Here is a 54,789-nt window from a genome sequence, read left to right as displayed (position 1 = left end):
AAATGGAAGACTTCAAGAATAAGGTCGCCATCGTCACCGGAGGCAATTCCGGCATCGGCAGGTCTGCGGCACACATCTTCGCACGCCGCGGCGCTCGCGTCGCCATCGTTGCCCGGCGAAAGCCGGAGGTGGACGTCGTGGTGGAGGAAATCAAGGCGTTCGGTGGCGACGCGTTCGGGATTTCCGCCGACATCGCCAACCCGGAGCAGATCACCTCGATGGTCGAGCAAGCCGTCGAGAGGTACGGTCGTCTCGACATCGCCTTCAACAACGCGGGCGTGATCGGCAAGTGGGCGGCGATCGACGATTTGTCCACCGACGACTTTGACCAGGCGATCGGCATCAATCTCCGCGGCACCTGGCATTGCATCCGTGCCGAGATTGCGCAGATGAAACGCCAGGGTGGAGGCGGTGCGATCGTCAATACCTCCTCGTGGCTTGCACAAGGAGCCCTTAAGGGGTCGGCGCTCTACTCCATGACCAAGGCCGGCCTCGATGTTCTCGTCAAGTCACTGACATTCGAACTGTCGGAACACGGGATTCGCATCAACAACGTCGCCCCCGGCGTCATCGATACTCCGATGACATCGTCGAGTACCGATCCCGATACGCTCGACGCCCTGATCGCTCAGACGCCGATGAAACGGCTCGGAACCTCGGACGAGGTCGCCGAAGCCGCCGTCTGGCTGTCCTCGCCGGCATCAGGGTTCGTCACGGGGCAGAGCCTCCTCGTGGATGGTGGATACACTATTCCCGGCAACCGGATGTAAGCGTCGACGTCGCTTCGGGAGGTATTTATGTCACGAGCACCTGGAACACGGATCTCCAACCCCGGAGATGACGTGAGTGCCTCCCGAGCAAGGCTGAGGCAGGTTGCGCAAAGGCTGCTATCTGATCGCGACAAAGTCGACGGGGTGGTGTCCGGATTGTCGCTGACGAAGCTGCCTCGTAGCGACATGGCGAACGTGCCGATCCGGGCTTCGTCCATCACGGTCATCATTCAAGGCAGCCGGCGCCTGACGCTTGGTACGCAATCGTTCCTACTCGAGGAGTTCGGTTTCCTTATCAATGCCCTGCCGCTTCCGATCGTGGAGGACACGGGGCGCGCGGACGGCGACGCCCCCTATATGGCCATCGAGCTTGCGTTCGACCTCGCACTTGCCGAGCGCGTTCGCAGCGGCATGCCTGGCAGGATCGCCGGCCTCGTTTCGTCGTCTGTCGCCATGACTGGAACGCCCTCGTGGATGTGCGACTGCTTTCGCAGGATGCTCGAGATTTCCGTTGCGGATAATCCGGATGGGCGGCTCGTCGATCTGTTGCAGCAGGAGTTCATGCTACGGCTACTTGCTCACCCATCTGGACGCGCACTGCACCAATTGACGCTTCCCGGCAGCCATCTGGCTCGCGTCTACCGCGCGGTTCGCTACATCATCGATCGCTTCCGAGAGCCACTGGTTGTCGCCGATCTCGCGACGTTCTGTAATTGGTCGCCATCGTCCCTGCATCACCAGTTCCGGCGCCTGACGACGATGACGCCGCTTCAATACCAGCAGTTTCTGCGGCTCAGCCAGGCGAGACACCTCCTGCTTACAACGCAAATGCAGGCTGGGGAGGTTGCTTCCCATGTCGGCTATTCCAGCGCCAACCAGTTCAACCGTGAATACAGGCGGCTTTTCGGGGCGCCGCCGATCATAAGCGTCAGCGTGCTCTGACGCTAAACATCCCGCCGAAATCGACCCAATCAAGGAGTTAGTCAAATGTCCAGAAGACTCGATGGAAAAGTTGCGATCGTCACTGGTGCAGCCCGTGGCATCGGCGAAGGAATAGCGGACCTCTTCGCCTCCGAGGGCGCGAAGGTGGTGATTACGGATATTCTCGAGGCGCAAGGGGAAGAGGTCGCGAGCCGTCTTCAGGCACGCGGCGACCGAGCTATCTTCCAGAAGCTCGACGTCTCGGACGAGCGGAGCTGGCAGGCGGTCGTGGGTGCGACAGTGTCGAATTTCGGCAAGCTGACCACGATCGTCAACAATGCCGCGCGGTTCAGTGCCACTGGACTGACAGACACGACGGTGGACGACTGGAACAAGGTGATCGCGGTCAATCTTACCGGGACCTATCTTGGCATGAAGACCGCGATGCCGGAGCTTCTGAGATCGGGCAACGGCTCTGTCGTGAACATCTGCTCGCTATACGGACTGATCGCAACGACCGGCTACACAGCCTATCACGCTTCGAAAGGTGGCGTGCGGATGCTCAGCAAGGCGGCGGCGCTCGAGTATGCGAAGAAGGGTGTCCGGATCAATTCGGTCTATCCCGGTGATACGGAAACCCCGGCCATGGACAACCTGACAGAAGAAGAGAACGCAAAGGTGCTTTCCCTGGTGCCAATGGGCGTCGCCGGCAAGCCTCTCGATATGGCCTACGGCGCTCTCTATCTCGCGTCGGACGAAGCAAGTTACGTCACCGGCGCCGAGCTCGTCATCGACGGAGGATGGAGCCTTCCGTGAACCCCTGACGCCAATGTCCTCAACGACGGGAAGCGCGACTTCTCGCTCCGCCGCCGGATGTCTTTATGAGAGGAAATGAGATGAACGACCTGACAAGCAAGTCCGCACTGATTACCGGAGCTTCCAGCGGCATTGGCGCAGCCACCGCGCGCATGCTGGCGAAGGCAGGCCTACGAGTTGCCATTGCCGCACGCCGCACCGAGCGGCTGGAGGCGCTGAAGCGGGAAATCCTCGACGACGGCGGTAATGCATTTGTCGTTCAAATGGATGTAAGCAGATTGTCGTCAGTCGAGAAGGGAGTCGACGAGGTCATGCGGGCCTTCGGTTCGATTGACATCCTGTTCAACAATGCTGGCGTCATGCCTATTTCGGACATTGATCAGTTGAGGATTACGGAGTGGAACGCCATGGTCGACATAAATCTGAAGGGAGTGTTGAACACGACGGCGGCAGTCCTTCCGATCATGATCCGGCAGCATTCAGGACACGTCCTCAACACATCTTCCATCGCGGGACGGAAAGTATTCGGGCCCGGCTACACCGTTTACTCCGCAACCAAATTCGCGGTCACCGCCTTCAGCGAAGGTCTCCGGATGGAAGTCGGAAAGAAGCACAATATTCGGGTTACGTGCATTCAGCCTGGTGCGGTCGCTACGGAACTGTCGGAGCAAACTAAAGATCCGGAAAAACGAAAAGAGCTTGACGACTATCAGTCTGTGGTCCGCTTTCTCGATCCAGACGATATCGCCAGTGCGATCCTGTACGCCATCCAAGCTCCACAGCACGTCAACGTGGCGGAGATGTTCTTACTTCCAATAGATCAGGCATGACACGTATGGCGCATGTCCGGCGATAATGGAGCAGTCAAACTATCCTGTATTCACAAAAGAATTAAAATCGCAGTCCGCTCTCATGGCGATGAGCGTCCGCAGATGATGACGTAAGTAGTCCGGACATGTGTGTCGCTCTAAAAGAAATGGCGCACCCGGCAGGATTCGAACCTGCGACCTTTGGAATCGGAATCCAACACTCTATCCAGCTGAGCTACGGGTGCATGCCTGAGGCGGGTTTGAATCGCCTGTCCGATGCGTGGTTCTTAGCCTAGCTTCTCGCCTGCATCAATCTCCAAAATTGAAAAGTGCGCCGTTCTTGCGAACGGCGCACGCATTCTTGTCACACCTGCATGGCGCCAGGGCCGGGGATGGCCTTGGGGGGCACCTTGCCGAGGATGATCATGCCGAGCACCTCGTCCTTGGTCACGTCCTCGGTGCGGGCGTGGCCCACCACCTGGCCGTTCTTCATCACCGAGACGCGGTCGGCGAGGTCGAAGACGTCGTGGATGTCGTGGCTGATCAGGAAGATGCCGATACCTTCCTTCTTCAACTGCTTGATCAGCTCGCCGACCTGCGCCGTCTCCTGCGGCCCAAGCGCTGCCGTCGGCTCGTCCATGATCAGGATGCGGGCGTTGAAGAGGATGGCGCGGGCGATCGCCACCGATTGCCGCTGGCCGCCCGAGAGCGCCTTCACCGGCTCCTTGAAGCGGCGGAAGTTGGGGTTGAGGCGGCCCATCACCTCGCGTGCAGAGGCCTCCATGGCGACGTCGTCGAGCGTGCCCCACTTGGTGCGGATCTCGCGGCCGAGATAGAGGTTGGCGGCGGCATCGACGTTATCGGCGACAGCGAGCGTCTGGTAGATCGTCTCGATGCCGTATTTCTTGGCGTCCCGCGGGTTCCTGATGTCGGCCGGTTCGCCGTCGATCAGGATTTCGCCGCTGTCGCGCTTGTAGGCGCCGGAGAGGATCTTGATCAGCGTCGACTTGCCGGCGCCGTTGTGGCCGAGCAGGGCCACGACTTCGCCGGGGTAGAGGTCGACGGAGGCATTGTCCACGGCGTGGATGCCGCCGAAGGAGATCGAGATGTTCTTCAGTTCGACGAGAGGAGTGTTCGGGGAAGTGCGTTGATCAGTCATATCCAGGCTCCTCTTACTTCGACCGCGAGCGATAGACGGTGTCGAGCCAGACGGCCACGACCAGAACCGCGCCCACGACGACATTCTGTATGGGGGTATCGACGTTCGCGAGACCCATGCCCGACTGCAGCGACTGCATGACGAGCGCGCCGAGCATGGCGCCGGCAATCGTGCCTGTGCCGCCGGCAAGCGATGTGCCGCCGATGACGGCCGCCGCGATGGTGTAGAGCTCGTAGGTCGTGCCTTGCGAGTTGGCGGCGGCGTTGAGGCGGGCGGTGGAGATCGCCGCGGCAACGGCGGCCAGGAAGCCCATGAGCGCGAAGATGCGGACGGTGACCCAGCGGGTCTTGATGCCGGCGAGCTCGGCGGCTTCAGGGTTGCCGCCGATCGCGAAGACGTAGCGTCCGAAGCGCAGGCGGGTGGCGATGAAGGTCATGACAATGCCGACCAGAATGGCGATCAGCACAGGCACGGCGATGCCGTAGGAGATGAAGAGCCCCGTTTCCGGCCAGGCGATGGCGTTGGCTTCGGCGTATTTCTTGGCGATCGCCACCGGCCAGTAATAGATCGTCGAGACCCAGATGGCGCCGAGCACCAGCGCGCAACCGAGGACAACAAGGAAATACTCGGCCCAGAGCGGCCGGCGCGGGAAGTTGAAGCGCTTGCGCTGGTGGCGCGAGCTGATGATGCCGACGATGATCAGGACGCAGGCGACCAGGCCGATGATCCAGCTCCATGTGGCGCCGACGGAGCCTTCGGCACCGCCGCCCATGATGCGGAAGGTGGTGTCGAGAGGAGCGACCGTCTGGCCCGATGTCACGTACCAGGCAAGGCCGCGCCAGGCGAGGAAACCGCCGAGCGTGACGATGAAGGAGGGGACACCGAGAAAGGCGATGATGACGCCCTGGAAGAGGCCGATCAGCGTTCCGGCGATCAGGCCCGCGATCAACGTGATCAGCCAGGTCCAGGAATTGTCGAAGCCGAGATATTGCGGTAGGAACTTCGCCTGGACAACGCCCATGATCATGGCCACGAGGCCGAGCATCGAGCCGATCGACAGGTCGATGTTGCGGGTGACGATGACGAGCACCATGCCGGTCGCGAGAACCGCGATCTCGGTGGTCTGGACCGAGAGGTTCCAGAGGTTGCGCGGCGTGAGAAACAGGCCGCCGGTGTAGAGATGAAAGCCGATCCAGATGACCAGCAGCGCCGCGACCATGCCGAGCAGGCGGGTGTCGATCTCGGTGGCGCGCAGGAAGCGCGTGAAAGCGTTACCCTCGGCCAAGCGCGGTTGGCTCGATGAGGATTGCGTGATGTTTGCCATGGGTTTGCCGTTTCCCCCATTGTTTGGGCCGTTTGGCGCGGGCGCCCGAAAGCCCTTGCCGAGGTGCCCTGTTCTTCAAATCGACCACCGAGACACTTCCGGAACGGCTGCGCGGGGTGCGGCACGTTGCGGCAGGGAATCAAAGCGTTCGCGGTGCGTTGCGAGGCGGGGAGCGCAACAGACGGGCTCCAGCCGCATCCGGCGCCGCGGCGAGATCGCCACGGCGCCGGTGTGTTGGTTCAGCTGGCGAGGATTAGTCGCAAGCCTTGACGCTGCCGGCCTTCACGCCCTGGCAAGCTTCAGCCTTCGTGATCCAGCCTGCGTCAATGACGACGTTCAGGTTGTCCTTGGTGATGGCCTGCGGCTTCAGGAAGATCGACTGCATCTTCACCTTCTTCGGACCGCCTTCGAAGGACGTTACGCCTTCGATCTTGTCCATGGTGGTGCCGCCGGCGAGGTCGAGTGCGATTTCAGCAGCGCGCTTGCCGAGTTCGCGCGAATCCTTCCAGACGGAAACCGTCTGCGTGCCGAGCGCGATGCGGTTCAGAGCTGCCTTGTCGGCATCCTGGCCGGACACCGGAACGGTGCCTGCCATGCCCTGTGCGTCGAGCGCAGCAACGGCGCCGCCGGCAGTGCCGTCGTTGGACGCAACAACGGCATCGACCTTGTTGTTGTTGGCGGTCAGGAATTGTTCCATGTTGCGCTGGGCGTTCTGCGGCAGCCAGCCGTCGGTGTAGGCTTCGCCGACGTTCTTGATCTTGCCCGCGTCAACGGCGGCCTTCAGGACTTCCATCTGGCCGGCGAACAGGAAGTCCGCGTTCGGGTCGGAAGAGGAGCCCTTGATGAAGACGTAGTTGCCCTCAGGCTTGACCTTGAAGACGCCTTCAGCCTGCAGGCGGCCGACTTCCTTGTTATCGAAGGTGATGTAGAAGGCAGCCGGGTTTTCGATCAGGCGGTCGTAGCCGACGACAGGAATGCCTTCGGCAGCAGCCTTTTCGATGGCAGGGCCGATCGCATCGGAATCCTGAGCGAGAACGATGAGGGCGTTGGCACCCTGCGAGATCAGCGATTCAACGTCGGTGAGCTGCTTTGCGGCAGAAGACTGCGCATCAGCGGAGATGTACTTGGCCCCCTTGGCTTCTAGCGCCTTCTTGATGGCGGCTTCGTCGGTCTTCCAACGCTCTTCCTGGAAGTTCGACCAGGAAACGCCGACGACGAGGTCGGCAGCCATTGCGGCGGTATGCACCGACACGAGGATGGCAGCGCCTGCCATCAGCTTCAAAACATACTTCATTATATCCTCCCGATAGAGTGCGGCCAGCCCCAGCCAGTGGTTCCTCCGGCCGCCGCGATTTGCTGTCGAGAAAAGCGTTTCATTATTTTCTCGACAGTCGAGAAATTTAGTGTCAGAGATTTTTTCAACTGTCAACACTGCACTATCGGCTTAATTTTCTGCGTGGGAAAGTTGCCGGAGATGGGGTGTGAACGAGGGGTGGAATGCACGCGGTAACAGGGCGGCCTTCATGCTGACCAAGTCGAGCACGGAACTGGTGCGGCAGCGCAACAGCGTGCTGGCGCTTGCGGCGCTGAGGCGTCACGGCGCGCTCTCGCATACCGAGATTTCCGATTTCACCGGGCTTTCATCCGCCACGATTTCCGCCATCACCGCCGATCTCGAAAAGGCCGGGGTGATCGAGAAATCCGAGCAGCAAGCGGCGAGCGGGCGCGGTCGGCCGCGCGTGCAGTTCCGCCAGCGGCGCGACTGCGGCTACCTGATCGTGGTGATCATCTCCTCGGATGGCGTGCAGTATTCGCTAGTGGATTACGCCGGCACGCTGATCGATCGCTTCAGCGAGGAGCGCTCGCACGATCCTCACGGCGCCGCGCGCTTCACCGAGGCGGTTCGCGACGGCCTGGAGCGGCTCCTCAGCCGTTCGCGCATCGTCCGCGACAAGGTGCTTTTGATCTCGATCAGCAGCAAGGGGCTGGTGCGCTCCGACGAGGCGGTGCTGGTGTGGTCGCCGATCTTCGGAAACGACCAGATCGATTTCGAGGCGGCACTTCGTCCGGACTGGCAGGCGCGGATCGTGCTCGACAACGAGACGCTGCTGGTGGCGGCGGCACTCGATGCGCGGGAGGAAGGCGGGAGCGGCGAGGGGCCTCGATCGCTCGCGGCGCTGTCGCTCGGCCACAGCATCGGTCTCGGGGTCGTCCGGCGCAGCGGAGCGGGCGAGCGGGAGATCGCGGCGCCGAATTTCGGGCACATGCTGCACATGCCGAACGGCGGGCTCTGTCGCTGCGGCAGCCGCGGCTGCATCGAGGCCTATGCCGGCTTCTATGCGATCCTGCGCATGGCCTTCGAAGTGCCCGACGATACGATCCCCGCGAAGTTCGTGCCGGTCAGCGAACTGGACAAGATCGCGCAACGGGCGCGGCAGGGGCATCGGATGTCAGCCTTCGCCTTTCGGCACGCCGGCATCGTGCTCGGGAACGGGCTTTCGCGGCTGCTCAGCCTCACCGCGCGCATGCCGGTGACGATAACGGGGCCGGGCACACGCTATTTCGATCTGCTGCGGCCGGGTATCGAGGAGGGGCTCGCGCAATCGCATCTGGTACGGATGGAAGGCATGCCGGAACTGCGCGTTGTCCTCGACGAGCCCATGCTGGTTTTCGAGGGACACTTGAACCGGGCGCTCTCCGTCATCGACGGCGATATTGTCGCGGCGGGGCTGGGCTGAGCGGTGCCGGCACTACGGCAGCGCCGGCGCCCTGCGTCGGGTGAGCGTCCTGCCTATCTTCTGGCCCTGCATCTCGATGAATCTGTGGCCGATCGCCGACAGCGCGTAGGTGATCGGGATGGTGATCGCCACGGACAGCAGAAACCGCCTAAAATCGCTGATATCGTGGCCATAGGCGTGGATCAGGTAGGCGATGGCGGGCTGCATGATCAGCAGGTGGATCAGATAGACGCCGAAGGAGAGTTCGCCGAGCTCATGGCAGAAGCGGTTGCCCATAACATCCGACAGTCGGTTCATGAGGCCGGCGAAAGGGCGCGGCAGGTGGGCGTGGAAGATCAGGGCGAAGAAGGCGATGACGAGCAGCAGTCGGACGATCTCGCGCATCAGCGTCATGCCGCCGCCGATCGGGATGACGACGAAGGCGAGCGCGAGGGCGAAATGGGCAAGCGCACGGCCACGGCTGGCATTGAGCGCGCCGGCAAGCAGCATGCCGGCCGCGAAGACGTGCAGCTTCAGGGGCAGGAAGGCGGGCATCGGGAAGTTGATGCCGGCGGCGCGGATCGCCGATGCGAAGGCGACGCCCGCAAGTACGAAGCCGATCGTGCCCTTCAGCCATCCGAGCCGGCGAGAGATCAACATCAGGAAGGGAAACGCGGCGTAGAACTGCATTTCCAGGCTGATGCTCCAGTCCGGCAGCGGCGTGCGGAAGGCATGCGCCGGCGACAGGCCGAAGAGGAAGCTCAGATGAAGCATGATGTTCTTCAGGCTGGCGTCGAGATAGCGTTCCGGCAGCTGCGGCGTAACGCCAAGGAAATGGTCGATCGTCATGCGGCTCTGGAAGACGATCGGGCCGAGCGCGACGGCGACCGCCAGCATCACATAGTAAAGCGGCGCGATGCGGAAGAACCGCCGCGTCCAGAAGCTCGACCAGGTCGTGACATCGGTCCAAGGTTTCTTGTTCTCGCGCAGCTGATAGTGAAACACCATCAGGAAGCCGGAGAGCATGATGAAGAGATCGACGCCGAGATCGGGATCCCCGATCAGCGGCAGGTGCCATCCTGTGAGCAGCATGGCGTGACCGATCAACACCCATAATGCGGCGATGCCGCGCAACCCGTCGAGACTGCCGATACGGCCAGAAGAGCTCGATACATCCGCCATGGTGTGGTTCCCATATCGTCGAGGTGGCCATTGATGGCCGATCCGATCGGGAAATCCAACCCTCATTTCCGCATGGCTGACCGGCGCAGGATCGATCCCGGTGCCAAGATTGCTAATATATGAGGCGTCGCAGGGTTTCTCGCGGCCCCGTGCCGGCCGTTCACTTTTTGCGAATGCGCAAACGAGAGATGGCCGGGCAGGGGCCCGGCCATCTCGCAGTTGGCTTTCGGTCGGGAGAGGGCCGTCAGCCGATCTTGATCAGTTTGCCTTCCTTCACCGACTGCACGGCGGCGTCGGCCAGAACCAGCGCGGCAAGGCCATCGGCGCCCGATGGTGTGATTGTCGCGCCCTTTTCGATGGCGGCGATGAAGCTTGCGATTTCGTTGGCGTAGGCTTCGGTGTAGCGAGTCATGAAGAAGTCGTGCAGCGCCGGGCGGGTGTAGCCTTCGCCATTGGCGACCTCGATCGAGACAGCGCGCTGGTTTTCGGCGGACACCATGCCGCTCGAGCCATGCACTTCGATGCGCTGGTCGTAGCCGTAGGTGGCACGGCGGGAATTGGAGATGATCGCCTGCTTGCCGGACTTGGTCTGCAGGATGACGGAGACGCTGTCGTAATCGCCGGCTTCCCCGATCGCCTTGTCGACGAGAACGGCGGCTGTTGCCGTGACCGCGACCGGCTCCTCGCCGAGCAGGAAGCGGGCCATGTCGAAATCGTGGATCGTCATGTCGCGGAAGATGCCGCCGGAGCGCCTGATGTAATCGACCGGCGGGGCACCCGGGTCGCGCGAGGTGATCGTCACCATCTCGACGTCGCCGATGCGGCCGTCGTCGATCGCCTTGCGCACGGCCATGAAATGGGGGTCGAAGCGGCGGTTGAAGCCGACCATCAATTTGCCCTTGGTCTCCTCCACGACCTTGATGCAGGCCTTGACGCGCTCAACGGAGAGATCGACGGGCTTTTCGCAGAAGATCGCCTTGCCGGCGCGGGCGAAGCGCTCGATCAGGTCCGCATGAGTGTCCGTCGGCGTGCAGATCACGACGGCGTCGATGTCCTTGGCCGCCTCGATCGCTTCGATGGTGCGGACTTCGCAGCCATAGGCGGATGCGATCGCGTCGGCTGCCTGCGGGAATGCGTCGGCGACCGCGACGAGCTTGGCGTTGGCGTCGGCGCTGACCGCCTTCGCGTGAACCTTGCCGATGCGCCCCGCGCCGAGAAGACCAAATCTGACTGTCATGCGTACCTCCCTAGGATTCGGAACAAATAAACCGAATTCATAACATTGTGGAATTTTCATTCCATCTTATCCTGATGACGTCAAGCCCGTCGCCCTTTCACATTTTCACATTTCATCCTAAAGACACCGAACAAAATTACGCGTGGGAGTGACATGCAACTGATCGATCCGAACCATCCGGCCTACCGCCCGCTCTGGGTCCGCATTCTGATTGTCGGCGTCTGCCTCGGCTGGTCCGTGCTCGAATTCACGAAAGGCGATCCCTTCTGGGGCGTGCTCTCCTGCGGCGCCGGCGTCTATGCCGCCTACATGCTGTTCTGGAACTACAAGCCGCTCGACCCTTCAGCCTTGCCGGAAACGGCAGTAGAGGATGACGCGAACGATGCGGCGGACGAGGCCGGCAAGCCCAAGCCGAAAGATTGATCAGCGGTTGACGCGACGGATCGCGGCGTCGATCAGCAGGTTCGCCGTCATCATTCGTTGCGTGGCATTGTCGCGGAAGGGCACGGCGACGCTGTCGGGGTGGTTGGACTTCGCGAAGAGGCGTCGCTTTTCGCCGAGGCTCTGGATCGTATCGCTCGGCGAGATGGCGAGTTCGGCGGCGATTTCCTGCGGCGAGAGGCGCAGCAGGTGTTCCGGCATGATCGGTTCGGGTTCCGGCTCGGGCGGCGCCCCCGGTTTGGTATCATCCTCAGGCAAATCCGGCTCGAGATTGTCGACATAGGCCCGGTCCGGACGCGCCGCCGCGACCGATACCCCTTCCATCACATCGAAAGCCAGGCCGGTGTTGAAGCCGTGCACGCGGGGTGCCGCCGGTTGGTCTTCGTCCGCCAGTTCGTCCTCGTCCGCCTTCAGGCGGTCGAGCACGGACTGGAATAGTGATTGACCGAACAGCATCTGGCCTCCTCTTTCGGTGGCGTATTACGTCAGGCCAAGATGGTGCGGGGCTTGTCAGCCGAGCTTGCGGCTTTCGGCCAGCACCATGTCATAGAGCAGCCGCGCACTTGGGGGCATCTCGCGTTCCCTCGCGGTGATGAGACTATAGGGCCGCACATTGATGTCGAAATCGATCGGCAGGATCCGGACATCGGCCGCTTTCGACTGCTGAGTCGCCAGGAACTGCGCGACGTCGATGGCGATCGGGGCGATGGCGTCGGTCTGGCAGATGATGGCGCAGGTCAACAGCAGGGAGGATGTGTTGACGATGTTTTCAGGCAGCCGCACGCCTTCGGTGAGGAAGAGATCCTCGATCGTGCGCCTGAGAAGCGTGCCGGGCGGCTGGAACACCCAGTCGTAGCCGGGAAGGTCAACCATGCTGGCAACGCCCTTCTCAAGAAGTGGATGGCCGCTGCGTACGATCAGGCAGGCGCGCTCGACGCCGATTTCCTGCACTTCGAAAAGCCGCGGGTTGAGGTCGTCGGGTATGCGGCTGATGATGAAGTCGTGGCGGGCGGCGAGAAGCTCGCGGGCGAGCACGTTGCTGGTCTCCACCTGGATGTTCACCTCGATACCGGGATAGGTGCCGCGCACTTCCTTGATGGCCGGAACGACCAGGCTCATGGCCGGCGCGGTGACGGCGCCGACGAACACCGAGCCGCCCTTTCCGGTCTTCAGTTCGCCGATTTCCCGGTTCGCCTCCCGGAGTTCCAGGAGGATCTTGCGCGCACGTCTTGCGAGTGCCGTGCCGAAGGTCGTGAGCGCCACACCACGGGCGATGCGCTCATAGAGCGGAGTCTTCATGATCGACTCCATTTCCGACAGCATTCTCGATGCTGCGGGCTGTGAAATGTTCAAAGCCTCGGCAGCCGCGGAAATCTGTCCGCTATCTTCGATTGCGACGATCATGCGCAGGTGATTCAGCTTGAGTCCCGCCCGCAGAAGGCCGTCATCACCAAAAATGTCAGTATGTATATCCACGTTCGCTAATGCCACATGCCCTGAATTGAACTCCATGGTTGCAGCCTCCTCACTGCGCTCCATCAAAAGTAATACTTTTTAACGATATACCAAATTTGTTATGCCCTTTGCCAGTTATTCTATTTGACAGATATAGGAATCCATACCAGTTTGCCGCCGTGTGCTGGTTGGCACTCAACACGTGTGAGAGCGTGGAGGAGACCTACTTCGTTTCTCGCTAGCTGAAGTATTATCCAATACGAAACCTGCCACAGTTTCGGGGCGGGCGACTTGTCGTCCGTCGTTCTATTAACAAGGGAGAGAGAAATGAAATCCATTATCTCATTGATGGCTGCGGCCGCTTTTGGTGTCGCTTCGTTTGTCATGCCTGCCATGGCGCAGGACAAGGGCCTCGTAGGTATCGCGATGCCGACCAAGTCTTCGGCTCGCTGGATCGACGACGGCAACAACATCGTCAAGCAGCTCGAAGCCGCCGGTTACCAGACCGATCTGCAGTATGCCGACGACGATATTCCGAACCAGCTGTCGCAGATCGAGAACATGGTCACCAAGGGTGCGAAGGTTCTCGTCATCGCTTCGATCGACGGCACCACGCTGTCCGACGTGTTGCAGAAGGCTGCCGACGCAGGCATCAAGGTCATCGCCTATGACCGCCTGATCCGTGATTCCGGCAACGTCAGCTACTACGCCACCTTCGACAACTTCCAGGTCGGCGTTCTTCAGGCCGGCACCATTGTCGACAAGCTCGGCCTCAAGGACGGCAAGGGCCCGTTCAACATCGAGCTCTTCGGCGGTTCGCCTGACGACAACAACGCCTTCTTCTTCTACGATGGCGCGATGTCCGTCCTGCAGCCCTACATCGACAGCGGCAAGCTCGTCGTGAAGTCCGGCCAGACCGGCATGGACAAGGTCGGCACGCTGCGTTGGGACCCGGCAACGGCCCAGGCTCGCATGGACAACCTGCTGTCGGCTAACTACACCGACGCCAAGGTCGATGCCGTTCTGTCGCCTTACGACGGTCTGTCCATCGGCATCATTTCCTCGCTCAAGGGCGTAGGCTATGGTTCCGGCGATCAGCCGCTCCCGGTCGTATCCGGCCAGGACTCGGAAGTTCCTTCCGTCAAGTCGATCATCGCAGGCGAGCAGTATTCCACGATCTTCAAGGATACCCGCGAACTGGCGAAGGTTACCGTTGCCATGGTTGATGCCGTCATGTCCGGCAAGGAGCCTGAAGTCAACGACACCAAGACCTACGACAACGGCGTGAAGGTCGTTCCGTCCTACCTGCTGAAGCCGGTTGCCGTCACCAAGGACAACTACAAGACCGTCCTTATCGACAGCGGCTACTACACCGAAGACCAGCTGAAGTAATCAGACGACCGCCGGAACCCGTGCATTTGCGCGGGTTCCGGTTTCCGATTCTTAGAACGCCTGGCCGATTTTCCGGCCGTGGCGCTGGATTATGATCATGGAAAATACACTCCTCGAAATGCGGAACATCACCAAGACGTTCCCGGGCGTAAAGGCGCTCGAGAATGTGAACCTCAAGGTTCGTCAGGGTGAAATCCACGCAGTTGTGGGGGAAAACGGGGCCGGCAAGTCGACCCTGATGAAGGTTCTTTCCGGTGTCTACCCCGCGGGCACCTATGAAGGGGAGATCTTCTACGACGGCAACGTTCGCAACTTCAAAGTCCTGAAGGACTCCGAAGAGATCGGCATCGTCATCATTCACCAGGAACTGGCGCTCGTACCGCTGCTCTCGATCGGGGAAAACATCTTCCTCGGCAACGAGAATGCGAAGAGCGGCGTCATCAGCTGGGAAACCACCTTCAACCGTACGAAGCAGCTGCTTGCCAAGGTAGGCCTGCGCGAATCTCCCAACACCCTCGTGACCGATATCGGCGTCGGCAAGCAGCAGCTCGTGGAAATCGCCAAGGCGCTGTCCAAGAGCGTCAAGCTGCTCATTCTCGACGAGCCGACGGCTTCGCTCAACGAAAGCGATTCCGATGCACTGCTCAACCTCCTCATCGAGTTCCGCAAGCAGGGCATCACGTCGATCATCATCTCCCACAAGCTAAACGAAATCCGCAAGGTCGCCGACCAGATCACGGTCCTGCGCGACGGGATGACGGTCAAGACGATGGACTGTCACAAGGAAGAGATCAGCGAGGACACCATCATTCGCAACATGGTGGGCCGCGATCTCGAGGACCGCTATCCGCCGCGCTCGGTGCCGATCGGCGAGACTATCTTCGAAGTGAAGAACTGGAACGCGTTCCATCAGCAGCATCGGGATCGCCAGGTCCTGCACGACATCAACATCAACGTCCGCAAGGGCGAGGTCGTCGGCATCGCCGGCCTGATGGGGGCAGGGCGCACGGAATTCGCGATGAGCGTGTTCGGCAAGGCCTATGGCCACAAGATATCGGGCGAGGTCTATGTGGACGGCAAGCAGGCCGACACCAGCACCGTCCGCAAGGCGATCGATGCCGGTCTTGCCTATGTTACCGAAGACCGCAAGCATCTCGGTCTCGTGCTGGCCGACAACATCATGCACAACACCTCGCTTGCCAACCTGGCCGGCATTTCGAATGGCACCGTCATCGACGGGATCAAGGAAAGCAAGGTCGCTACCGACTACCGGTCGAAGCTGCGTATCCGCTCTTCCGGCATCTACCAGGAGACCGTGAACCTGTCGGGCGGAAACCAGCAGAAGGTGGTTCTGTCCAAGTGGCTCTTCTCGGATCCCGACGTGCTGATCCTCGACGAGCCGACCCGCGGGATCGACGTGGGTGCAAAATATGAAATCTATACTATCATCAACCAGCTTGCTGCCGATGGAAAAGGCGTTCTGATGATCTCGTCGGAAATGCCGGAACTGCTTGGCAACTGCGACCGCATCTATGTGATGAACGAAGGTCGCATCGTCGCTGAACTGCCGAAGGGCGAAGCGAGCCAAGAAACCATCATGCGCGCCATCATGCGCTCTGGGGAGAAGAAACAATGACTCCTGTCAACCCGACCAGTCACGAGGAAAGCAACGTCGTTTCCGTCGTCGATTACATCCGCGGCAACATCCGGGAATACGGCATGCTGATCGCGCTCGTCGCGATCATGGTATTCTTCCAGTTCTACACTGGCGGTATCCTGTTCAAGCCGGTCAACCTGACGAACCTCGTCCTGCAGAACTCGTTCATCGTCATCATGGCGCTCGGCATGCTGCTCGTCATCGTGGCAGGACATATCGATCTATCGGTCGGTTCCATCGTCGCCTTCGTCGGCGCGCTGGCGGCTATCTTTACCGTATCCTGGGGCATGAACTTCTGGCTCGCGGCGCTGCTCTGCCTCGTCGTCGGCGGCCTTATCGGTGCGGCGCAAGGTTATTTCATCGCCTATCACCGCATCCCGTCCTTCATCGTGACGCTGGCCGGCATGCTGGTGTTCCGCGGCCTGACGCTCACCGTTCTCGGCGGCAAGAACATCGGTCCGTTCCCGAAGGAATTCCAGGTCATCTCCACGGGCTTCCTGCCTGGCGATATGGTCGATATCTTCGGCGTGCCGACGCAGCTTACCTCGCTGGTGCTTGCCGTCATCCTGCCGGTTATCCTGTTCTACCTCGCCTGGCGCCGCCGCAAGGTGAACGAGAGCCACGGCATCGATGTCGAGCCGATGGGCTTCTTCATCGCGCAGAACGTCATCGTTTCGCTGGCGATCGTCGCCCTCGGCTACCTGCTGTCGACCTATCGCGGCCTGCCGAACGTACTCGTCGTCATGCTGGTGCTGATCGCGGCCTATGCCTTCGTCACGCGCCGCACGACGATCGGCCGCCGCATCTACGCCATGGGCGGTAACGAGAAGGCAACGAAGCTTTCCGGCATCAACACCGAACGCCTCAGCTTCTTCACCTTCGTCAACATGGGCGTTCTGGCTGGTCTCGCCGGCATGATCGTGGCGCTGCGCCTGAACTCGGCAACGCCGAAGGCCGGCGTCGGCTTCGAGCTCGACGTCATCGCGGCCTGCTTCATCGGCGGTGCCTCGGCATCCGGCGGCGTTGGCAAGATCACCGGTGCCGTCATCGGCGCGTTCATCATGGGCGTCATGAACAACGGCATGTCGATCGTCGGCCTTGGCATCGACTTCCAGCAGATGGTCAAGGGTCTCGTGCTGCTCGCAGCCGTGTTCTTCGACGTCTACAACAAGAACAAGGGCTAAGCGCTTCGGCGCTGCCCACCTATTCGTAGTGACATGAATTCGCGGTGAAATGAACTTGCACATCCGGCTCCCGCGGGAGCCGGAATGGCGAAGCACATTCCGCGCAATCGAAAGAAGGATGAAGGCCGTGCTTATTTCGCAGATCAAGGGTTCGAACGGAGAGATCGTCGTCGCCGTACGCGAGCCGGGCGGTGCCGCGAAAGCCGTCAACGACGCAGGCAGCGTCTATGCGCTCGCCATGGAAGCAGCGAACGCCGGCAAGTCGCTGGTATCGGTCATCGAAGCGCATGGGCTCGGCGATGCTGTCGATCTCGAAAAAGCTTATGCCGAAGGCCGCTTCCTGGCACCGATGACGCATCCTGATGCCGCTCACCTGCACCTGACTGGCACGGGCCTGACGCATCTCGGCTCCGCCGCGACGCGTGACAGCATGCACAAGAAGACCTCCGAGGCCGCCGAAGAAACGCTGACGGACTCGATGAAGATGTTCAAGATGGGTCTTGAGAACGGCAAGCCGAAATCAGGCGAAAAGGGTGTTCAGCCCGAGTGGTTCTACAAAGGCAACGGCTACGGCGCGGTTGCTCCGGGTGCAGCACTCGTCTCCCCGTCGTTTGCGCTCGACGGTGGCGAAGAGCCCGAGATGGCCGGCATCTACGTGATCGCAAAGGACGGCACGCCGTTCCGCATCGGTTTCGCGCTGTCGAACGAGTTCTCCGACCACGTCACGGAGCGCCAGAACTATCTCTACCTCGCGCATTCCAAGCTGCGTCCGGCAAGCTTCGGCCCGGAGATCCGCATCGGTGCGGCGCCTGAGGATATCCGCGGTACCTCGCGCATCAAGCGCGGCGATCAGGTGATCTTCGAGAAGCCCTTCCTCTCGGGCGAGGCGAACATGTCGCACACCTTCGCGAATCTCGAATACCACCACTTCAAGTATGGCCTGTTTCGTGTGCCCGGCGACGTTCACGTGCATATGTTCGGTACCGCGACGCTGTCGTTCGCCGAAGGCATCAAGACGGAAGAAGGCGACGTCTTCGAAATCGAGGTTGCTGACTTCGGCCTGCCGCTGCGCAACCCGCTGAAGATCGACGCCGAAGAAGAGATCGTCGTCAAGCAGCTCTGAAATTCCGGTGGCCCGGCGGCATCAACGACCGGGCCATTTTCACAAGCGTTAGAGGAGGCAACCCATGACCATTTATCAGAACCTGATCGGCGGCGAATGGGTCGGCGCCAACGCGACGAAGAATATCAATCCGTCAGATACGAACGAAGTCGTCGGCCTTTATGCCGATGGTTCCGCCGAGGACACCAGGAACGCCATCGCGGCCGCCAAGGCCGCCTTTCCGGCCTGGTCGCGCTCCGGCATCTGGGAGCGCCACGTCATCCTGAAGAAGGCCGGCGACGAGATCATGGCGCGCAAGGACGAGCTCGGTGCTCTGCTTGCCCGCGAGGAGGGCAAGACGCTGCCCGAAGCGATCGGCGAGACCATCCGCGCCAGCCAGATCTTCGAATTCTTCGCAGGCGAAGCGCTGCGCCTTGCCGGCGAAACCATTCCTTCCGTTCGCCCCAATATCGGCGTCGAGATCACCCGAGACCCGCTCGGCGTCATCGGCATCATCACGCCGTGGAATTTCCCGATCGCCATTCCGGCCTGGAAGATCGCGCCGGCGCTCTGTTACGGCAACACCATCGTCTTCAAGCCGGCGGAACTGGTTCCGGCCTGCTCCTGGGCGATCGTCGATATCCTGAACCGCGCCGGCTTGCCGAAGGGTGTGTTGAACCTCGTCATGGGCAAGGGCTCGGTCGTCGGCCAGGCCATGCTCGACAGCCCCGATGTCGCGGGCATCACTTTTACCGGTTCGACCGGCACCGGCAAGCGCGTTGCCGCTGCCTCGATCGAGCATAACCGCAAGTTCCAGCTGGAAATGGGTGGTAAGAACCCGATGGTGGTTCTCGACGATGCCGACCTCAACGTCGCCGTCGAGGCCGCCGCCAATTCCGGCTTCTTCTCGACCGGCCAGCGCTGCACGGCCTCGTCGCGCCTGATCGTGACCGAAGGCATTCACGACAAGTTCGTGGCGGCGCTGACGGCCAAGCTCGAGACGCTTGTCGTCGACAACGCCCTGAAATCAGGGACGCATATCGGCCCTGTCGTCGACGAGCGGCAGCTGAAGACCGACACCGATTATATCGAGATCGGCAAAAAGGAAGGCGCGAAGCTCGCCTTCGGCGGTGAGCTGATCACGCGCGACACGCCCGGCTTCTATCTGCAGCCGACGCTGTTTACCGAAGCGACCAACCAGATGCGTATTTCCCGCGAAGAGATCTTCGGTCCCGTCGTCTCGGTCATCCGCGTCAAGGATTACGAAGAGGCGCTGGCGACGGCCAACGACACGCCGTTCGGCCTGTCTTCCGGCATCGCGACGACAAGCCTCAAGCATGCGACGCATTTCAAGCGCAACGCCGAAGCCGGCATGGTGATGGTCAATCTGCCGACGGCAGGGGTTGATTTCCACGTTCCGTTCGGCGGCCGCAAGGGCTCCTCCTATGGCCCGCGCGAGCAGGGCAAGTACGCCGCGGAATTCTACACAACGGTCAAGACCAGCTACACGCTGGCCTGACGGACAACTGGTGATCCGGGTCGTCGCGAGGACGTCCGACATCCCCCAAAAAGGCAAAGAGAAAATGTTCAAGAAAGCGGAATGGCCGCGTAAGCTTCGATCGCAGGAATGGTACGGCGGCACCAGCCGCGACGTCATCTATCACCGCGGCTGGATGAAGAACCAGGGTTACCCGCACGACCTGTTCGACGGACGCCCGGTCATCGGCATCCTCAACACCTGGTCGGACATGACGCCGTGCAACGGCCATCTGCGCGAACTGGCGGAGAAGGTGAAGGCCGGCATCTGGGAGGCCGGCGGCTTCCCCATGGAGGTTCCGGTATTCTCGGCATCCGAAAACACCTTCCGCCCGACGGCAATGATGTACCGCAACCTTGCGGCGCTTTCGATCGAGGAAACCATCCGCGGCCAGCCGATGGACGGCTGTGTGCTGATGGTCGGCTGCGACAAGACCACGCCGTCGCTTCTGATGGCCGCCGCCTCCGTTGACCTTCCGTCGATCGTCGTCACTGGCGGCCCGATGCTGAACGGCTACTTCCGTGGCGAGCGCGTCGGCTCCGGCACGCACCTGTGGAAGTTCTCTGAAATGGTCAAGGCCGGCGAGATGACGCAGGAGGAGTTCCTCGAAGCCGAGGCATCGATGAGCCGTTCGTCGGGCACCTGCAACACCATGGGCACCGCGTCCACCATGGCGTCGATGGCCGAAGCGCTCGGTATGGCTCTCTCGGGCAATGCCGCGATCCCTGGTGTCGATAGCCGCCGCAAGGTCATGGCTCAGCTCACCGGCCGCCGCATCGTGCAGATGGTCAAGGACGACCTGAAGCCATCCGACATCATGACCAAGCAGGCCTTCGAGAACGCCATCCGCACCAACGCGGCGATCGGCGGTTCGACCAATGCCGTCATCCATCTGCTCGCCATGGCGGGCCGCGTCGGCATCGACCTGACGCTCGACGACTGGGACCGTTGCGGCCGCGATGTGCCGACCATCGTCAACCTGATGCCATCGGGCAAATACCTCATGGAAGAGTTCTTCTATGCCGGCGGCCTGCCTGTCGTCATCAAGCGCCTCGGCGAGGCCGGCCTGCTGCACAAGGATGCGCTGACTGTTTCGGGCGAAACCATGTGGGACGAGGTCAAGGACGTCGTCAACTGGAACGAGGACGTCATCCTGCCGGCCGAAAAGGCGCTGACGCAGTCGGGCGGCATCGTCGTCGTGCGCGGCAACCTGGCGCCGAAGGGCGCGGTCCTGAAGCCGTCGGCCGCTTCGCCGCATCTGCTCACGCATCGCGGCCGCGCCGTGGTGTTCGAGGACATCGACGACTACAAGGCGAAGATCAACGACGACAATCTCGACATCGACGAGACCTGCGTCATGGTCATGAAGAACTGTGGTCCGAAGGGTTATCCTGGCATGGCCGAAGTCGGCAACATGGGTCTTCCGCCCAAGGTGCTGAAGAAGGGTATCACCGACATGGTGCGCATCTCCGATGCCCGCATGTCCGGCACCGCCTATGGGACCGTCGTGCTGCACACCTCGCCGGAAGCCGCCGTCGGCGGTCCGCTCGCCGTCATCAAGAACGGCGACATGATCGAGCTCGACGTCCCGAACCGCCGCCTGCATGTCGATATTTCGGACGAAGAGATGGCGCGCCGTCTGGCCGAGTGGAAGCCGCAGCACGAGCTGCCGACCTCGGGCTATGCGTTCCTGCACCAGCAGCACGTCGAAGGTGCCGACACCGGCGCCGACCTCGACTTCCTCAAGGGCTGCCGCGGCAGCGCTGTCGGCAAGGACAGCCACTAAGCGATCGCTTTCGATCGCGTGAATTGCCGGGGAGGCGGGGCGAAAGCTCCGCCTTTTCGATTTTGATGAGCAGTCGAGGCGATGACCGCCAATGACTATTGGGAACTGCCCCAAAGCAGGCCGGTGGCCCATTCGATGCGCACCGTTTCAGCGACGTTATCCCACGACGGCATTAGATGCGCCTTGCTTCTATTTTCGCGAAGAAGCAGTTCATGCAGAGTTGGCCTCTCGCTCGCAGGCAATCTCACCTGGATCAAAGCTGCCGAAAGCAATTCCTCGCTCTCGAAGCTCGGCCACTGGCCGTCGAACAAGGTGTCCAGATGCGGACCCTGGTCGAAAGCCAGGAACAAGCCGCTTTGCGCTCTGATGTTGGCATTCCCGATATTGGGCGCCATCTTCAGCCGATAATTGGTGGTCTTCCCGCTCGGCACCTTCTCGATCTCAAGGGCCCATACGCAGAGATCGGTGGGAAGCTCGGGATCATCGACGGCGAAGAACGCGGATGTCAGCGGATCGTCGGACCAGTCCAGGAGCTGTGTCGGCACGCCATGATGTTGAGCGAGCGCGAGGAGCGAAAGATCGATGAAGGGAACATCCTGCCTCGGCGATGCGATGAGGCTGTTTTCCACCTGCCACGGGATCTCCAAGCCGACGCTCCGGCCAAGCGACGCAAACTGGATCGCTGCCTCGGCAAGCGTGAAGCGCCAAAGCCTCGCCATATCGGAATGGGTGACCTCTCCGGCGGTCTTGCTTCCGGTCAGGGACCATCGTACCGCCCGGTAGAGCGCCTCGACCTCCGGGTTGGCGCCGAATGGCCTCCAACCCTTCGGCTGCAGCTTCCAGGAAGCGTCCGCGTGCCCGCGAAAGACGTGAGACTGCCGTCCGGTGACGGGGTTCCACCATCGCTCTGACGATGGCCGGAGGAAATCGAGAAACGCCTGAGCGGAATTGTGCTCCACAAGCTGCATGAAGTCGGCCCCCTCGATCAGCTGGCAGTGAACGCAATGCATATTAGATTGCGCTTGGTGATCAGGCAATGCCACGGCGAGCCGCCGAGGATTGTCGGATTCCGGCATTTGCATTCGTCTTAAAAGGCGAGGGCGAACAGCATCCCCCCGCGAACCCGAAAGGACAGGCCATGACCCAGTACCTCGTTGCGATCCATCATCCTGATGACTATGACCCCGCCGTCTCGGAGGACGCGGCGATGGGGCAGGATATCGACGCGTTGAACGACGAGATGAAGGCCGCTGGCATCAGGGTCTTCGTCGGCGGGCTTCAGCCGCCGCAGCGCGCGGTGGCGCTTGTCGTGCAGGCCGATGGCGACGTTCGGGCGAGCGATGGGCCTTATCTGAAGACCCCGGAGCATGTCGGCGGGTTCTGGGTGCTCGATGTCGCCGATCGAGAGGCGGCGCTCGCCTGGGGACGCAAGGCGGCCGTGGCCTGCCGGGCACCGGTGGAGGTGCGGCCGTTTCATTGAAGCGGGCGGGCGTTCCGTCAGTTCGCCTTTTGTGATGCCGGCTTGGGCCTGATGCGTCCTTTGGCTTGGTCGAGTTCGAACGCGTTGGTGTTGCGAACGAGATCGCTCAACGTCTTGGAGCCGTAGGCTTTGTAATCGAAATTCGGCGACAGACTGACAATCTGGCTGCCGACGCCGCAGAGAGCCACCCAGCCATCATCGCTCTTCATTTCGGTAATAGCCTTCAGGATGATTGGCGTCGCCGTCTTCGGCGATTGTGGCACCGGCTTCGACTGCGTAGTATCGGCCAGGTTCGAAGGGGAGGGCTGATGCAGGTTTTCGGCGTGGGTGAACCGCCGGCAGGCCTTCTGAAAACTCTCGGCCGCCTTCTTGTTGCCGAAGCCGAAGACATCAAGCCCCTGTTCGCGGATGCGCAACGCAAGCCGGGTGAAGTCGCTGTCCGAAGACACCAAGCAGAAGCCGTCGAAGCGGCCGCTATGCAGCAGGTCCATCGCGTCGATGACGAGCGTTATGTCCGTGGCGTTCTTGCCGGTGGTATAGGCGAATTGCTGCTGCGGGATGATGGCGTGGCGCGTGAGCACGTCGGTCCAACCCTTCAAGCGCTCGTCGGCGAAATTGCCATAGATGCGGCGCACGCTCGCTTCGCCGATTTTGGCGATTTCCTCGAACAGCCTATCGGCGATCTTCGCTGGCGTGTTGTCGGCATCGATCAGTACGGCAAGGCGTGGCGGGCGAATGTCCGGCATGCATTATACCCCTCATTTGCGAAAGACCCTGACAAGCATGAGTGAGACACGGCAAAGCTGCAATCACCGCGATGATTTTATGGTTTAGAAATCACGTATAAACGGTACCCTGACGGCGCTGCCGATCACCGCAGTTTTCTTGTCTCGTCTCATTTCCGTGGTGGAACGAAAGCGGCCTCCGCGCCGTTATGGCGGACAGGAGGGCGACATGCCGGGAGTGCGAAAGCTGATCGTGTTGAGCGCGTTCAATCTGGACGGCGACGGCGTCTTGATGCCGGCATTCGAACCGCGCATCATGAAGCGCGAGGAAACCGCCGTCTACGTCGCCGAAACGATGGTCAACGACTACGCCGGTGTCATCGTCTGGAGCAAGGAGTCCAACGTCGCGATTGGCGAAAACGGGCCTTCGATCATCCTGTTTCAATCGGGGCGGGTTCCGGAGTTTGACTGACGCTACGATCTCAAACGATTGATAGTGTTCAGAATTACACAGTTGCGAAAAATCCCGAGAAATCGGTATTTTGTGCTGCATTGCAATATCCATCCGCTCCTGCGTCCTCTATCTCTTGAGGTCGTCCTGCGTCGCCGCGTCTCCCAGCGGTGGCCGGGCGTATTCAGAGACAGAGGACGATTTTCGAAATGACCAATACTCTCATCGAGACCATCAAGAAGCGCCGCAGCCAGTATGCGCTCGGCAAGACCCTGCCGATTTCCCAGGACGAGACCACCAAGCTCATTCAGGATGCGGTCAAGCACACGCCGTCCTCCTTCAACTCGCAGAGCTCGCGCGTGCTCGTTCTCTACGGCGCGGAAAGCGAAAAGCTGTGGGGCTTCGTCATGGACGCGCTGCGCAAGATCGTGCCGGCGGATTCGTTCGAATCCACCGAAAAGCGGATCAACAGCTTCGCCGCCGGCGCCGGCACGGTTCTCTTCTTCGAGGATCAGGACGTGGTGAAGGGCCTGCAGGAAAAATTCGCGCTCTACGCCGACAACTTCCCGATCTGGTCGGAACAGTCCAGCGGAATGGCGCAGTTCGCCGTCTGGTCGGCGCTCGCCGCCTCCGATATCGGCGCCAGCCTGCAGCACTACAACCCGCTGGCCGATGCCGAAATCGCGACCGCCTGGGATATCCCGGCATCGTGGAAGCTGCGCGCACAGATGCCGTTCGGAGCGAACTCCGGTTCCTTCAGCGAGAAAAGCTTCATGGACGATAGCGCCCGCTTCAAGGTCTACGCCTAGTCAAGACAAAGCCGGCGGGGCTTCAATGCCGCCGGCTTTTCTATCACCTGATTTGGTATCTCAGCTCTGGCTCTGGCTTTGCCCCTGGTCGGCGACCTTGACGATCACCTCCAGCTTTTCGCCCGGCGTGCCAATGCGCATGCCCGAAACCGGTGCGGCATCCTTGTAAGAGAGGCCGGAGGCGAGGCGCACGTAGCGCTCGTCGGGGCAGATCTTGTTGGCGGGATCGAAACCGACCCAGCCGAGACCGGGGATATGAGCTTCGGCCCAGGCATGCGTTGCCGCCTGCTCGACCTTTTCCTCCATCATCAGATATCCCGAGATATAGCGGGCCGGAATACCAAGCGCGCGGGCGGCAGCCACGAAGATGTGGGCGTGATCCTGGCAGACGCCGCTCTTCCTCTCCAGCGCCTGTTCCGCCGTGGTTTCGACATCGCTGGTGCCGGGCAGGTAGGTCACGGTCTCGTGAATCGCGGCCATCAGGTCGTGCATGCGCGCCAGTTCGCTGTCACCGCTGATGCCCTTGATCAGCTCCTTCACCAGCTTGCCGGGCTTGGTCTTCGGCGTGTCGCGCAGGAAAAGCCAAAGCGGGCAGAAACCCGTGTGCGGACCGATGACGCCGTTGAGATCGGCGGTTTCCACCTCGCCCTCGGCGACGATGCGCGTCACCTGCTGCTCGCCCTCCAGCGACACGAGGTTGACGTGATTGCCGAACTGGTCGTCATACTCGACCTCCGGCTTGGCGCCCTCAACATGCAGCGACCAGTTGCCGACGGTCTGGCCGGGAAAGGTCGGCGGCGTCAGCCGCAGGCGTTGCAGCGAAAAGGCGGAGGGCTCGTCGTAGCGGTACTCGGTGATGTGGCTAATCTTGAGTTTCATGTCCGGATCCGCCTATGCATAGAACCTGTAACCGTCGGATATTTCCTGCCCGAGCTGGTTGTTGCGGGTGACGAAGTCCTCCAGGAACTCATGCAGGCCCTGGTCCATGATGTCCTTGATGACGCGCGTCTTCAGCGACTTGCGGATCGCGTCGGCGGTGTCGTGCGCCTGCAGCCGTTCGCCGTAATCGGTGGCGAGGTGGCCGAGTTCGCTGGTGATCTTCTCGTAGCAATAGGCGAGCGAACGCGGCATCTGGCCGTTGAGGATCAGGAAGTCGGCGATGTTCATCGCCCGGTATTCGCCATCATAGGCCCAGCTGTAGGAGCGGTGGGCGGATACCGAGCGCAGGATCGATTCCCATTGGACGTTGTCGATCGAGGTGCCGACGGCCGACACCGCCGGCAGCAGCACGTAATATTTCACATCGAGGATGCGACTGGTGTTGTCGGCGCGTTCGATGAAGGTGCCGATGCGGGCGAAGTTGTAGAGCTCGTTGCGCAACATGGAGCCGTGCAGCGCGCCGCGGATCAGCCCGGCGCGATGCTTGATCACGTCGATCGCCTGCGGCAGATCGGCCGGCTTCAGTCGCTTTGACAGCAGATCCTTGAGCTCGATCCAGAACTCGTTGGTCGCTTCCCAGGTCTCGCGGGTCAGCGCCGTGCGCACCATGCGGGCGTTGTTGCGGCCGAAATCGACGCAGGACATGACGCTCGACAGGTTGGTGCGGTCGCGCAGCAGGTAGTCGATGGCGTCGGGGCCGGTGAGCTTTGAATGGCCGTCGTCATAGGCTTCGCGGACGCCTGCGCTCTGCAGCACGCCGTCCCAGTTGTCGTCGCTGCCACTGCTTCTGGTCAGCGACATGCGGATGCCGGCGTCGATCAGGCGTGCGATGTTTTCGGCGCGCTCGATGTAACGGAACATCCAGTAGAGGCCGTTTGCGGTTCTTCCGAGCATCAGATCAATCCTCCAATACCCAGGTGTCCTTGGTGCCGCCGCCCTGGCTTGAATTGACCACGAGCGAGCCCTGCTTGAGGGCGACGCGGGTCAGCCCGCCGGGGATGATCTGCACCTTGTCGGAGACCAGCACATAGGGACGAAGATCGACGTGACGGGGCGCGATGCCCTTGTTGACGAGGATCGGCACGGTGGAGAGCGACAGCGTCGGCTGGGCGATATAGTTGCTCGGCCGCGCCTTGAGCTTGTCCGCGAACTCGGCGCGTTCCTTCTTCGACGCCGTGGGGCCGACCAGCATGCCGTAGCCACCGGAACCGTGCACTTCCTTGACGACGAGCTCTTCGAGATGTTCCAGCACGTATTTGAGGCTGGAGTCTTCCGAACAGCGCCAGGTCGGCACGTTCTCGAGGATGGCCTTGCGGCCGGTGTAGAACTCGACGATCTCGGGCATGTAGGAATAGATCGCCTTGTCGTCGCAGATGCCGGTGCCCGGCGCGTTGGCAATCGTGATGTTGCCGGAGCGGTAGACGTCCATGATGCCGGGAATGCCCAGCGCCGAATCCGGGCGGAAGGTGAGGGGGTCGAGGAAGTCGTCGTCGACGCGGCGGTAGAGCACGTCGATCGCCTCATAGCCGCGCGTCGTGCGCATCTTCACCTTGCCGTCGATGACGCGCAAGTCCGAGCCTTCGACCAGCTCGACGCCCATGGTGTCGGCGAGGAAGGAATGCTCGTAATAGGCGGAATTGTAGATGCCCGGCGTCAGGATTGCGACGCGCGGCTTGCCCTTGCAGCCGGGAGGGGCGAGCGAGGCGAGCGACTGGCGCAGGAGATAGGGGTAGTCCTCGACCGGGCGCACCTTGTTCTCGTGGAACAGCTCCGGGAACATGTGCATCATCGTCTCTCGGTTTTCCAGCATGTAGCTGACACCTGATGGCGTGCGGGCATTGTCTTCCAGGACGTAGAATTGGTCCTCGCCGGTGCGCACGATGTCGGTGCCGACGATGTGGGTGTAGACGCCGCCCGGCGGGCGGAAGCCGATCATCTCGGGCAGGAAGGTGTCGTTGCGCTCGATGAGCTCGCGCGGGATGCGGCCGGCGCGGATGATTTCCTGCTTGTGGTAGATATCGTCCAGAAAGGCGTTGAGGGCGATGACGCGCTGTTCGATGCCCTGGGCGAGCTTGCGCCACTCCCGGCCGGAGATGACGCGGGGGATGATGTCGAAGGGGATGAGCTTTTCGGAACTGTCGGCGTGGCCATAAACGGCGAAGGTGATGCCGGTCTTGCGGAAGATGTTTTCCGCATCGCGGGACTTGGCGATCAGATGCGCGCGATCCTGATTATTGTACCACTCAAAGTATTTTTCATATGGCTGTCGCGGACTTTCGTCCCCGGTGATCATTTCATCAAATGCCAAAGGTGTGGCTCCCCTTTTTTCTTCATTTGAGTACAACGCAGGAAGCAATGCAAGAACCATGCTCAGTTCGAATGGCAGATTTATAAAATCCTAGCTATCGCGAAAAACAGCCGAAAAACTAAGCATTTAAGGGAAGGTGGCGCGGCGTTGTCGCGTGGCAATGGTTGCCTCAGCTTAAAACATAAGCAGATGATGATTTTCCACGCGCGGTGCGGGAATGATTTCGGGCGTCGAGGGACTGCGCGCGGAGTCGGCTCACGCGTCCGCCCTTGCCGGTCGACCGTCTTTGGAACATGTGTCCGCCCCCCGCGCCGGCTTCCGGCGGCGCAGGCGGCGGGGTGGCCAGATTACGTCAGAGCTTTGGCGTGGCGCCGAGATCGGCGACTTTGGTGGGGACGGCCTCGCTCGGCTTGTCGCGCTCGATATATTGCTTCACCAGCGCGTCGCCGACACCGGGATCGGCAAAGTTCCAGATGCCGTTGCGCACGCCTTCGATGATCGCGGCATAGACCGCGAGGTCGATCGCCTGACGAACGGCGAACTGGGTCGGCTCGTTGCGGGTGACGCCGGCCTCGATCTGCAGCAGCTTGTCGACGGAGACGAACTTGTAGGCATTGGCGTTAATGCCGGCCGAATAGATGGTCTTCGTCGTGGTGACGCTGGACAGGACCTCGCCGCTCTGCACCGAGACGATGCGGACGCCGACCGTGACGACATCGCGGCGATACTGAACGTCGCCGCCGATGCCGAGGAAATTGGCGCCGGCGCCACCGGTGATGGTGTTGGCGTCATAGGTGAGGATGCCGCCCTGCACCAGAAGCCCGGCGAAGAGGATCGGGGGCAGGGGCTTGGCGATATCGGCGCTGTATTCCTGGCGGGTCGCCCGGATCAGCTGGCGTTCCTGCAAGAGATCGTTGAGGCCGGTGCGCTCGACCACCGTGAACCAGTTGCCGTTGCCGGCCCGCTTCAAGGCATCGATGATCAGGCCCGAGCCGCCCTGGGTGACGGCGCGCGAGAAGACGGCGACGTTCTCGTTCGGCTCGTTCTTGCCGGTGAGATCGGGGAACTGGTAGACCGCGATGCTGACCTTGCGCTGCGGCGGCGGAAGGTTTTCGAGGTTGATCGCCGTCGGCGACGGGCGCGCCACGATCGGGCGCTCCTCGAGCGGCTCGCGCGTCTGGCTGTCCTGGACGCAGCCGGCCAGAATAAGCGTGCCGATCAGTATCGCCCCGCGAATGCAGGATATTACCGGTTTTACGAGATGACGCATGGGACGCTTCACGGTGCTGCTGGAACGGTGATGTTGGTTACGGAGGTGCCGTCGTTGATGGCGATCTGGATCTCGCCGCCGACGCGCACGAAGGAGATCGTCGTGCCGGCCAGCGTGTAGGTGCCGCTCTGCTGGGCGTTGGCGCCGAACAGGGCCTCGGTGATCTGGTTGGCGAGCGACCCGTAGAGCTGGCTGGTCAGCTGGCTGGCGAAGATCTGGCCCGGTGTGAGCGCGCTCGACAGGGCGGACGACTTGCCGCTGTTCGTATACTGGTTCTGGGCCTGGGCCTGCGATAGTTGCCAGCTGCCATTGAGCGGGCTGCCGCCGAAGGCCGGGTTGACCGGCTGATAGACCAGCGCGCCGGCAAAAGAGCCATAGGCGCTCACGGAGAACGCAGCGAAGGCAGTTACAAGTACACGCATCCTCATGGCTATTTTCTTCCTATTTGCTGGACGGAGAAGGATTGGCCGCTCTTGGTCGTCTCAAGGCCGTAGCCGAGATTGGATCCGATCTGGGTCTGCGAAATGGTGTTGTTGCTGCCGGCTATGTTCAGGCTGGAACTGTTGGAATTGCCAACCTGCAGCGTGGAGATCGTGTTGCCGCTGCCGGTCAGGGTCAGCGCCGAAACGTTGTTGATCCCGACCTGCGTCTGCGTCGTGGTATTGGCATAGCCGAGCTGGATGACCGAGGTGCTGTTGTTAAGGCCGACCTGGTTGACGCTCGCGGAGTTGTAGCCGGAGCCCCCGGCATGGCGGCTCGACGATGCCTCGGTCCCGGCATCTCCCGGGCTGACGAGGTAGTTCGAGATGTCGGTGTATTCGGAATTCACGACGGCGGCCTCCTGGGCCGCGGCGCCGGAGAGTGCCATCATGACGGCAAATGCCGCGACTGCGGCGGTGCGGTAAAACATCGTCGTGCGCCTCATTCGGAAATCTCGTCGAAATCGCAGCTGAACTTCTGGCCGAGACCTTCGCCGGTCAGCTTGGCCCGCACGCGCGTGCCTTTGCGGAAATCGGTCGAGCTCTGGCCGGCGCCGACCGTCTCGCCGACGGAGAGGCTGAAATTGCCGGATTGCTGGATGGAGGAACTGCCGCTCTTGCCTTCCTTCTTCATCTCGAAGATGTAGCGGCCGCTGGCGGGCGAAATGCTGATGATCTTGCCGTGCACGTTGATCGTGCCGCGCGACTTGTCGGCCTCGATCTGGCAGGAAATGACGGGCGGAGACCCGGTATCGACAGCATCCATCGCGCACTTCTCCCTCAGTGCATTTCGGGAAGGAGGCGAGGCGCGAACGCCTCGCCTTATGAGTTGTGTTAGTTCTGCTGGATAACAGCCTGGTTGCCACCGCCGGTCTGAGCGACCGTCGAGGCGTTATAGCTACCGGTCTGCGAGACCGTCAGCGTGTTGGCGGTGCCGCTTTGCGTGTAAACGGAGCTGTTGTTGCTGCCGTCCTGGCTGATGGTGGCGTTGTTGGCATAGGTGCCCCAGCCGCCGCCAGATTGTGTTCCAAGGCTGTAGTTATTGCTTCCGAGCTGGGTTACCGACGCGTTCGCAATATCATACTGGGTGTTGTAGGCCTTGTTGGTCGAACCATCCTGAAGGAAGTTCGCAGATGAATAGCTGCCGTACTGAACGGTGCTGACAACGTTCGAGACACCGTTCTGCAGGCCCGTAACGACGTTATCGTGACCAAACTGGTAGTTCACGAGCTGGTTGCCTGTCCCGAGCTGGAAGAACGGCGCCGTCTTGTGGGTGTAGCCGTTCACCTTGCCGAGCGAGTTGCTATAGCCGTACTGGTGCGATTCCGCCGAGTTCCCATCGCCCTTCTGCCAGACAGCAGCAGTCTGCTGCGTGCCGTCCTGCCAAAGCGTCATGGTGTTCCACGCACCACCACCCTGGGCCGCGTAAGCGAAATCGGACGAGGCGCTGCCGGTCGCGATACCCTGGTTGATCTTGATCGTGCCGTGTGCGCCGAGGGCGCTGGACGGATAGTCTGGGCTTGCCGTCACATACGGTAGGTAGCCGGGCCGTGCATTCGGAACGCTGTCGATGTGCGAATCAGAGCCGCCGTTCACCGATTGGCGAACGACTGCCTTCAGGTCGCTGCCGAATTGCGCCAGCTCCGTGTTGTTGGTGTTGCCGGCCTGCTTGATGTTGAAGTCGTTGGATGAGCCGATCTGGGCAACCGCGATCTTACCCCAGGTGCCGGACTGATAGATGCCGCCCTTCGGGGAATCGTAGTTGTTGATGATGCCGGCGTTGCCGTTGTTGGTGCCGATCTGCAGGATTTCCACATCACCGCCCGAACCGTCCTGCGTGATGTCCGCGTTGTTGTTGGTGCCGGACTGCTTCGCCGTTCCAAGCCAACCGATGGCGTTGCTGCTGCCGGACTGCTTGACGAGCAGCTTGTTGCCGCCGCTGCCGCTGCCGTTTTCCTGAATGAACGGATTGCTGGTGCTCGTGCCAACCCAGTTGTTGTTGCCGTTCTGGGTAATGTTGGCGTTCTGGTTATTGCCACTCTGGCCAAGATAAACAGTATTGCTTCCTGCAAATGCTGTAGAAGCAAAAATAATACTCAACGCTGTAGTCGACGCGAAAACAATCCCTCTCATTACAAGTCCCTCCTGTTTCGAACGATCTGGTTGAACCCATACTCACGGGCGCCGTAACTTCGCTTCAGATGCGAAATGATACAGTCGAAACATTCCTTTCACGGTTGCATTTATTAAGCAATAGTTAATCAACGCGATTTCCTATGTATAAAAAAGAATCTATTTTGAGTCAGATAAAAGCAACACACGATCACGAAGAATCAATCTGACACTTATGGAAAATATTGCTATAAGTATTTCCGGTTGCGATCGTTTGTACCATGACAGTATCGTGACTATGCAATTACGGGGGGTGGCGTGCGCAAGGTGATGTTTATTGGTGTAGCGAGCGGATTATCCGTTGCGCTGTCGTTGCTGTCTGCCGGAACGGTGTTGGCGCAGGGGGCGGCGCCACAAGGTGGAGGAGCCCAGCCGCCGGCGGCTGTAAATGCAACTCCAGGGGCTGAAAACAATGCGCCTCAGGCGCAGACCGCCGGGCAGGGCTGCGATGCGGCCTGCGTGGTGGCGAACATGGACCGTGCGGCGCCTGCCTGCGCGCGCGCCATCGAGATCGCGGCGCCGATCGATTTCGACTGGCTCAACCGTCCCTTCACCGGCATTTTCCAGGAGGCGGACCCGGCAGGCGGCAGCAGCCCGCTGGTGGTCTATCGCGGCGATTCCATCCGCTTCCTGACGGCGCGCGGGCAATGGATGCGACAGACCTACGAGTGCCCGTTCGATGTCAGCGCCGGGGCGATCGGGCCGGTGAAGGTACGGTCCGGCCGCATCGGGCAGCCGTTGCCCGCAGAAGCGGCCGCAGCGCCGAGGCCGGCGCCACCCACCGCCGGCAACCGCAAGGTCGAGGGGAAGGTGGACGGAAAGGCGCTCGCCGCCGCCATCTCGCAGGCGGTGCAGGCGCAAAACCAGCAGGCCAAGCAGGGGCAGGGCGGCGCCAGGCCACCACGGCCGGCGGCAAAGCAGACGCTCAAGATCAAGCCCGGGGAGGTGAGCCCGGTCGAGGTCGAGCAGATGGATATGGGCGCCCAATAGGTTCGCGTCGCCGGCGCATCGGCAACAAAAAACCTCCGGTGGTCGCCGGAGGTTTTTCGGTTTCCGGGCGGCGGTGTTTTCCGCCGCCCCTATTCACTCAGAGCGAAGCGCTTATGCGCGTTCGCGGCGCTGGCCGCCATTGCCGCCGCGCGAGGGGCCGCCACGACGCTTGCCGCCGTTGCCTTCGCGACGCTCGCCACCAGCGTTGCCGGTGTGCTGGCCGCGATCCTCGCCGTGCTTGCGGCCGGGACGACCGTGCGCATTGCGGGCGCCGCCGCCGGGCTGGTGACGGTTGGCGTCGCCATGGGCGTGGTTGCCGTGCTGGGGACGCTGCTGCTTGCGGGCCTGGCCGGCGCCACGGAAATCCGAGGTCGAAGCGAGATCGTTATCAGGGCCTGCCGTGACCGGCGTGGCTTCGCCGCGACGCTGGCCGCGGAAATCCTCGTTGCGCTCGGTGCGACGCTCAGGACGGGGAGCACGCTCGCGGCGTTCCTCGTTGGCGCGGACTTCGTTGCCGGCTTCCGGACGCGGACGGCGCTCGGGGCGACCGGCGCGGGCGTCACGACGACCTTCGCCGCCACGGCCTTCACCGCCACGACCCTGGCCACGGTTGCCGCCATTGCCGTTGCCGCGCTTCGGCGCGGCGTTCATGTTTGCCGGGGCTTCGCCGCTGGCAACCGCGATCGAGATGTTCATCAGGCGCTCGATGTCGCGCAGCAGACGGGTTTCATCCGGTGCGCAGAAGGCGATCGCGATGCCGTCGCGACCGGCGCGGGCGGTACGGCCGATGCGGTGGACGTAGGCGTCTGGAACTTCAGGCAGGTCGTAGTTGTAGACGTGGCTGACAGCCGGGATGTCGATGCCTCGGGCGGCGACGTCGGTGGCGATCAGCGTCTTGATGTCGCCGTCCTTGAAGGCCTTCAGCGCGCGCTCGCGCTGACCCTGGCTCTTGTTGCCGTGGATCGAGGCGACCGAGTAGCCGACGGAATCGAGATGCTTCATCAGCTTCTCGGCGCCGTGCTTGGTGCGCAGGAAGACGATGGAGCGACCATCCGGGTTCTGCGTCAGCGACTTCTTCAGAAGGTCGGTCTTGTCGTTCTTGCCGTTGACGAAGTGGACATACTGCTCGACCTTGTCGGCGGCCTTGCCCGGAGGCGTCACTTCGACCTTGACCGGATCGGTCAGGAAGTCGGCGGCGAGATCGGCGATCGACTTCGGCATGGTGGCGGAGAAGAGCATCGTCTGGCGGCGCTTCGGCACCATCTTGGAAATCTTGCGCAGGTCGTGCACGAAGCCGAGGTCGAGCATCTGGTCGGCTTCGTCGAGCACGAGGTAGCGCACGGCGGTCAGGCCGATGGCGCGGCGGGCGACGAGGTCGAGCAGGCGGCCGGGGGTGGCGACGAGAATGTCGGTGCCCTTTTCAAGCTGCAGCTGCTGCTTGTTGATCGACACGCCACCAACGACGACGTTGATGCGCAGGTGCGACTTGCGCAGGAAGTTCTTCAGGTTCTGGGCGATCTGGTTCACCAGCTCGCGGGTCGGCGCCAGGATCAGCGTGCGGGTGGTGCGGTTGTCGGGGCGGCGTTCTTCCGGGATCAGCTTTTCGATCAGCGGCAGGCCGAAGGCGGCCGTCTTGCCGGTGCCGGTCTGGGCGAGGCCGATAAGATCGCGGCCTTCGAGAAGAAGCGGGATCGCCTTTTCCTGGATGGGAGTCGGCGTCTCGATGCCGAGCTGGAACAGTGTGGCGACGATCGGCTTGGAAACACCAAGCGATTCAAAATTGGTCAAGTCATAACCTTTTCAGGGGCGCCAAAACAATACCGCCGGAACGCGGGTTTGCGGTCCGGTGTTACTCTGGCGTCAAGAACCCCGCGTGAAGTGGGAACTTGTCTTGTTGGAAAAAGCTTTCCAGCGCTTCTGCCGCGTCTTCTAGATGCGGTCCATTCGAAATGCGCTTTTGTCCTTCTTCCTGCATCCTATTTACTGGCAGGGGCACGCTCACGCGGCGGCCGGAAGGTGAAAGCTGGCCTGCATTTGGTCCAGATCGTCAGGAAAGTCAAGGGTGAGGCCGCATAAAGCTTTATCCGGCGGCGTCTCGATGCGGCGCCGGGCACCAAAATCCGATTGCCGCGCCGCGTCAGCGGCAGACGCGCACGGTGTAATATCCGCCACCCCGGTCGTAGCGCCGTTCGACGTGACAGTAGCCATATGGCCGATAGTAGCGGTAGGGACGATAGTAGCTTGGATAGTACGGCCGATAATAGGGCCGGTAGTACGGCCTGTAGTAAGGCCTGTAGTAAGGCCGCGGGTAGGCCCTATAGTAGCCGTCGTAGTAGACCTGCGCGTAGGGCCGATAATAGGGTCCGTAGGCCGGGTAGTCGTAGGCGGGATAGATCGGCGGTATGACTTGCGTCAGAAGTGCGCCGCCAATCGCGCCTACCGCAATGCCGCCCCAGAAGGCCTCGTCGGAGCCCGCATTCGCGGACGTCGCCGTTGCCAGAGGGGCTGCTGTCAGTGTCAATGCAATCAGGCCCGCCGCCATGCTTTTATGAAGAACGGACATGCTCGTTTCCTTTCATCGACGAGGCTTGGTTCGAACGTCGTCAACAGGATCCGCGTCAATCGCTGCGGACACAAGGAATATGGCGCGGCGGCGCTGAATTTCATCGCGTCCGGAGATCACGTTTCAAGATTTCCCCTGGATTGAGGCGCCGTATTCGTTCGTCGTCACGATCATCATGGTTAAAGCCTTGTTAAAGCCCTGGCCGCTATAGTCGCTCCGAAGCACAATTCCATTTCAGCAGGAGCACATTTCTTGGGATCGAGCGGGGACCTTCTCGAACTGGCCTGCCGCCGGATCGCGGATCTGGGCAGCCCTGCCTATGTCAAGAACAGCGAGTTGCACTACGTCGCGGTCAATGCCGCCTATGCCGATTTCTTCGGGCTGGAGATTTCCGATTTCATCGGCCGCCGCAGCCGCGAACTCTTCGATCGCCCGGAAGAAGAGGGTCGCGAGGACAAGGAGCGACGGGCGCTGGTCTTCGGTACCGAGGAAAGCGCCATCTGCTTTGACGCCGATGGGGTCGACCACGAGCGGGTGCGGATCGAGAGCTTCATGCCGTCGGAAGCCAGGGTCTATGTACTCGGCCTCTTCGAGAAGGCGGCGCGGCCGCGTCAGGCCGTTGCGGGCATCTCCGGTCGAGCACCGGCGGTCGATGTCGAAAACCGCGAGCTGCGCCGCGAGATCGAACTCGTGTTGAACAGCTTGCCGATCGGCGTTCTGATCCTCGACGGCGCGCGAAAGGTGCTTTATGCCAACAACGCGTTCTACGATGTCTGGGATTTGCCGCGAGAGGAGGCGCTCGATGGCACCGATTTCATCGAGATCATCCGCCGCAATCATCGTTTCGGGCGCTACGACGCGACGCTGACGCCCGAGGATATTCTCGCGCGGCGCGAGGAGCATCTGGCCGCCGGGCGCCAGGAGCCCGTTGAACTAGGCTGGATCGGCAACAAGCGCGTACTTTTGGGCGGGCGTCCACTTTCCAACGGGCATGTCCTGCTTTCCTATACCGACGTCACGTCGGTGCGGGAGCGCGAGCAGGAGATTCACGAGACGCGGGAAGCATTCGAACGGCTCGGCGATCTCCTGCAGGACGCGACGCAGGCGATGTCGCAGGGGTTGATGATCGTGCAAAACGGTCGAACCCTCCTTGCCAGCGATCCGCTGGCCGAAATCCTCGATATTCCTTCCGACTATCTTGCCGTCGGCAGGGAATGGATCGATCTGTTTCGGTTCTGCGCCGAGCGTGGCGATTTCCATGGCGACGAGGACGCGATCCTGCAAGGCTGGCGGACCCATATCGCGGCCGGGAAGCCGATCTCCACGCCGTTCCATGTGCGCGGTGAGCGCTGGGTCAACCTCGACGCGACGATGAGCGAACGCCAGCACTGGGTGGCACTGTTCACCGACGTGACTGATGCGAAGGAGCGTGAGGTCGAGCTGCAGCGGCTGCTGGAGCGTGCCGAGGCTGCCGACCGTGTAAAGTCCGAGTTCCTCGCCAACATGAGCCATGAGATCCGCACGCCGATGAACGGCGTTCTCGGTATGGCGGAACTGTTGGCGAAAACCGATCTCGATGCCCGGCAGAAGACCTTCATCGATATCATCGTCAAATCGGGCAATGCGCTGGTGACGATCATCAACGATATTCTCGATTTCTCGAAGATCGATGCCGGGCAGATGACCCTGCGTCGCGCGCCGTTCGATATAGTCGAGGCCGTGGAGGACGTGGCGACGCTCTTGTCGTCGGCGGCTGCCGAAAAAGATATCGAGCTTCTGGTGCGCACGGCGCCGGACCTGCCATCGTCGGTGATCGGCGATGCCGGCCGTTTCCGCCAGATCGTCACCAATCTCGTCGGCAACGCCGTCAAGTTCACCGAGCGGGGACATGTGCTGGTCGATCTCGGCTTCGTTCCCGGCGCGGGAGACGAAATCACAGCCTGCATCAGGGTGGAGGATACCGGTATCGGCGTTCCTACCGAACAGCTCGAAGCGATCTTCGAGAAGTTCTCGCAGATCGACGGCTCCTCGACGCGGCGGCACGAGGGGACGGGGCTGGGCCTTGCCATCACCGCTGGGCTGGTCGATCTCTTCGGCGGCTATATCGAGGCGGACAGCGAGCCCGGAACAGGATCGATCTTCACCGTTCATCTGCCACTCGTCATCGCCGCGGCCCGCGTCGAGCAGAAGCCGCTGCCTGTCACCGTGCAGGGCGCGCGGGTGCTTGCCATCGACGACAACGCGGTCAACCGTCAAATCCTGACCGAACAGCTTTCGCTCTGGGGCTTCGACGGCGCCGCGGCCGAGGACGGGCCGATGGGAATCGCCATCCTCGAGGCCGCGCACGAGGCGGGCGTCAAGATCGACGCGCTCATTCTCGACTACCAGATCCCCGGAATGGATGGCGCCGGCGTCGCCCGCGCGCTGCGCGTCGACCAGCGCTTCAAGACGCTGCCGATCATCTTCCTGACGTCGATGGACATCGCCGAAGCGGAAAAGGAATTCGCGGCGCTGAACGGCCAGGCGCATCTGATGAAGCCGGCGCGCGCCAATGTGCTGCGCAACACCGTTGCCGAGGTTATCAGGGCAAGCCGCGTCAAGCCGGTGTGGGACGAGGGCGAGGCGCATGCCGTGACGTCGAAGGCGCTGCCGCAGACCGACAGCGCGCTCCTGTCGGCGCCGCCGCGGCGTGATGGCGCGATCGACGTGCTGGTGGCCGAGGACAACGAGGTCAACCAGATCGTCTTCACGCAGATTCTGCAGGGAACCGGTCTTGGCTTCCTTGTGGTCGGCAACGGGCGGGAGGCCGTCGATGCGTGGCACAAGCATGCGCCTGGCATCATCATGATGGACGTCTCCATGCCCGTCATGAACGGCCATGACGCCACCCGGCGGATCCGCGAGCTGGAGGCTGTGCAGGGCGGCCATGTCCCGATCATCGGCGTCACCGCCCATGCGCTGGAAACGGACCGCGAACTCTGCTTCGAGGCCGGGATGGACGACTACATGTCGAAGCCGATCAGCCCGGAGTTGCTGGAGGCGAAGATCGCCCGCTGGCGTGCCGCTGCCGGGCAACCGACGGGACAAACGGCGCGCTGACGTCGCGTTTCCCGAGGATTTGCCGGGCGTCGCGATCCTCCTGTCGGAAGTGGCCGATCTCATCCGTCCTTGGGTTGAAGAGAGGCGAGGAGGAAACGATGAGAGAACTGATCCTGACAATGTCGATGTCGCTCGACGGCTTCGTCAGCGGACCGGGCGGCGAGGTCGACTGGATATTCAGCGGCGACCAGGAGGCGATCGACTGGAAGCTGGAGAACGTCTGGAACGCCAGCCTTCACATCATGGGCAGCCGCACCTTCGAGGGCATGGCCGGTTTCTGGCCGACCTCCACCGGCGTCTTCGCTCCGCCGATGAACCAGATCCCCAAGGCGGTCTTTTCGAAGCAGGGGCGGGCAATTCTTGCTGGCGTCAACGCCCGCAGCGAGCAGGCCGGAGAGCTGCAGCCAGGTGCCGGGAGCTGGGGCGAGGCCTATGTGGCGAGCGGCGATCCCGCCGAGGAGGTCGCAAGGCTGAAGGCTGTGGACGGCAAGCCGATCATCGCGCATGGGGGCGCCATTTTCGCGCGCAGCCTGATCGCCGAGAACCTCGTCGATAGCTATATGCTGATGGTCTATCCGCTGGCGCTGGGCCAGGGATTGCCGATCTTCTCCGAGATCCTTGCGCCACGGCAGCTTACGCTCACCGACTCGAAAGTCTTTCCCAAGGGCGCGGTGGCGCTGACCTATCGGCCGGCGTAGGCCTTCAGGGTTTGACGCCGCAAAGCATCTCGCGCTTGCCGGCGAAGCCCGGGCGGCGCTCGAGCGCGAAGCCGGCGGCGATGAGATTGCGCCGGACGAAGCCCGCCGCCGCATAGGTGGCGAAGCTGCCGCCGCTGACGGTCTTTTCGAACACGAGGCGCATCAGTTGCTCCGACCACATGTCGGCATTGCGCGACGGCGCGAAACCGTCGAGATACCAGGCATCGAAATCGGCAGCCGCCGCCGACACGCGATCGATCGCGGCGCCGCAGACGACGCTGAGGCGGGTTTGTTGGTCGAGATCGAGCGACACGACGCCCTCGGGCTTCTCGGGCCACGCGGCCGAGAGCGCCGCGCGCTCGGCAGTAATCTCCGGCCAGTGCGACAGGGCGCGATCGATCTCGTCGCGCTGCATGGGGTAGAGTTCGAAGGACATGAAGCGCAGGTGCTGGCCCTCTGCGCGATGTTCCTTCCACTGCCGCCACGTTTCCGCGAAGTTCAGCCCGGTGCCGAAACCCAGTTCGCCGATCTTGAAACTGTCGCGTCCGGTCCAGCGATCCGGCAGGCCGTTGCCCGAGAGGAAGACATGGCCGCATTCGAGCCGGCCGTCGGTCTGGCAATAAAAATGGTCGCCAAAGGCCGGCGAATAGGGCATATCGCCGTCGCGCCATTCAAGCGGCTGGTTCTTCGCGTCAATCTGTTCGGGGCTCGTATCTGTCATGTCCACAGCCGATAGTCCTGCCTCGGCTTCCGGTCAATCGTCCACGGCACTTCTGATCGTCGGCGGTGGTATCATGGGGCTTTGGGCTGCCGTTCATGCCGAGCGCCTGGGCATCGACACCATGCTGATCGACGCGGGCGCGCTGGGGCAGGGCGCCAGCGGCGGATTGCTCGGCGCACTGATGCCGCATATGCCGGACAAATGGAATCCGAAGAAGCAGTTCCAGTTCGATGCGCTGGTTGCGCTGGAAGGCGAGATCGCGGCGCTGGAGGCGGAGACCGGGCTGTCGACCGGCTACCGCCGCTCCGGCCGGCTGATCCCGCTGCCGAAGCCGCATCTGCGCGACATTGCGCTTGGGCATTCGTCCGATGCGGGCGTTCACTGGCACGCGGGTGAGCGGTGCTTTCATTGGAATGTCATCGATATGCCGCCGATTGCCGGCTGGCCCGATATCTCCGGCATGGAGGGCGGTTTCGTGCACGACACGCTCGCGGCCCGGGTGGCGCCACGATCGCTGACGGCCGTTCTGGCCGCATTCCTGCGCAAGGCGCAGCACGTCAGGATAATGGAGAATGCGGAACTCCAAAGCCTCTACGCCGATGCCGGGCGCGCCCTGACGAGCGTCGGGACGATCCTCTTCGATCGCTGCATCATCGCAGCGGGGCATCGGTCATTTCCGCTGCTCGGCGAGCAGACGAGCGGACCTGTCAAGCCGCTCGGGCAGGCAGTGAAGGGGCAGGCGGCGCTTCTGAAGGCCGATATCGATCCTGACCTGCCGACGATCTTCCGCGACGGGCTATATGTCGTGGCGCATGAGGGCGGGCATGTTGCGGTCGGTAGCACCAGTGAAAACCGGTTCGATGACCCGTTCGGCACCGATAGCCAGCTCGATGCACTTCTCGACGCCGCCCGCGCGCTGGTGCCTTCGTTGCGCGATGCGCCCGTGATCGAGCGCTGGGCGGGGTTGCGCCCCAAGGCGATCGACCGCGATCCGATGGTGGGGCGGCATCCCGAGCATGAGCGCCTGATTGCGCTGACCGGCGGGTTCAAGGTGAGCTTCGGGCTGGCGCACCGACTGGCGCAGGCAGCCGTTCTCATCACCGTCGGGCAGGACGTGCCCTTTGCGCTGCCCGACAGCTTTCTCCTTTCCAGTCACATTCGCGTGGCTTCACGCTAAACGTGAATTAGATTTCGCTGCCTTTCGTCAATCTGTCACGCAAATCACCTATCTGCTTGCGCATTGACGCGGCGGAATCGGCTGTCGCGCAGGCTCGAGCACGGAGACGGCCACATGCGATACGCCATTTGCTTTACGCCCGCCGCGAGTGCTCCGCTCTCCCATGTGGCGGCGAACTGGCTGGGCCGGAACGTCTTTTCCGGGGAGATCGTCGAGCCGCTGGCCATCCGCGGCCTCGGTATCCACGAGATCGCCTTTCACACAGCGATGCCGCGGCGCTACGGTTTCCATGGCGTGCTGAAGGCGCCGTTCCGGCTGTCAGCCGAGGTGACCGAGGCGCAACTTTTGCGCGATCTCATGCGCTTCTGTGGCACGCAAACGCCGTTCAACATCAAAAGGCTCGAGGTCGCCCGCACCGGCGGTTTCTACAGCCTCGTGCCGTCGCTGCCCTGCGAGCATGTGCATTATCTGGCCTCGGCGATCGTGCAGCAGTTCGACCATTACCGCGCGCCGCTCAGCGAGGCGGATATCGAACGCAGCGACCCCGACGGGCTGTCGGCTGCGCAATTCGCCAATCTGCATCGCTGGGGCTGCCCCTATGTGATGGACGAATTCCGGTTCCACATGCCGCTGACGGGGCCTGTGGGCCACACCGACATGCCGCGCATCGAATATGCATTGCGCGGTGTATTCGATCCGGTTCTGACCGAGCCGGTCAAGGTTTCCAACGTCGCGCTGATGATCGAGGAAGGCACCGGCGGGCCGTTCCGGGTGCATTCGCTGCACCCGATGGGCAAGGTCAGCGCCCGTCGCAGCCAGGAAGCAGTGCTCGCCTGAGCGGGAGCCAAGTGGTTGTGCCATAAAGGCAAAACTCTGTTGCGTACTTTCCGTCTCGACATTCCGTCCTCGGATGCTACCGTTCCCCGACTTTGTGGAAGGTGATTTCATGGTATCCGAGACTTACCCGCGCAATCTGGTCGGCTACGGCCGCAACACGCCCGATCCGAAATGGCCCGGCGGCGCCAATATCGCCGTGCAGTTCGTGATCAACTACGAGGAAGGCGGCGAGAGCTGCATTCTGGATGGCGATGCAGCGTCCGAGAATCTGCTGTCGGAAATCGTTGGCGGCGCCGCGTGGCCGGGGCAACGCAACCTGAACATGGAATCGATCTACGAATACGGCTCGCGAGCCGGTTTCTGGCGGCTCTTCCGGATGTTCACCGAGCTCAAGGTGCAGGCGACCGTCTATGGCGTGACGCTTGCCATGGCGCGCAACCCCGAGGCGGTGGCAGCAATGAAGGAAGCCGGCTGGGAGATCGCCAGCCACGGCTATCGATGGCTGGAATACAAGGATTTCCAGGAAGACCTTGAGCGCAAGCACATTCTGGAAGCCGTGCGTTTGCATACCGAGCTCACCGGCGAGCGGCCATACGGCATGTACCAAGGCAAGCCATCGGACAACACGCTCCGGCTGGTGCAGGAGGAAGGCGGCTTCCTCTACTCGTCGGACAGCTATGCCGACGATCTGCCCTTCTGGGTCAAAGGCGCCGACGACAAGCCGTTCCTGATCATTCCCTATACGCTCGAAACCAACGACATGCGCTTCGCGACGCCGCAGGGCTTCAACTCGGGCGACCAGTTCTTCACCTATCTGAAGGATGCCTTCGACACGCTCTATGAAGAGGGCGAGGCGGGCAGCCCGAAGATGATGTCGATCGGCCTGCATTGCCGCCTCGTCGGCCGTCCGGGCCGCGCGGCGGCGCTGAAGCGCTTCATGCAATATGTGCTGGAGCACGAGAAGGTGTGGATCCCCCGCCGCATCGAGATCGCCGAACACTGGCACAAGCACCACAAGCCGGAGACCATCTGATGATTGCACGCGACGAATTCATCTCCCGTTTCGGCGGCGTCTTCGAGCACTCGCCCTTCATCGCCGAACGGGCCTTCGACGACGGTTTCGTCGGCGAGACGCTCGATGTCGACCGCGTGCACACGGCGCTGGTGGCGATCTTCCGCGCCGCGAGCCCGGAGGAACGCCTCGGCGTTCTGCGCGCCCACCCCGACCTCGCCGGTCGCCTGGCAATCGCGGGCGAACTGACCGAGGACAGCAAGAAGGAACAGGCCGGCGCCGGCCTCGACCGGCTGAGCCCCGAGGAGCACCAGCGCTTCACCGAGCTCAACCGCGCCTATGTCGAGAAATTCGGCTTTCCGTTCATCATAGCGGTGAAGGGTCTCGACAAGGATGACATCCTGGCCGCCTTCGAAAAGCGTATCGACAATAGTCGCGACGAAGAATTCGAAACCGCGACGGCGCAGGTGGAGCGCATCGCGCTGTTGAGGCTCGAAGCGCTGCTGCCGACACGCTAAGCGCCACCGCTTTTCTCTTGTCGATCCTCCGCTTATAGTCGTCGCCCAGGAGCGTGAAGACGATGAGACCATCCGAGGTTCTGGAGCAGAATAGGCAGGCGATCCGCGAGGCGACCAAGCGCTTCAACGCGGCGAACCCGCGTGTGTTTGGCTCGGTTGCGCGCGGCGAGGATCGGATGGATAGCGATCTGGATATTCTGGTGGACGCGTTGCCCGGAAGCACGCTGCTGACGCTGGGCGGTTTACAGGATGCGCTCGATCAGATGATGCTTGGCACCGAGGTGCATTTGCTGACCCCAGGTGACTTTCCCGAAGATGTGCGCCGTGAGGTGCTGAACGAAGCAAAGCCGATATGAGCCCGGAGCGGATCGCCAAGCTTCTCGATCGTATGAGGCAGGCGGCGGCCGATGCGCATGGCATGATCGCAAACGTCAGTAGGGAAGAGTTCCTCGACAATCTTGTCCTGCAGCGGGCCGTGGGCATGAGCCTGCTGATGGCTTCGGAGATCGCATCGCAACTCCTGAGGGCGCATCCGGAGTTCGTATCCGAGCACTCGGAATTCCCTTGGGCAGCCATGCGCGGGATGCGCAATCGCATTGCTCACGAATATTTCGACATTGATTTGGACAAGGTATGGGCCACCGCGAAGGATGATGTGCCCAATCTGCTGGCGGCGCTCGATTTGGTTCGCAGTTGGCGAATGCAGGGTGAGTAGTCGGCGGTCTCGAAGACCGCTTTTCTCTTTTCAACCTGCCGCCTATAGTCGTCGCACAGGAGCGAAGACGATGAGACCATCCGAGGTGCTGGAGCAAAACAGGCAGGCGATCCGCGAAGCGACCAAGCGCTTCAACGCGGCGAACCCGCGCGTCTTCGGCTCGGTGGCGCGGGGCGAGGATCGGACGGATAGCGATCTTGATATTCTCGTCGATACGCTGCCGGGGACGTCTCTTTTCGATCTCGGCGGATTGCTCGAAGAGTTGAAGGACATCATGCAGGGAACGGATATCCATCTCATGGTCCCCGGGGACTTCCCTGAAAGGGTACGCGCACGCGTTCTCAGCGAGGCCAAGCCGATATGAATTCGGATTGGCTGCGATCCTATCTCGACCAGATGGAACAGGTTTCTCTGGAGATCGGCGATTTCGTGAAGGGAACGTCCAAGGAAGCGTTTCTTGAAGACGTGCTGAAGCAGCGTGCCGTCGGCATGAACCTGCTGATGATCGGCGAGATCGTCACACGGTTGACCGAGGAGTTTCCGGAGGTCGTCGCAGCCCATCCGGAAGTCCCCTGGATCAAGATGCGCGGAATGCGAAACAGGATCGCGCACGGCTATTTCAATATCGACCTCGAGACGGTCTGGGATACGGCCACGAACAATATTCCCGAGCTGATCGATACACTCCACATGCTACGCCACTGGCGCATACAAGGCGAATGACCGACGTGACAGACTTCCTCGATATCCAGCCGCTCACCAAAGCCGCCTTCGCGCCCTTCGGCGAGGTCATCGAAGCCGACGCGGCGACGATGCGGTATATCAACAACGGCACCACGGAGCGGTTCCATGCACTCGCTTCGGCCGATGTGGTGGGCGAGGGCGCGCGTGTGATCATCAACCTGTTTCGCGGGCAGCCGCGCGACTTTCCCTATGAAGTCGGGATGATGGAGCGGCATCCTTTCGGTAGCCAGAGCTTTTCGCCGATCTCGGGGCGGCCGTTTCTGGTCGTCGTATCCGAGGACGAGGGCGGCAGGCCGGGGCGTCCGCAGGTGTTTCTGGCGCGCGGCGACCAGGGCGTGAACTATGGGCGCAATGTCTGGCATCATCCCTTGATGTCGCTTGGCGCGGTCAGCGATTTCCTGGTCGTCGACCGCGACGGGCCGGGCAACAATCTGGAAGAATATTTTTTCGACACTCCCTTTGTCATCAGCGAGCCCATTTCATGACCGGATTGACCACCCATGTCCTCGACACCGCCTCCGGCAAGCCGGCCGAGGGGCTGAAGATCGAGCTTTTCCATATCGATGCCGATGTCCGCCGGCACGTGAAGACCGTCGTCACCAATGCCGATGGCCGCGTCGATGGCGGACCGATCCTTGTCGGCGAGAGCTTCAAGGCCGGGACTTACGAGCTTCTTTTTCATGCTGGCGATTATCTGCGCGGCACCGGCGTGGCGCTGCCGCATCCCGCCTTCCTCGACCTCGTGCCGATCCGCTTCGGCATCGCCGACGAGAGCGCGCATTATCACGTGCCGCTCCTGATCTCGCCCTACGGCTACGCGACCTACCGCGGGAGCTGAGCGATGCGTTTTGCCGCGATTGCCGATGTGCATGGCAACCACCTGGCGCTTCATGCCGTGCTGGCCGATATCGAGGCGCTCGGGATTTCCGAGATCGTCAATCTCGGTGATTGCCTGAGCGGGCCGCTCGAGGCGGGCAAGACGGCGGACCGACTGATGTCGCTCAATGCCCTCACGGTGCGCGGCAACCACGACCGCTACCTGATCGAAAGCCCCGCTGACGCCATGCCATCGTGGGAGCAGCATGCCTACCGGCAATTGTCCGCCGAGCATCTCGGCTGGCTGCGCGGGCTGCCGTTCAGCGCCGTCTATCGCGACGAGGTCTATCTCTGCCACGCCACACCTGGGCATGACGAAACCTATTGGCTAGAGAGCGTCTCGCCTGATGGTCACGTCTTCCTGAAGCCTATCGAGGAGATCGAGGCGCTGGCCGAGGGCATCGATCATCCGCTGATCCTCTGCGGCCACAGCCATGTGCCGCGCATGGTCCGTCTTCGCGACGGAAGACTGATCGCCAATCCCGGCAGCGTCGGTTGCCCCGGTTACAGCGACGACGCGCCCTATCAGCACAAGGTCGAGGCCGGACATCCGCTGGCCTCCTACTGCATCATCGAGAAGACCGCGTCCGGCTTCGCGCCGCAGTTCCGGACGGTCGCCTATGACCACATGGCGATGTCTCGGCTTGCGCGGGAGAACGGTCGCGGCAGCTGGGCCAGCGCACTGGCAACGGGCTGGGTGAGGTAAGCTAAGCTAAGCCACCGCGTTGCGCTCGATCTCATGCTTCGCGGCCTTGGCGAGAAAGGCCGAACGCGACAGGCCGGCCGCGGCAGCGACGGCGTCGATGCGGGCCAGGACATCTTCCGGCAGCGTCACGTTGATACGCACCGCCCTGCTGGACGCGGCTTTCAGCGAGACCAGAACGGCGACGCCGTCCTTATTCTCCGGGTTGGCCATGACCGTTTCGAGCGAAGAGGGTTGCGGAAGCGTCTCGCCATCCTCAATCAGTCCCTCGACGTGAAATGCCAAGGCCTCCTCGGCCATTTCGCGCGCCTCATCCAGCGTCGCGCCAGCTGTTACCGCGCCGGGGAAGTCGGGAAAAGAGACGCCATAGTCGCTCTCGGCGTCCTTGTGGATCAGTCCAATATAGTTGCGCATGATCACCTCAACTTCAGGCCCGACTGCCTCTCGATGCTCCGCAGCGTCCCGATCGGAATGTCCCGTTTGGGATGCGGCACAGTCACTCGGCCCGATTTCTCCGCATGTTTGAACTGGGCATGGCTGCCCTTACGGCCGACCTCGAACCAGCCGGCTTTCTGCAGCAGGGCAATGACGTCGGTGCTCTTCATTGAGGCGAATCATACACAATCGTGTGTATAATTCAAATGGCGCCTACTGCCGTCCCGCGATAACCGACGAGTTCACGTCCTTGATGTCGCGCTTGCCGCACAGGGCCATGGTGATGTCCATCTCCTTGCGCAGGATGCCGAGTGCCAGCGTCACGCCTTCCTTGCCCATGGCGCCCAAACCATAGAGGAAGGGGCGGCCGATATAGGTGCCCTTGGCGCCGAGCGCCACCGCCTTCAGCACGTCCTGGCCGGAGCGGATGCCGCCGTCGAGATGGACTTCGATCCTGTCGCCGACGGCGTCTACGATCGAGGGCAGCATGCTGATCGAGGAGGGGGCGCCGTCGAGCTGGCGGCCGCCGTGGTTGGAGACGATAATGGCGTCGGCGCCGGTGTCGGCGGCGGCCTTCGCGTCGTCGACGTCGCAAATCCCCTTGATGATCAACGGGCCGCCCCACTGTTCCTTGATCCAGGCGACATCGGCCCAGGAGAGCTGCGGGTCGAACTGCTCGGCGGTCCAGGACGACAGCGAGGAGAGGTCGGAGACGTTCTTGGCGTGGCCGACGATGTTGCCGAAGGAGCGACGCTTGGTCTGCAGCATGTCGAGGCACCAGAAGGGGCGCGTTGCCATCTGCCAGATGTGCTTGGGCGTGAACTTCGGTGGCGCCGAGAGGCCGTTGCGCAGGTCCTTGTGGCGCTGGCCAAGGATCTGCAGGTCGGCGGTCAGGACCAGCGCCGAGCACTTGGCGGCCTTGGCGCGGTTGATCAGGTTCAGCACGAAATCCTTGTCCTTCATGACGTAGAGCTGGAACCAGAAGGGCTTGCTGGTCACCGATGCGACGTCCTCGATCGAGCAGATGCTCATGGTCGAGAGCGTGAAAGGGACGCCGAATTCTTCGGCCGCGCGCGCCGCCAGCATCTCTCCGTCCGCGTGCTGCATGCCGGTCATGCCTGTCGGCGCGAGAGCGACTGGCATCGATACCTTCTGGCCGACCATGGTCGTCTCAAGCGTGCGGTTCGTCATGTCGACGAGAACGCGCTGACGCAGACCAATCTTGGCGAAATCGCTCTCATTCGCCCTGTAGGTCTGCTCGGTCCAGGCGCCGGAGTCGGCATAGTCGAAGAACATCTTGGGGACGCGGCGCTGGGCCAGGGACTTCAGATCGGCAATGGTGAGAGGCGTGGCCATGGATAAGACTTTCACATCTGAATAATGCAACCGGCCATACCACATAAAAATTCCGTCCGAAACGGTATCTTTGCCTCTCCTCCATGTGTCCTGATTAGGGGATCAGAAGCAGGCTGCCGCTGCTCCTCCCGGCTTCCAGCTCCGTGTGGGCGGCGGCGGCGTCGGCAAGGGCGAATTCGCGGATTGGAAGTGTCAGAACGCCAAGTCTTAGGGCCTCGATCGCGGCTGTGGCAGCCTCGACGTAGAAGACTGGATCTGTACTGGCAGCCATGATGCTCGGATGCGACAAAGACTTGTTCGGGCGCAACGCTTCCATCGGCACCGGCGGTATCGGCCCGGCCGCCTGGCCATAGCTCGCGGCCATGCCGAAGGGGCGGACGCACTGGATGGTTTTCGCCAGCATCGCGCCACCGATGCCGTCATAGCCGACATCGACGCCGCGCCCTGATGTCAGCGCCATGACTTCGGCAACCAGATCGGCGTTGCGGCCGATCACGAGATGGTCGGCGCCGCTGGCGCGGGCCAATGCCGCCTTTTCCTCGTTGCTGACGGTGCCGATTACGGTCGCGCCCAGGTGCTTGGCCCAGCGCACCAAAAGCGTGCCGAGACCGCCGGCGGCGGCATGCACCAGGATGGTGCTCTCCGGCGTCACGGTATGGATGCGGTGGAGCAGCATGTAAGCCGTCATGCCCTTGAGCATCATGGCGGCAGCCTGCTTCGACGCGACGTCATCGGCTAGGCGGATCGCCCGCTGTGCCGGTAGCAGGCGGGTCGTGGCATAGCCGCCGACGGGGGCGCCCATGTAGACGACGCGGTCGCCGGGCGAAACGGCCGTCACCGCAGAACCCACCGCTTCGACCACGCCGGCGCCTTCCGCGCCGATGACGGCCGGATATGCGGGAAGCGGATAGAGACCCCTACGGTGATAAATATCCAGGAAGTTGACGCCAATGGCATCGTGACGGATGCGGATTTCGCCCGGTCCCGGTGTCTGCGGCTCCTGCGGCGTAACCTGTAGCTGCTCGATACCGCCGGGGGCGGCGAGGGTGATTGCGATATCCATGTCCGGTCTCCTGCTTGTCTGCAGGTGAAGATGCGGGATGGAAGGATGATTGAAAATTCCCTATAGTTTCACAGTAGATGGGAAGAAATTAACATGCTGGATTGGGAAGACCTTCGCCACCTGCTGGCGCTGTCGCAGACAGGCACCTTGTCGGGTGCGGCCCGGATGCTGGCGGTCGAGCATGCGACGGTATCGCGCCGGGTGGCGCATCTGGAGCGCGCGATCGGCGCACGATTGGTCGATCGGCGCGGCCGGCGCGTCCAGCTGACGGCGGAGGGCGAGCGCGTTGCCGCGATCGCCGAGCGCATGAGCGCCGATGCCATGACGATTGCGCGCGGCGGTATCGGCGCCGATCAAACCCATGTCGGCGAGGTCCGGATCAGCGCGCCGCCGGCCTATGCCGGCGCGGTTCTGGCGCCTTCGCTGGTGCGGCTCAGGCAGCGCCACCCCGGTATCCGCGTTACGGTGATCGGCGAGACGCGCTATGCCTCCCTTGGACGGCGCGAGGCCGATATCGCGCTGAGGCTCAGTCGGCCGGAGAGCGGCGATCTCACTGTGACGAAAGTCGGCGAAGTGGGCTTTCACGCCTATGCGGCATCAGATTATGCCGAGGCGGTCGACGAGCGCGACTGGACGTTCGTCGGTTACGACGAGGCGATGGCCTCGTCGCCGCAGGAGGAACGGCTGGCCGCAATCGCCGCCGGCCGGCCAATCGCGATCCGGGCTTCGACGCTCGAATTGCAGGTGGCGGCGGTGAAGGCCGGCGGCGGCCTCGCGCTACTGCCCGATTTCATCGCCGAGGGGCAGGGATTGACACGGCTGGCGCTGGACGGCGCAGCGATCACGCGCGATCTCTGGCTGGTCGTTCACACCGATATCAAGGACGTGCCTCTGGGGAGGGCGGTGACGGACGCGTTGCGCGCGCGGTGAAGCGGGAATGCCGGCAGGCGGCTATCTCCGTATGCGGCGAAAGTCCGCGACGCGGCCATTCCGGCTGTCGAGCGAAATTTCGAAACGCTGGATACCACGCCATGCGCGGTAGACGAAGAAGCGACCGCGGCAATCTATGCGGCGCACGTCCCTGAAGCCACGGTCGCGGATCCGCCATTCCCCCTCGCGGCAGGTGATCGGCCGCCCGCGGTTGAGGTTGGTACCGATATTGATGTTGATCGTAACGGCGTGCGCCGGGGTCGGGACCGCAAGCGGCGCCGCAAGCAGGCAGAAAACATATCCGAGTGCTATGGCTGTGTTCGTGCGCATGATTCCCTCCAGCAATCCCGCCGATTCATCAACTAGGACACGTCCGGCAGTCATCAAGCTGCGAGGGAGCGGAACGTTCGGTTCCAGAGCAATTCCGCTTCTCTTTGAATCGCGGAACAGCTCTATCCTTTTGTTTTCAGGCAATTTCGGACGGGAAGCTGCTTCGCACTTTTCCTGGAACTGCTCTAGATCGCAGCCTTCGCCGCCGCACCCGCCACGTAGGTCTCTACGATCGCCCGGTCGTCGCCCATGGTCTGCAGCAGGAAGAGCTCTTCCGGCAGCGTCTTCACCACTTCCATCTTCAGCGCCATGGCCGGTGTTGCGCCTGCGTTGAGGATCACCACGTCGGCATCCGTGCCCTTATCGAGCGTGCCGATGCGATCGGCAAGCGAGAGGGACTGGGCGTTGCCAAGCGTCATCAGGTAGTAGCTTTCCAGCGGGTTCAGGCGCTCGCCGAGCAGCTGCTGGATCTTGTAGGCCTCGTCCATGGTGCGCAGCATGGAATAACTCGACCCACCGCCGATATCGGTGGCGACGCCGATCCTGACCGGCTTGTCGCGGCGCATGAGCGCCTTCAGCGGAAACAGTCCGGAGCCGAGGAAGAGGTTGGAGGTCGGGCAGTGGACGGCGATGGAGCCGGCCTCGCTCATGGCGTCCGCCTCGCGCTCAGACAGGTGGATGCAGTGGCCGAAGAGCGTCTTGTCGCCGAGCAGGCCGTAGCGGGCGTAGATGTCTGTGTAATCGATCGCCTCTGGATAGAGTTCGCAGGTAAACCTGATCTCGTCGTGATTCTCGGAGAGGTGCGTCTGGATGTGCAGGTCGGGGAATTCGCGGGCGAGCGCCTGCGTCGCCTCCATCTGCTGCGGCGTCGAGGTGATGGCGAAGCGCGGAGTGATGGCGACGTGATTGCGGCCCTTGCCGTGCCAGTCGGCGATGATCTGGCGGGTCTCGTCATAGCCCATCTCAGGCGTGTCGAGCAGGCCCTGCGGGGCGTTGCGGTCCATCATCACCTTGCCGCCGACCATGCGCATGTTGCGCTTCATGGCTTCCGCGAAGAACGCGTCGGCGGAGGTCTTGTGCACGGAGCAGTAGGCGACGGCCGTCGTCGTGCCGTGACGGATCAGTTCGTCGTAGAAATGCGTGGCGATACGCTGAGCATGCGCGCTTTCGACGAAGCGGCATTCCTCGGGGAAGGTATAGGTGTTCAGCCACTCGAGAAGATTGGCGGCGTAGGAGGCGATCACCTGCATCTGCGGGACGTGCAGGTGCATGTCGATGAACCCGGGCATGATCAGATGCGGGCGGTGGTCGATCTCGACAGTATCGGCTGCGGCCTTCGCCTTGACCTCGGCATAGGGGCCGCTCTCGACGATGACGCCGTTTTCCATCAGCAGGCCGCCGTCGGTCTCGTAGCGATAGCTTTCGCTGTCGGTGAGGCGTTGGGGTGCCCTGACGAAGGAGAGCAGGCGGCCGCGAAGAAGGGTTTGGGTCATGGGCGTCTCGCCTTTATCGATTGCATGTCGTCGTCTGTGTTAGGGAGCGGGGCCGGCGGGGATTGCCGCCACCGACGCGGCGCAGCCGTATAGTGTCTTGCCCTGAAATACCAGCTTTGCCGCGAGATCGTAACGCCGGGCGGATGCGCCGTCGACGCATTCCACGCGGGTGAGCGTCAGGGTGAAGGGATAGGGCTGGTGGGGGATGCTCCATGTGGCGCTGCGTTTGGCCATCGCCGTCGGGCCGGGGTTTATGGTGATGATGTCGTTCTTGCCGGCCCGGCTGAGGGTGAGTTGGCCGTCGCGGATGCTGAGCGCCCAGAAAGGGCCGGTGCCCAGAGCATTGAAGTCACCCCATATATCGCGAGCGGCATTGCCGGGTACGGTGCCGGTTTTCACGTCTTCCTGCTTGGCGATGGCCTCCTCCGCTGCAGCTTCCGTCCATGTCTGCCCGAGAAGGGCGAGAATATTGACCAGAAGCAGAGGGCGGAGGCCTTTGATCATTCGCGCTTGCCCTCGACCGCGCTTTCGAACCAGGCGACGAGCAGCTTGCGCTCATCCGGCGTTATGTCGGTGATGTTGCCCGGCGGCATGGCGTGGCTGCGGCCGGCCTGGATATAGATCTCGCGGGCGTGCGCGGCGATCTCGGCGTCGTTTTCGAGAATCACGTTCTTCGGCGGTCGCGCCAGGCCTTCATAGACGGGCTCGGCGGCATGGCACATGGAACAGCGGGTGCCGATGAGTTGCTTGACGGCAGGGAAGTGCGGATCGCCGGCGAACTGCTGGAAGGCAGGAGCGACGGTTTCCGCCGCGGCGTCCTTCTCGCCGGTCAGCACCTTGGGAACGGTGGAAAGCCACATGATCAGGACGAACAGGATGGCGGTGGCAAGCCACGTCCAGGTCGGGCGGCCCTTGCGGGCATGGGTGGTGTTGAACCAGTGGCGGATGGTGACGCCCATCAGGAAGACAAGTGCTGCGATCACCCAGTTATAGGCGGTGCCGAAGGCCAGCGGATAGTGGTTCGACAGCATGAAGAAGATGACGGGCAGCGTCAGGTAGTTGTTGTGCAGCGAGCGCTGCTTGGCGATCGCGCCATACTTCGCATCCGGCGTGCGGCCGGCGATCAGGTCGGCGACGACGATCTTCTGGTTGGGGATGATGATCATGAAGACGTTGGCCGACATGATCGTGGCGGTAAAGGCGCCGAGATGCAGGAAGGCGGCGCGGCCGGTGAAGAGCTGCGTATAGCCCCAGGCCATGAAAACAAGCACTGCATAGAGCACCACCATCAAGCCCCAGGTGTTCCTGCCGATCGGCGACTTGCAGAGCAGGTCGTAGACGATCCAGCCGACGGCGAGCGAGGCGAGCGAGATGGCGATCGCGACCGGCGCGCTGACGTCGAGCACGTGGCGATCGATCAGGAACAGATCGGCGCCGCCGTAATAGACGATACAGAGCATCAGGAAGCCGGAGAGCCATGTGAAATAGCTCTCGTACTTGAACCAGGTCAGGTGCTCCGGCATTTGAGCCGGCGCCACCAGATATTTCTGGATATGGTAGAAACCGCCGCCATGCACCTGCCACTCCTCGCCATAGGCGCCGACGGGCAGATGCGGGCGTTTCACCAGCCCGAGATCGAGCGCGATGAAATAGAAGGACGAGCCGATCCATGCGACGGCGGTGATGACGTGGAACCAGCGGGCCGCAAAGGCCAGCCATTCCCACGCTATGGCGTATTCGTACATTCAGTTCCCCTGTTCTCTCCGATTCAGCAGTGTGCAGAATGTTTTGCCGGGAGAAAAGGGGATTAGGGCAACACTGCTGCGTTGTCGGCCTGGAAATTATGGCTTTCGGACGTAGAGGGGGTCTTCGGGCAACGGATCGGGGACTCTCGATTTTCCGTGCTCGTTCACACCGGCGCCGATCTCGATGGTCGTCCAGATATCGCGTGCGTTCTCGATACCAAACTCCGTTTCCAGCATGGCGATGAAGGCTCTGGTCGAGAGGATGTCGAGATTGAGGATTTCGGTTTGCCTCAGCACCGCACGCGCGCGACGGTCGTCGACCAGAAGGACTACGGCTTCGCTGTCTTCAACGACCGTTTCGGCGACTGAGAGAACGTCGAGAAGGCTATAGTCGCCGCGTCCGGTCCAACTCGGCTTCAGGTCCGGAACGCTGCCTCCTATGCGCCAGTTCGTCATGGCCTTTTCGTATTCACGGCCGACAGCGGTCTCCATGACCTTGATCCTGTGCCGGTTATCTTCGAACCACGCGGCGAGCAGCTTCCGTTGTCCGGTGCGGGGGTCGTCGCCGGGATCGGGATCTCGCGTCGCCTCGATTGCGACCATATCGGTGATCCAGACCTCGACCTGCGGTACGAACAGATAGTCCAATCCATCCCGGCCGG

At 62.0% G+C, this 54,789-nt stretch carries 59 protein-coding genes and 1 tRNA gene (1 of these 60 running past the window's edge); 30 read left to right on the top strand and 30 right to left on the bottom strand.

Features of this window, described 5'->3' with window-relative positions:
- The first annotated feature begins 2 nt into the window (after positions 1–2).
- The 4 genes from QTL95_RS24110 to QTL95_RS24095 all read left to right on the top strand — a co-directional run bounded on the left by QTL95_RS24110 (position 3) and on the right by QTL95_RS24095 (position 3,337).
- Positions 3–770 carry an SDR family NAD(P)-dependent oxidoreductase gene (locus QTL95_RS24110; RefSeq protein ID WP_289722398.1) on the top strand — a complete coding sequence of 256 codons (768 nt, stop codon included), beginning with the start codon at positions 3–5 and terminating at the stop codon, positions 768–770.
- Between the two features lie 72 nt (positions 771–842).
- Positions 843–1,712: a helix-turn-helix domain-containing protein gene (locus QTL95_RS24105; RefSeq protein WP_289722397.1), complete on the top strand. Its 870-nt coding sequence runs from the start codon at positions 843–845 to the stop codon at positions 1,710–1,712.
- A gap of 45 nt (positions 1,713–1,757) precedes the next feature.
- Positions 1,758–2,507 carry an SDR family NAD(P)-dependent oxidoreductase gene (locus QTL95_RS24100; protein WP_289722396.1) on the top strand — a complete coding sequence of 250 codons (750 nt, stop codon included), beginning with the start codon at positions 1,758–1,760 and terminating at the stop codon, positions 2,505–2,507.
- Positions 2,508–2,587: 80 nt separating this feature from the next.
- A complete protein-coding gene (locus QTL95_RS24095) occupies positions 2,588–3,337 on the top strand; it encodes an SDR family oxidoreductase (protein WP_289722395.1) in 750 nt (249 codons plus the stop codon).
- Between the two features lie 147 nt (positions 3,338–3,484).
- Here QTL95_RS24095 and QTL95_RS24090 read toward each other — a convergent pair.
- The 4 genes from QTL95_RS24090 to xylF form a co-directional block, all read right to left on the bottom strand.
- Positions 3,485–3,561, bottom strand: a tRNA-Arg gene (locus tag QTL95_RS24090).
- A gap of 119 nt (positions 3,562–3,680) precedes the next feature.
- Positions 3,681–4,475 carry an ATP-binding cassette domain-containing protein gene (locus QTL95_RS24085; protein WP_037186511.1) on the bottom strand — a complete coding sequence of 265 codons (795 nt, stop codon included), beginning with the start codon at positions 4,473–4,475 and terminating at the stop codon, positions 3,681–3,683.
- A gap of 13 nt (positions 4,476–4,488) precedes the next feature.
- Positions 4,489–5,799, bottom strand: a complete 1,311-nt coding sequence (locus QTL95_RS24080; protein WP_289722394.1) for a sugar ABC transporter permease — start codon at positions 5,797–5,799, stop codon at positions 4,489–4,491.
- Positions 5,800–6,052: 253 nt separating this feature from the next.
- A complete protein-coding gene (xylF, locus tag QTL95_RS24075) occupies positions 6,053–7,093 on the bottom strand; it encodes a D-xylose ABC transporter substrate-binding protein (protein ID WP_037186515.1) in 1,041 nt (346 codons plus the stop codon).
- A gap of 229 nt (positions 7,094–7,322) precedes the next feature.
- On the opposite strand from xylF, the gene QTL95_RS24070 reads away from it, so the two are divergent.
- Positions 7,323–8,537, top strand: a complete 1,215-nt coding sequence (locus QTL95_RS24070) for an ROK family transcriptional regulator (RefSeq protein ID WP_289722462.1) — start codon at positions 7,323–7,325, stop codon at positions 8,535–8,537.
- A gap of 12 nt (positions 8,538–8,549) precedes the next feature.
- Here the strand turns inward: QTL95_RS24070 and QTL95_RS24065 are convergent, their stop codons facing one another.
- Together QTL95_RS24065 and iolG are read right to left on the bottom strand one after the other, a co-directional pair.
- Positions 8,550–9,698, bottom strand: a complete 1,149-nt coding sequence (locus QTL95_RS24065; protein ID WP_289722393.1) for an acyltransferase family protein — start codon at positions 9,696–9,698, stop codon at positions 8,550–8,552.
- 244 nt (positions 9,699–9,942) lie between these two features.
- Positions 9,943–10,935, bottom strand: coding sequence for an inositol 2-dehydrogenase (gene iolG / locus QTL95_RS24060; protein ID WP_289722392.1), 993 nt, complete (start codon positions 10,933–10,935; stop codon positions 9,943–9,945).
- 153 nt (positions 10,936–11,088) lie between these two features.
- Between iolG and QTL95_RS24055 the strand changes: the two genes are divergently transcribed.
- The gene (locus tag QTL95_RS24055; RefSeq protein ID WP_289722391.1) at positions 11,089–11,358 is read left to right on the top strand and encodes a hypothetical protein; all 270 of its coding nucleotides are present in this window, start codon (positions 11,089–11,091) and stop codon (positions 11,356–11,358) included.
- Here QTL95_RS24055 and QTL95_RS24050 read toward each other — a convergent pair whose 3' ends face one another.
- Both QTL95_RS24050 and QTL95_RS24045 read right to left on the bottom strand, forming a co-directional pair.
- Positions 11,359–11,832, bottom strand: coding sequence for a hypothetical protein (locus QTL95_RS24050; protein WP_289722390.1), 474 nt, complete (start codon positions 11,830–11,832; stop codon positions 11,359–11,361).
- 54 nt (positions 11,833–11,886) lie between these two features.
- Positions 11,887–12,915 (bottom strand): LysR family transcriptional regulator, encoded by a 1,029-nt coding sequence (locus tag QTL95_RS24045; RefSeq protein ID WP_289722389.1) that lies wholly within the window; start codon positions 12,913–12,915, stop codon positions 11,887–11,889.
- A 243-nt stretch (positions 12,916–13,158) separates the two neighbouring features.
- Here QTL95_RS24045 and chvE point away from each other — a divergent pair, with 243 nt between their 5' ends.
- The 6 genes from chvE (at position 13,159) to araD (ending at position 21,489) form a co-directional block, all read left to right on the top strand.
- Entirely contained in the window at positions 13,159–14,223 is a 1,065-nt protein-coding gene (gene chvE, locus QTL95_RS24040; RefSeq protein WP_289722388.1) for a multiple monosaccharide ABC transporter substrate-binding protein, read from the top strand.
- A gap of 97 nt (positions 14,224–14,320) precedes the next feature.
- A complete protein-coding gene (gene mmsA / locus QTL95_RS24035) occupies positions 14,321–15,859 on the top strand; it encodes a multiple monosaccharide ABC transporter ATP-binding protein (protein WP_289722387.1) in 1,539 nt (512 codons plus the stop codon).
- Positions 15,856–17,064: a multiple monosaccharide ABC transporter permease gene (gene mmsB / locus QTL95_RS24030; protein ID WP_289722386.1), complete on the top strand. Its 1,209-nt coding sequence runs from the start codon at positions 15,856–15,858 to the stop codon at positions 17,062–17,064. The genes mmsA and mmsB overlap by 4 nt, the downstream gene beginning before the upstream one ends.
- Before the next feature lie 127 nt (positions 17,065–17,191).
- Positions 17,192–18,187: an AraD1 family protein gene (gene araD1, locus QTL95_RS24025; RefSeq protein WP_289722385.1), complete on the top strand. Its 996-nt coding sequence runs from the start codon at positions 17,192–17,194 to the stop codon at positions 18,185–18,187.
- 64 nt (positions 18,188–18,251) lie between these two features.
- Positions 18,252–19,685 (top strand): aldehyde dehydrogenase family protein, encoded by a 1,434-nt coding sequence (locus QTL95_RS24020; protein WP_289722384.1) that lies wholly within the window; start codon positions 18,252–18,254, stop codon positions 19,683–19,685.
- A gap of 64 nt (positions 19,686–19,749) precedes the next feature.
- Positions 19,750–21,489 (top strand): L-arabinonate dehydratase, encoded by a 1,740-nt coding sequence (gene araD, locus QTL95_RS24015; protein ID WP_289722383.1) that lies wholly within the window; start codon positions 19,750–19,752, stop codon positions 21,487–21,489.
- Between the two features lie 95 nt (positions 21,490–21,584).
- Here the strand turns inward: araD and QTL95_RS24010 are convergent, their stop codons facing one another.
- Positions 21,585–22,457: an FRG domain-containing protein gene (locus tag QTL95_RS24010; protein ID WP_289722382.1), complete on the bottom strand. Its 873-nt coding sequence runs from the start codon at positions 22,455–22,457 to the stop codon at positions 21,585–21,587.
- 170 nt (positions 22,458–22,627) lie between these two features.
- Between QTL95_RS24010 and QTL95_RS24005 the strand changes: the two genes are divergently transcribed.
- On the top strand, positions 22,628–22,969 hold the full coding sequence (locus tag QTL95_RS24005) for a YciI family protein (RefSeq protein WP_289722381.1): 342 nt from the start codon (positions 22,628–22,630) through the stop codon (positions 22,967–22,969).
- A 17-nt stretch (positions 22,970–22,986) separates the two neighbouring features.
- On the opposite strand, the gene QTL95_RS24000 is transcribed toward QTL95_RS24005, so the two are convergent.
- Positions 22,987–23,715 (bottom strand): NYN domain-containing protein, encoded by a 729-nt coding sequence (locus QTL95_RS24000; protein ID WP_289722380.1) that lies wholly within the window; start codon positions 23,713–23,715, stop codon positions 22,987–22,989.
- Between the two features lie 208 nt (positions 23,716–23,923).
- Between QTL95_RS24000 and QTL95_RS23995 the strand changes: the two genes are divergently transcribed.
- Both QTL95_RS23995 and QTL95_RS23990 read left to right on the top strand, forming a co-directional pair.
- A complete protein-coding gene (locus QTL95_RS23995) occupies positions 23,924–24,166 on the top strand; it encodes a hypothetical protein (RefSeq protein ID WP_289722379.1) in 243 nt (80 codons plus the stop codon).
- A 188-nt stretch (positions 24,167–24,354) separates the two neighbouring features.
- Positions 24,355–24,954 carry a nitroreductase family protein gene (locus QTL95_RS23990; RefSeq protein ID WP_289722378.1) on the top strand — a complete coding sequence of 200 codons (600 nt, stop codon included), beginning with the start codon at positions 24,355–24,357 and terminating at the stop codon, positions 24,952–24,954.
- Between the two features lie 60 nt (positions 24,955–25,014).
- Here the strand turns inward: QTL95_RS23990 and QTL95_RS23985 are convergent, their stop codons facing one another.
- The 8 genes from QTL95_RS23985 to QTL95_RS23950 form a co-directional block, all read right to left on the bottom strand.
- On the bottom strand, positions 25,015–25,833 hold the full coding sequence (locus QTL95_RS23985; RefSeq protein ID WP_289722377.1) for a transglutaminase family protein: 819 nt from the start codon (positions 25,831–25,833) through the stop codon (positions 25,015–25,017).
- 12 nt (positions 25,834–25,845) lie between these two features.
- On the bottom strand, positions 25,846–26,787 hold the full coding sequence (locus QTL95_RS23980) for an alpha-E domain-containing protein (RefSeq protein ID WP_289722376.1): 942 nt from the start codon (positions 26,785–26,787) through the stop codon (positions 25,846–25,848).
- A gap of 4 nt (positions 26,788–26,791) precedes the next feature.
- Complete coding sequence (locus tag QTL95_RS23975) at positions 26,792–28,201, bottom strand: circularly permuted type 2 ATP-grasp protein (RefSeq protein WP_289722375.1); 1,410 nt, start codon at positions 28,199–28,201, stop codon at positions 26,792–26,794.
- A 352-nt stretch (positions 28,202–28,553) separates the two neighbouring features.
- Positions 28,554–29,471, bottom strand: a complete 918-nt coding sequence (locus QTL95_RS23970) for a CsgG/HfaB family protein (protein WP_289722374.1) — start codon at positions 29,469–29,471, stop codon at positions 28,554–28,556.
- Between the two features lie 8 nt (positions 29,472–29,479).
- Entirely contained in the window at positions 29,480–29,899 is a 420-nt protein-coding gene (locus QTL95_RS23965) for a curli production assembly/transport component CsgF (RefSeq protein ID WP_289722373.1), read from the bottom strand.
- 2 nt (positions 29,900–29,901) lie between these two features.
- The gene (locus QTL95_RS23960; protein ID WP_289722372.1) at positions 29,902–30,396 is read right to left on the bottom strand and encodes a hypothetical protein; all 495 of its coding nucleotides are present in this window, start codon (positions 30,394–30,396) and stop codon (positions 29,902–29,904) included.
- A complete protein-coding gene (gene csgH, locus QTL95_RS23955) occupies positions 30,393–30,716 on the bottom strand; it encodes a curli-like amyloid fiber formation chaperone CsgH (protein ID WP_289722371.1) in 324 nt (107 codons plus the stop codon). The genes QTL95_RS23960 and csgH overlap by 4 nt, the downstream gene beginning before the upstream one ends.
- Positions 30,717–30,784: 68 nt before the next feature.
- Complete coding sequence (locus QTL95_RS23950; protein WP_289722370.1) at positions 30,785–32,083, bottom strand: hypothetical protein; 1,299 nt, start codon at positions 32,081–32,083, stop codon at positions 30,785–30,787.
- A 297-nt stretch (positions 32,084–32,380) separates the two neighbouring features.
- On the opposite strand from QTL95_RS23950, the gene QTL95_RS23945 reads away from it, so the two are divergent.
- Positions 32,381–33,112 (top strand): hypothetical protein, encoded by a 732-nt coding sequence (locus QTL95_RS23945; protein ID WP_289722369.1) that lies wholly within the window; start codon positions 32,381–32,383, stop codon positions 33,110–33,112.
- A gap of 111 nt (positions 33,113–33,223) precedes the next feature.
- Here QTL95_RS23945 and QTL95_RS23940 read toward each other — a convergent pair whose 3' ends face one another.
- Complete coding sequence (locus QTL95_RS23940) at positions 33,224–34,900, bottom strand: DEAD/DEAH box helicase (RefSeq protein WP_289722368.1); 1,677 nt, start codon at positions 34,898–34,900, stop codon at positions 33,224–33,226.
- A 349-nt stretch (positions 34,901–35,249) separates the two neighbouring features.
- Positions 35,250–35,675, bottom strand: a complete 426-nt coding sequence (locus tag QTL95_RS23935) for a hypothetical protein (RefSeq protein WP_289722367.1) — start codon at positions 35,673–35,675, stop codon at positions 35,250–35,252.
- A gap of 252 nt (positions 35,676–35,927) precedes the next feature.
- On the opposite strand from QTL95_RS23935, the gene QTL95_RS23930 reads away from it, so the two are divergent.
- Both QTL95_RS23930 and QTL95_RS23925 read left to right on the top strand, forming a co-directional pair.
- A complete protein-coding gene (locus QTL95_RS23930; protein WP_289722366.1) occupies positions 35,928–38,774 on the top strand; it encodes a response regulator in 2,847 nt (948 codons plus the stop codon).
- A 98-nt stretch (positions 38,775–38,872) separates the two neighbouring features.
- On the top strand, positions 38,873–39,472 hold the full coding sequence (locus QTL95_RS23925) for a dihydrofolate reductase family protein (protein WP_289722365.1): 600 nt from the start codon (positions 38,873–38,875) through the stop codon (positions 39,470–39,472).
- 4 nt (positions 39,473–39,476) lie between these two features.
- Here QTL95_RS23925 and mnmD read toward each other — a convergent pair whose 3' ends face one another.
- Entirely contained in the window at positions 39,477–40,193 is a 717-nt protein-coding gene (gene mnmD / locus QTL95_RS23920) for a tRNA (5-methylaminomethyl-2-thiouridine)(34)-methyltransferase MnmD (protein ID WP_289722364.1), read from the bottom strand.
- On the opposite strand from mnmD, the gene QTL95_RS23915 reads away from it, so the two are divergent.
- The 11 genes from QTL95_RS23915 to QTL95_RS23865 all read left to right on the top strand — a co-directional run bounded on the left by QTL95_RS23915 (position 40,192) and on the right by QTL95_RS23865 (position 46,778).
- Entirely contained in the window at positions 40,192–41,370 is a 1,179-nt protein-coding gene (locus QTL95_RS23915) for an NAD(P)/FAD-dependent oxidoreductase (RefSeq protein WP_289722363.1), read from the top strand. The genes mnmD and QTL95_RS23915 overlap by 2 nt on opposite strands.
- A 114-nt stretch (positions 41,371–41,484) precedes the next feature.
- Positions 41,485–42,207, top strand: a complete 723-nt coding sequence (locus QTL95_RS23910) for a DUF1045 domain-containing protein (RefSeq protein ID WP_289722362.1) — start codon at positions 41,485–41,487, stop codon at positions 42,205–42,207.
- 109 nt (positions 42,208–42,316) lie between these two features.
- Positions 42,317–43,240 carry an allantoinase PuuE gene (gene puuE, locus QTL95_RS23905; protein WP_289722361.1) on the top strand — a complete coding sequence of 308 codons (924 nt, stop codon included), beginning with the start codon at positions 42,317–42,319 and terminating at the stop codon, positions 43,238–43,240.
- Complete coding sequence (uraD, locus tag QTL95_RS23900; protein WP_289722360.1) at positions 43,240–43,737, top strand: 2-oxo-4-hydroxy-4-carboxy-5-ureidoimidazoline decarboxylase; 498 nt, start codon at positions 43,240–43,242, stop codon at positions 43,735–43,737. Before puuE ends, uraD begins: the two co-directional genes overlap by 1 nt.
- 62 nt (positions 43,738–43,799) lie before the next feature.
- Positions 43,800–44,093: a nucleotidyltransferase family protein gene (locus QTL95_RS23895; RefSeq protein WP_289722359.1), complete on the top strand. Its 294-nt coding sequence runs from the start codon at positions 43,800–43,802 to the stop codon at positions 44,091–44,093.
- A complete protein-coding gene (locus QTL95_RS23890) occupies positions 44,090–44,452 on the top strand; it encodes a HepT-like ribonuclease domain-containing protein (protein WP_289722358.1) in 363 nt (120 codons plus the stop codon). The genes QTL95_RS23895 and QTL95_RS23890 overlap by 4 nt, the downstream gene beginning before the upstream one ends.
- Before the next feature lie 70 nt (positions 44,453–44,522).
- A complete protein-coding gene (locus QTL95_RS23885) occupies positions 44,523–44,816 on the top strand; it encodes a nucleotidyltransferase family protein (RefSeq protein WP_289722357.1) in 294 nt (97 codons plus the stop codon).
- On the top strand, positions 44,813–45,175 hold the full coding sequence (locus QTL95_RS23880; protein ID WP_289722356.1) for a HepT-like ribonuclease domain-containing protein: 363 nt from the start codon (positions 44,813–44,815) through the stop codon (positions 45,173–45,175). Before QTL95_RS23885 ends, QTL95_RS23880 begins: the two co-directional genes overlap by 4 nt.
- A gap of 5 nt (positions 45,176–45,180) precedes the next feature.
- Positions 45,181–45,681: an ureidoglycolate lyase gene (locus QTL95_RS23875; RefSeq protein WP_289722461.1), complete on the top strand. Its 501-nt coding sequence runs from the start codon at positions 45,181–45,183 to the stop codon at positions 45,679–45,681.
- Complete coding sequence (gene uraH / locus QTL95_RS23870) at positions 45,678–46,034, top strand: hydroxyisourate hydrolase (protein ID WP_289722355.1); 357 nt, start codon at positions 45,678–45,680, stop codon at positions 46,032–46,034. The genes QTL95_RS23875 and uraH overlap by 4 nt, the downstream gene beginning before the upstream one ends.
- Positions 46,035–46,037: 3 nt before the next feature.
- Positions 46,038–46,778 (top strand): metallophosphoesterase family protein, encoded by a 741-nt coding sequence (locus tag QTL95_RS23865; RefSeq protein ID WP_289722354.1) that lies wholly within the window; start codon positions 46,038–46,040, stop codon positions 46,776–46,778.
- A 6-nt stretch (positions 46,779–46,784) separates the two neighbouring features.
- On the opposite strand, the gene QTL95_RS23860 is transcribed toward QTL95_RS23865, so the two are convergent.
- From QTL95_RS23860 to QTL95_RS23845, 4 genes are all read right to left on the bottom strand, one after another.
- Positions 46,785–47,189 (bottom strand): type II toxin-antitoxin system HicB family antitoxin, encoded by a 405-nt coding sequence (locus tag QTL95_RS23860; protein ID WP_289722353.1) that lies wholly within the window; start codon positions 47,187–47,189, stop codon positions 46,785–46,787.
- Between the two features lie 2 nt (positions 47,190–47,191).
- Positions 47,192–47,380 (bottom strand): type II toxin-antitoxin system HicA family toxin, encoded by a 189-nt coding sequence (locus QTL95_RS23855; protein ID WP_289722352.1) that lies wholly within the window; start codon positions 47,378–47,380, stop codon positions 47,192–47,194.
- 43 nt (positions 47,381–47,423) lie between these two features.
- Positions 47,424–48,566, bottom strand: a complete 1,143-nt coding sequence (locus QTL95_RS23850; protein ID WP_289722351.1) for an alpha-hydroxy acid oxidase — start codon at positions 48,564–48,566, stop codon at positions 47,424–47,426.
- Between the two features lie 94 nt (positions 48,567–48,660).
- Positions 48,661–49,629, bottom strand: coding sequence for a quinone oxidoreductase family protein (locus QTL95_RS23845; protein ID WP_289722350.1), 969 nt, complete (start codon positions 49,627–49,629; stop codon positions 48,661–48,663).
- Positions 49,630–49,722: 93 nt separating this feature from the next.
- On the opposite strand from QTL95_RS23845, the gene QTL95_RS23840 reads away from it, so the two are divergent.
- The gene (locus QTL95_RS23840) at positions 49,723–50,559 is read left to right on the top strand and encodes a LysR family transcriptional regulator (RefSeq protein WP_289722349.1); all 837 of its coding nucleotides are present in this window, start codon (positions 49,723–49,725) and stop codon (positions 50,557–50,559) included.
- 21 nt (positions 50,560–50,580) lie between these two features.
- Here QTL95_RS23840 and QTL95_RS23835 read toward each other — a convergent pair whose 3' ends face one another.
- The 5 genes from QTL95_RS23835 to QTL95_RS23815 all read right to left on the bottom strand — a co-directional run.
- Positions 50,581–50,889 carry a hypothetical protein gene (locus QTL95_RS23835; protein WP_289722348.1) on the bottom strand — a complete coding sequence of 103 codons (309 nt, stop codon included), beginning with the start codon at positions 50,887–50,889 and terminating at the stop codon, positions 50,581–50,583.
- Positions 50,890–51,074: 185 nt separating this feature from the next.
- A complete protein-coding gene (guaD, locus tag QTL95_RS23830) occupies positions 51,075–52,382 on the bottom strand; it encodes a guanine deaminase (protein ID WP_289722347.1) in 1,308 nt (435 codons plus the stop codon).
- A 39-nt stretch (positions 52,383–52,421) separates the two neighbouring features.
- Positions 52,422–52,886: a hypothetical protein gene (locus QTL95_RS23825; protein ID WP_289722346.1), complete on the bottom strand. Its 465-nt coding sequence runs from the start codon at positions 52,884–52,886 to the stop codon at positions 52,422–52,424.
- Positions 52,883–54,127 (bottom strand): urate hydroxylase PuuD, encoded by a 1,245-nt coding sequence (puuD, locus tag QTL95_RS23820; protein WP_289722345.1) that lies wholly within the window; start codon positions 54,125–54,127, stop codon positions 52,883–52,885. Before puuD ends, QTL95_RS23825 begins: the two co-directional genes overlap by 4 nt.
- 96 nt (positions 54,128–54,223) lie before the next feature.
- On the bottom strand, positions 54,224–54,789 hold the 3' portion of the coding sequence (locus QTL95_RS23815) for a hypothetical protein (RefSeq protein WP_289722344.1). Its footprint extends 73 nt past the window's final position; 566 of the gene's 639 nt are visible here — the last part of the coding sequence; its start codon lies beyond the right edge, outside the window; its stop codon occupies positions 54,224–54,226.

Source organism: Rhizobium sp. S152 (assembly GCF_030380735.1).
In the GTDB taxonomy this organism is placed as follows: Bacteria; Pseudomonadota; Alphaproteobacteria; order Rhizobiales; family Rhizobiaceae; genus Rhizobium.
The sequence above is the reverse complement of the archived record's forward strand: the minus strand, read 5'-3'. Positions and strand labels throughout refer to the sequence as shown.

Coding starts and splice junctions, on each gene's coding strand:
- QTL95_RS24110 (WP_289722398.1), top strand. CDS start 3: ATGGAAGACTTCAAGAATAAGGTCGCCATCGTCACCGGAGGCAATTCC.
- QTL95_RS24100 (WP_289722396.1), top strand. CDS start 1,758: ATGTCCAGAAGACTCGATGGAAAAGTTGCGATCGTCACTGGTGCAGCC.
- QTL95_RS24095 (WP_289722395.1), top strand. CDS start 2,588: ATGAACGACCTGACAAGCAAGTCCGCACTGATTACCGGAGCTTCCAGC.
- QTL95_RS24085 (WP_037186511.1), bottom strand. CDS start 4,475: ATGACTGATCAACGCACTTCCCCGAACACTCCTCTCGTCGAACTGAAG.
- QTL95_RS24080 (WP_289722394.1), bottom strand. CDS start 5,799: ATGGCAAACATCACGCAATCCTCATCGAGCCAACCGCGCTTGGCCGAG.
- xylF (WP_037186515.1), bottom strand. CDS start 7,093: ATGAAGTATGTTTTGAAGCTGATGGCAGGCGCTGCCATCCTCGTGTCG.
- QTL95_RS24070 (WP_289722462.1), top strand. CDS start 7,323: ATGCTGACCAAGTCGAGCACGGAACTGGTGCGGCAGCGCAACAGCGTG.
- QTL95_RS24065 (WP_289722393.1), bottom strand. CDS start 9,698: ATGGCGGATGTATCGAGCTCTTCTGGCCGTATCGGCAGTCTCGACGGG.
- iolG (WP_289722392.1), bottom strand. CDS start 10,935: ATGACAGTCAGATTTGGTCTTCTCGGCGCGGGGCGCATCGGCAAGGTT.
- QTL95_RS24055 (WP_289722391.1), top strand. CDS start 11,089: ATGCAACTGATCGATCCGAACCATCCGGCCTACCGCCCGCTCTGGGTC.
- QTL95_RS24050 (WP_289722390.1), bottom strand. CDS start 11,832: ATGCTGTTCGGTCAATCACTATTCCAGTCCGTGCTCGACCGCCTGAAG.
- QTL95_RS24045 (WP_289722389.1), bottom strand. CDS start 12,915: ATGGAGCGCAGTGAGGAGGCTGCAACCATGGAGTTCAATTCAGGGCAT.
- chvE (WP_289722388.1), top strand. CDS start 13,159: ATGAAATCCATTATCTCATTGATGGCTGCGGCCGCTTTTGGTGTCGCT.
- mmsA (WP_289722387.1), top strand. CDS start 14,321: ATGGAAAATACACTCCTCGAAATGCGGAACATCACCAAGACGTTCCCG.
- mmsB (WP_289722386.1), top strand. CDS start 15,856: ATGACTCCTGTCAACCCGACCAGTCACGAGGAAAGCAACGTCGTTTCC.
- QTL95_RS24020 (WP_289722384.1), top strand. CDS start 18,252: ATGACCATTTATCAGAACCTGATCGGCGGCGAATGGGTCGGCGCCAAC.
- araD (WP_289722383.1), top strand. CDS start 19,750: ATGTTCAAGAAAGCGGAATGGCCGCGTAAGCTTCGATCGCAGGAATGG.
- QTL95_RS24010 (WP_289722382.1), bottom strand. CDS start 22,457: ATGCAGCTTGTGGAGCACAATTCCGCTCAGGCGTTTCTCGATTTCCTC.
- QTL95_RS24005 (WP_289722381.1), top strand. CDS start 22,628: ATGACCCAGTACCTCGTTGCGATCCATCATCCTGATGACTATGACCCC.
- QTL95_RS24000 (WP_289722380.1), bottom strand. CDS start 23,715: ATGCCGGACATTCGCCCGCCACGCCTTGCCGTACTGATCGATGCCGAC.
- QTL95_RS23995 (WP_289722379.1), top strand. CDS start 23,924: ATGCCGGGAGTGCGAAAGCTGATCGTGTTGAGCGCGTTCAATCTGGAC.
- QTL95_RS23990 (WP_289722378.1), top strand. CDS start 24,355: ATGACCAATACTCTCATCGAGACCATCAAGAAGCGCCGCAGCCAGTAT.
- QTL95_RS23985 (WP_289722377.1), bottom strand. CDS start 25,833: ATGAAACTCAAGATTAGCCACATCACCGAGTACCGCTACGACGAGCCC.
- QTL95_RS23980 (WP_289722376.1), bottom strand. CDS start 26,787: ATGCTCGGAAGAACCGCAAACGGCCTCTACTGGATGTTCCGTTACATC.
- QTL95_RS23970 (WP_289722374.1), bottom strand. CDS start 29,471: ATGCGTCATCTCGTAAAACCGGTAATATCCTGCATTCGCGGGGCGATA.
- QTL95_RS23965 (WP_289722373.1), bottom strand. CDS start 29,899: ATGAGGATGCGTGTACTTGTAACTGCCTTCGCTGCGTTCTCCGTGAGC.
- QTL95_RS23960 (WP_289722372.1), bottom strand. CDS start 30,396: ATGAGGCGCACGACGATGTTTTACCGCACCGCCGCAGTCGCGGCATTT.
- csgH (WP_289722371.1), bottom strand. CDS start 30,716: ATGGATGCTGTCGATACCGGGTCTCCGCCCGTCATTTCCTGCCAGATC.
- QTL95_RS23950 (WP_289722370.1), bottom strand. CDS start 32,083: ATGAGAGGGATTGTTTTCGCGTCGACTACAGCGTTGAGTATTATTTTT.
- QTL95_RS23935 (WP_289722367.1), bottom strand. CDS start 35,675: ATGTCCGTTCTTCATAAAAGCATGGCGGCGGGCCTGATTGCATTGACA.
- QTL95_RS23925 (WP_289722365.1), top strand. CDS start 38,873: ATGAGAGAACTGATCCTGACAATGTCGATGTCGCTCGACGGCTTCGTC.
- QTL95_RS23915 (WP_289722363.1), top strand. CDS start 40,192: ATGTCCACAGCCGATAGTCCTGCCTCGGCTTCCGGTCAATCGTCCACG.
- mnmD (WP_289722364.1), bottom strand. CDS start 40,193: ATGACAGATACGAGCCCCGAACAGATTGACGCGAAGAACCAGCCGCTT.
- QTL95_RS23910 (WP_289722362.1), top strand. CDS start 41,485: ATGCGATACGCCATTTGCTTTACGCCCGCCGCGAGTGCTCCGCTCTCC.
- puuE (WP_289722361.1), top strand. CDS start 42,317: ATGGTATCCGAGACTTACCCGCGCAATCTGGTCGGCTACGGCCGCAAC.
- uraD (WP_289722360.1), top strand. CDS start 43,240: ATGATTGCACGCGACGAATTCATCTCCCGTTTCGGCGGCGTCTTCGAG.
- QTL95_RS23895 (WP_289722359.1), top strand. CDS start 43,800: ATGAGACCATCCGAGGTTCTGGAGCAGAATAGGCAGGCGATCCGCGAG.
- QTL95_RS23890 (WP_289722358.1), top strand. CDS start 44,090: ATGAGCCCGGAGCGGATCGCCAAGCTTCTCGATCGTATGAGGCAGGCG.
- QTL95_RS23885 (WP_289722357.1), top strand. CDS start 44,523: ATGAGACCATCCGAGGTGCTGGAGCAAAACAGGCAGGCGATCCGCGAA.
- QTL95_RS23880 (WP_289722356.1), top strand. CDS start 44,813: ATGAATTCGGATTGGCTGCGATCCTATCTCGACCAGATGGAACAGGTT.
- uraH (WP_289722355.1), top strand. CDS start 45,678: ATGACCGGATTGACCACCCATGTCCTCGACACCGCCTCCGGCAAGCCG.
- QTL95_RS23865 (WP_289722354.1), top strand. CDS start 46,038: ATGCGTTTTGCCGCGATTGCCGATGTGCATGGCAACCACCTGGCGCTT.
- QTL95_RS23860 (WP_289722353.1), bottom strand. CDS start 47,189: ATGCGCAACTATATTGGACTGATCCACAAGGACGCCGAGAGCGACTAT.
- QTL95_RS23855 (WP_289722352.1), bottom strand. CDS start 47,380: ATGAAGAGCACCGACGTCATTGCCCTGCTGCAGAAAGCCGGCTGGTTC.
- QTL95_RS23850 (WP_289722351.1), bottom strand. CDS start 48,566: ATGGCCACGCCTCTCACCATTGCCGATCTGAAGTCCCTGGCCCAGCGC.
- QTL95_RS23845 (WP_289722350.1), bottom strand. CDS start 49,629: ATGGATATCGCAATCACCCTCGCCGCCCCCGGCGGTATCGAGCAGCTA.
- QTL95_RS23840 (WP_289722349.1), top strand. CDS start 49,723: ATGCTGGATTGGGAAGACCTTCGCCACCTGCTGGCGCTGTCGCAGACA.
- QTL95_RS23835 (WP_289722348.1), bottom strand. CDS start 50,889: ATGCGCACGAACACAGCCATAGCACTCGGATATGTTTTCTGCCTGCTT.
- guaD (WP_289722347.1), bottom strand. CDS start 52,382: ATGACCCAAACCCTTCTTCGCGGCCGCCTGCTCTCCTTCGTCAGGGCA.
- QTL95_RS23825 (WP_289722346.1), bottom strand. CDS start 52,886: ATGATCAAAGGCCTCCGCCCTCTGCTTCTGGTCAATATTCTCGCCCTT.
- puuD (WP_289722345.1), bottom strand. CDS start 54,127: ATGTACGAATACGCCATAGCGTGGGAATGGCTGGCCTTTGCGGCCCGC.